The sequence below is a fragment of the Bradyrhizobium sacchari genome (assembly GCF_002068095.1).
In the GTDB taxonomy this organism is placed as follows: Bacteria; Pseudomonadota; Alphaproteobacteria; order Rhizobiales; family Xanthobacteraceae; genus Bradyrhizobium; species Bradyrhizobium sacchari.
Genome location: NZ_LWIG01000012.1, coordinates 343,688 through 400,208, shown reverse-complemented (window position 1 = coordinate 400,208; position 56,521 = coordinate 343,688). Strand labels below are relative to the sequence as shown.

The following is a 56,521-nucleotide window of genomic DNA, read 5'->3' as shown; positions in this document are numbered from 1 at the left end:
GTGTGCCGGCGGATGTGCTGTTGAGCGTCGCGCTGATCGAAAGTCAGGGCGCTGGCCTGACGACGGCCGCCAACGCGCTTGCGACCGAGATCTACAGCCGCATCAACAGCGATGCCGCCGAGAGCGGCCTCGCCCAGCTGGTCTCGGGAGGCATTGTCTCCCTGGCGACGGCCCAACAGATCATCACCGAGGCCTTGACCGCCGCGTGGCCGAATATTCCGACGCCGGTCCTCAACCTGTCGAGCGTGCCGTCGAGCGGGCCGTATTCGGCCAGCGTCACCGGCGGCATCACCGCGCCGATGACCTTGCAGCAGGCGCTCGTCCCCGCGATGGATCTGCTGAACCAGGATCTCATCGCCTATACGGACGCCTCCGCCGTCATCGCCGGAACGATGACCGCGGCGACGGCGATCGCCAACGTCGAAGCCTACAGCGGCGCCTTCCCTTATGTGGTCGACGTGGCGCTCATGCATCTGTCGACGCTGGTGAACGCCGGCGTCGGCCCGGCGCCGAACCTGACGCTTCTGCAGCAGCTGGGCGGTTACACCCCGGCAGATCTCCAAGCCGTCCAGAACGCCTACAACGCCCTCACCGCGGCGAACGCCGCAATTCTGGTGGCGTTGGGCCATCGCATCGGTACCGGTACCACCGAAACCGGCCTGGTGGGCGCGATCACCAGCGGATACCTGCCGTACACCCAGGCGATGGCGCTCCTGAACAACGAATTGACGGCCGCGCTGGTAAAGGCGTCGTCGAGCGAAAACAGCACGCTGCACAGCGTGGCGTATGCCTGGGTCGATATCGTCGCCCACAACATCGCCAACGGCACCGCGGGCGGGACCGAGGCCATCCCGTCAGGCAGCGGCGTCCATACCGTCACCGTCCCCGGCATCCTCTCGATCCACAACGCCGCGTTGGCGGTGCAGAGCCAGATCGAAAGCGGCGGCCTTGCGACCATCCAGTCGTTGCTGACCGGCGTTGCGACCATCAACGCTGTCGAGAGGAATGCGGCCAATCACTCGGTCGAGACCGATCTCGGTGTTCACCTCAGCCAGATGTGGACTGTCCTGATATTGCCCGCCAATGCGAGCATCACGGACGTGGCCGAGGCGGCCCACACAGCGACAGCCTGGTACCAGGCAGCGTGGACCGCGGCGTGGACCAACTTCCCGCTGGCGCGCATCATCGGCGGCGAGATCGCCGGCAATCCGACCAGCGCGCAAGGGTACATGGATCTGCTGTCAAATCTGCTGGTGGCCGGCCTGCCGGTCGGGCAGGGGCCGCTGTTGAACGCCCTGGGGCTCGGAAAAAATGTCCAGTCCATGCAGTCGGCGCTGATCAACCAGATCTTCGGCACCACGGGCGAGATTGTCGATCCCGAGGACATGGCCAACGGCTTCGGCGATGTGCTCAAGGACGCGTGGGAAAAGATCAGCTTCGGCTATGGCAAGGGTCTGACCGGAAGCGGCGCCGGCGAGGCGGGAGAATTCGAGGTGGCGCTCGACTCCGGCACGCTTGTCGAGTTCAGCCCAGCCATGACATTCACGATGGTTCAGCTGGCCTCGAACGGCATGGTTGCATTGATGACCATGAATACCGTGGCGAGTGCCCTCAGCTCCAATCCGGTTCTTGCGAATATCTCAGGACCTCTGGTGGGCGCGCTGAAGCTCGTCGCGAACTCTTGCAACCTGGTTACCAACCTGCTGAACACCACGGCGCTCACCTACATCAATCAGGTCTATTCCATCGGCGCCGACATCGTGAGTATTTTCGGCGACGGCAGCAACACCCAGAAGATCGCATCCGATGGGGCCGCGCTGGGCCAGGCGTTGTTCCAATATTCGGTGGGCTTCCAGTTCCCGGCCGTGCAGAACCTCGCGCAGGATGTCGGCGCTGCGTTCCAGGATCTGTTCACCGGGCATCCGCTCAGCCTCGCCAGCGACGTGCTGTCACTTGGGGGCGACGCGATCCAGCTGATCCTGAGCAATCCCTACCTGCAGGCCGCCGCCACCGTGCTCAACACCTACGCCACACAGGTGGAAGACGATCTTGGCCTGAACAAGGTTGCCGACGCGTTCATAAGCCTTGGCGATTGGCTGTCCCAGGCCAGTGCGCTGCCTCCGAACACCACCGTGCAGCCGCTGGGCCTCAACTCGGCGACGTTCTATCATAGCCTTCAGTCGCTCTTCAGCTGGTGAGGCAAACGTCAGTTTGGGATCAGGAGTTCACATGTCCGATCAAACCGAAGTGCTAGTGTCCGGCAAGGCCATCGATCCCGCAGACCCAAAGGGCTCGGAGGCTTTGGGCACGGCGCTGGGCCTCTCCCTCCAGCAACTGGCCGTCGCCAACGACGCGCAGCAGATTGCGATCCTGGCGATGACCGCGGTCCTGGCGCTGTCGCCGGGGACCGCCGCCATCGAGACCGACAAGCTCGGGGCCGTGCTGGCGATCCTGACCAAAGGCCAGCCGAACGGCGACGCCTACCGGGCGCGGATCGCCCAGTATGTCGGCCTGATGGTCAATGTCGCCCGCAAGCTGCCTGCGATGGTGGACGAGGCGAAAAAGGCGGCCGCTCAGGCGCCAGCGGGCGCCACCGAGAGCCCGCGAAAGGATAACTAACGGCGTGGATCGGGCAGCCGCCGCGGAGGCGCCGCAAGGCCATTGGTGTAAATGTGGCAGGCCGCCCGGTCAGGACGGGCTCGGCCAAGCGTAGCGAACGGGCATGGCGAACGAGGGCATTTTTCGCGAAGCAGCACTTGAGAGGTTGTCGGCGCCGGAGCGGCTCGACCAGGGGCTCCGTATTGTCGGACGTCCGACCTGGGTCGCGCTGCTGGCGCTGGCGGGTCTCGTGGTCGGCGGCCTGATCTGGAGCATCGTCCTGACGGTGCCGGTCACGGTGCCGGGCCAGGGCATATTGCTGTCGCCGGGCGGCCTGCTCGACGTCACTGCCGACAATCCGGGGCGCCTGCTGAGCTTCAGCGTGGCGGTCGGCGACAAGATCAAGGCCGGTACGGCGGTGGCCCGGCTCGATCAGCCGGAGATTCGCGAAGATCTGATCAACGCGGAAGCCGAATACCGCGACGCGGTCGGCGAACGCGACCAGATCGTGAAATTCCAGGAGCGCCGCGGGCCGCCGCTCGCCGCCTCGATCGCACAGCGCCGGCAGGGCTACAAGGACGATATCGCGTTTCTTGAAAAGCAGCTTGGCTGGCTCGACGAGATCGCCAAGGGCGACGCCGTGCTGATGGACAAGCAGATCCTCACGCGCAAGAGCGCGCTCGAGACTCGCGTCGAGATCGGCAAGGCGGAGACGCAGCGCGCGCAGGCTCAGGATGGCATTCGCAACCTCGATTTCGAGGCCACCAAGGCGCAGACCGACGACGAGCGCGAGCGCCTCAATGCCGACCTGAAGGTCGCGGCCGCCGAGCGCAAGATCCGCACGTTGCGGGAGAAGCTCGACCGCCAGAGCGTGGTGCTGAGCCCGTACGACGGCACTGTCATCGAACTCAAGGTCAATCCGGGCGAAATCGTCGATCGCAACGCTGCTTTGTTCTCGCTGATTCCCGACAAGGTCGCCGAGGCGCTGCCGAGGGATGGCAAAGATCCGATCGGGCCGCTCTATGCGGTTGTCTATGTGCCGTCGAACGACGGCAAGAAGGTCCGCCCCGGCATGAACGTGCGCCTGTCACCCTCGACGGTGCGGCGGGAAGAGTTCGGCTTCATCGAAGGACGCGTCCGCGCCGTGGCGGAGGTGCCGGCGACCGCGGAAGGCATGTACCGCACGCTGAAGAACCGGCAGCTCGGACAGTCGCTCGCCAAGGACGGCGCCCCTTACGAAGTCGTGGTTGATCTGTTCGCCGCCGGGGACACACCGAGCGGCTATCGCTGGTCGTCGTCGCGCGGCCCCGATCTCAGCATCAATGCCGGCACGACGGTCGGCAGCGACATCGAGACCATGTCGTTGCCGCTCCTGAGCCTGTTGATCCCNNNCCGCTGCGGCAGGTCCTGGGAAGCGGTTCGTGAGAGCGTTGCTTGCGCTGAAAACCAAAATCGTCGGGGCGACGTCGCGCGCGGCGCTGCTGTTTGCCAGCACGTGGCCAACACTGCGGGCACGCATCGGCGACACTTCGGTGCACAGGACACCTACGATCCTTCAATACGAGGCAGCTGAATGCGGCGTCGCGTGTCTCGCCATCCTGCTCGGTTATTTCGGCCGGTGGGTCCCGATCGAGGAGTTGCGTGAGGTCGCCGGCGTCAACCGCGACGGCACCAATGCAAAAAATCTGCTGCTGACCGCTGAGCGCTACGGACTCGAGGGTGGCGGCTACACGGTCGGTCCAGACGATCTGACCGACGACGTTCTGCCATGCATCGTGTTTTGGGAATTCAATCATTTCGTCGTGGTGGAGCGCCGCACCAGCGAGAAAGTCTGGATCAACGATCCGGCGACCGGTCCCTGTGTTCTCACGACGCAGGATTTCGATCGGGCGTTCACCGGAGTGATACTCGCCCTGAAGCCGGGTCCCGACTTTGCTCCGGGGGGTGAAGCGCCTGACCTGGTGCGCAGCATCCGCCAGACCCTGCCGGGCTTCAAGGCGCCGATCCTGGCCGCCGTGCTCGCCGGCTTCCTGCTGGTGGTGCCGGGCCTGATGATCCCCGGCCTGCAGCGCGCCTTCGTCGACTACTACATGATCGCCGGATTGTCGCGCTGGCTGTGGTGGCTGGTCGGCGGCATCGCCGCGATCGCGCTAGCGAAGGGATTGCTGACCTTCCTGCAACAGCGCACGCTGGCGCGGTTACAAGTCAAGCTCGGCGTCGATACCAGTGGTCGGGTGTTGTGGCACATCCTTCGCTTGCCGATGGCTTTCTTCGCCCAGCGCAACAGCGGCGAAATCACCAACCGCCTCATGGTCAGCGACCGCCTGACCGGCCTGCTTTCGGGCAATATCGCGGTGACGTTCATCGGCCTGCTGTCGATCGTGATCTACGCGCTGGTCATGTTGGCCTACAACGTGCCGCTGGCGCTGGTGGTGATCGCATTCGCGGTTCTCAACCTGGCGCTGCTGGTCTGGTTGTCGCGCCGGCTGTCGGACGCCAGCCGGCGGATGCTGCAGGATGAAGCCCGTATGCAATCCACCATGATCCACGGCTTCGCCAATCTTGATACTTACAGGGCGAGCGGCGCCGAAAACCTGTTCTTCCGGCGCTGGGCCGGCGAGCACGCCAAAGTCGTCAGCGCCGAGCAGGCCATGGCGTTCTGGCAGCGGCTGCTGGCCGGCCTGCCGATCCTGCTCGGCACGATCGCAGGTGCCTGCATCGTGTTCATCGGCGGCGTGGGCGTGATGCAAGGGACCATCAGCATCGGCATGCTGGTGGCGTTCCAGGCGCTGATGGCCAATTTCAACGCGCCCGTCACCAGCGTGATGGGACTGACCGCGCAATTGCAGCAGGCGCGGGGGCATATCGACCGGCTCGGCGATGTCGGCCGGCAGCGCGTCGATCCAATTCTCGAGGCCCCTGATGAATCGGGCGTAATTCCGGCGCTGCATGGCGCCCTGGATATCCAGGGCCTGACTTTCGGTTACACGACCGTGGCGGCGCCATTCCTGCGCGACATTTCGCTGAAAGTGCCGGCCGGCGGTCGCGTCGCGATCACGGGCGCCACCGGCAGCGGAAAGTCCACGCTCGCCCGGCTGATGGTTGGACTGATGACGCCGCGCGACGGCGTGATCCGGATCGATGGCATCGATCTCGCCCGGCTGTCGGCGCCGGTGTTGCGCTCGGCCGTGGCCTATGTGGACCAGACCACCACGCTGTTCGGCGGTACCGTGCGCGAAAATCTGACCATGTGGGATCTGACCATCAGCGAGGATCGCGTGGTGGCGGCCGGCCGGGACGCGATGGTGCACGAAATGATCGCGTCGCGTCCGATGGCCTACGAGACGCGCGTCGACGACAATGGCCGCAATTTCAGTGCGGGCGAACGTCAGCGCCTTGCCATCGCCCGGGCGCTCGCGGTCGATCCGGTGCTTATCGTTTTCGACGAAGCGATGAGTTCGCTGGATTCCATCGCCGAACAGGGAATCATCGACAACATCCGCCGCCGTGGCTGCACTTGCATCCTGATCTCGCACCGCATTTCGACCCTGCGAGATTGCGACGAAATCATCGTTCTGGACGAGGGCCGTATTGTCGAGCGCGGCCGCCACACCGCCCTGATGGCGGCGCATCGCCATTACCGGAAGCAGGTCGAGGTATGATGGCGCCCCGTCCGCCCGTGCTGACTCTGGCGTCGAGCGACGGAATGCTGGCCGCGCCGTTCGCGGCCGCGCCGAGCATCAATCTCGAGCCCGGTGAGGCCCTGGCGCTCAGCGAAGCCCAGCAAGGCCACATCATCGCCGCCGGACGGGTCGAGATCTATCTCACCGTGAAGAGCGGCGACGAGTTGTCGGGACGCGTGTTCCTGTGCGAACTCGGCGGCGGCGAGTACATCGCACCGATCGTGGTGGCAGACGATCTATTGGTCACCGCGGTAGCGGTTGAGACCAGCGCGATCGCCGCCATCCGCACCGACACCCTGGCTGTCCAGGCCAAAGGCTCCGAGCAGCAACACAACGCGGTGGCCGCATCCATCGACGGGTGGCTTGGTCATCTCAGCGCCGCCGTGAGCCGCATGGTCGTCCCGGCGCCGCTCGATATCATCACGTTCGTGCCCGGGGAACAGGCGAAGGCCGCCGGCGGAGCCGCGCTCATGACCCGTGGCGGCGTGGTCTGGTTGACGGCACTGGGCGCCGACCTGTCGTGCTGTGGCGGCGTGCCGGTCGCCGGCATAAATCGCCGGCAGGTGGCGGCGGTGGCCGGCGGCGTCTGGATCTCGCCGGCGCGGCCCTGCGAGGTTCATGCGGTCGGCACNCCGCCGATATTCTTCGCCTGTCGGAATGGCAGCGCCTGCTGGAGTTGACCCACGCCACTTTGTTCTCGCTGGTCCGGCGCGCGCACGACACCCGTCAGGACGCGTTGCGCGAGGCGGTCCAAGGCCGGATGGCGCGTACCACGCGCACGGTTAATCGCGCCTTCACGCGGTTCGACGCGGTGCTGGGCAAGGTCGCGCCGCAGGCCGCCGCCGAGCCTGTCGGCGACGAGCCGTTCGTCGCGCCGTTCGTCACCATTGCGAGCAAGCTCGGGCTCGACTTCACCAACCGGCAGCGCGAACAGCTTTCACGGGCGAGCAATGTCGACGACGCGGCGCGCGCGGTGCGGTTGCGCAACCGCCAGGTGGTGCTGAGCAGCGACTGGTTGCGGCAGGATCTCGGCCCGCTGATCGGTTTCCTCGATGACGCGCGGCACCCGGTGGCACTGATCCCGACCGACGCGAAGCGCTGGGTGATGATCGAGGCGGAGCACGCCAGGCCGAAGCCGGTCGACGCCACGCTGGCGGCCCGGCTGGCGCCGCAGGCGCACATGCTCTATCCGCCGTTCCCGGATCGGCCGATCGGGTTTCGGCAATTCATCGGTTTCGGCTGGCTGCGCAACCGGTGGGATGCGGCGCTCGCTGTCTCCATGGCGCTGGCCTCCGCGCTGCTCGGCCTCGCGACGCCGATGGCGATGCAACTGGCGTTCGATCGCTTCATTCCGGGCCACCAGACGCTGTCGCTGTTAACTCTCGGCATGGGCCTCGTGCTGGCCGCGTTCGTCGCCGCCGGCTTTCGTTTCGTGTTCGACATCGCAAGCTTGCGGCTCGACGGGCGCGGGGCGGGCGCCTTGCAGGCCGCCTTCATGGACCGGCTTTTGCGGCTGCCCGACAGCGCGCTGCGCATGAGCCCCGGAAATATCGCCAGTCGCTTCGTCGCGGCGGATCAATTGCGCCGCGGCGCCTATTCGCTGATGCTCGGCTCGATTTCAGCACTGCTCTTTTTCGTCAGCAACATCGGCCTGATGTTCTACTACTCGCCCGCGGCGGCGGGGGCGGCGATCGGGCTGTTCGCCCTGATCGCCGCGATTGCGGCGTTCTGCGGCTATCATCAGCTCGATGCGCTGCAGCGCGGGGAGGAGATCCTCTCCGATATCTACGGCATCGTGTTCCAGCTCGTGCATGGCATCACGACTCTGCGTGCAACCGGATCCGAGCAGCGCGGCTTTGCGCGCTGGGCCATGGACTTCGCCGAGCTGCGCTCCCGCATGTACCGGGCACGGACCTTCGGCACGCTGTTCGAAACCGCGCTGGTGGTCTTCGAGCTGCTGGCGCTGGCGGTCATCCTGTTGATCCTGTCGCAGCTGTCGCACGACGAACTCTCGACCGGCGCATTCGTGTCCTTCATCGCCGCGTATGGCGCCTACATGGGCGCCTCGCTGCAACTGGCGCGCGGCGTCGTTGCCGCCTGGAATTCGCAACCCTCCTGGGGGCGTGTGGCGCCCTTGCTGCGCGCAGCGCCTGACGTCGCCGGATCGAAGCGCGATCCGGGCGTGCTGACCGGGAATATCGATGTCACCAACGTCTATTTCCGTTACGGCCCCGACGCGCCGCTCGCGCTCCAGGGCGTCTCGCTGTCGCTGGCACCGGGCGAGCACGTCGCGCTAGTCGGCCCCTCGGGATCCGGCAAGTCGACCCTGATGCGGCTGCTGCTCGGGTTTGAGATGCCGGCGAGCGGCACCGTGCAATATGACCGGCAGGATCTGCGCTATCTCGACATCGAAATGGTGCGGCGGCAGATTGGCTGCGTGTTGCAGAACACCGCGTTGTTTCCCGGCACGCTCTATGAAAACATCATGGGCACCCACGAGGGCACGCTCGACCAGGCGTGGGAGGCTGCGCGACAGGCCAATATCGACCAGGACATCAACGCCATGCCGATGGGCATGCATACGATCGTGACCGAAGCCGCGGCTGCTTTCTCCGGCGGCCAGATCCAGCGTTTAGCGGTCGCCCGCGCACTGGTCGGCAAGCCGCGGATCTTGTTGCTCGACGAGGCCATGAGCGCGGTCGACAACGTGACGCAGGCCCGCCTAACCGAAAGCCTGCACCGGCTGGCGGTGACGCGCTTCGTCATCGCGCACCGCCTCACCACCGTGAAGAGCGCCGACCGCATCATCGTTCTCGACCGCGGTAAAGTGGTGCAAACCGGCCGTTACGACGAGCTGATGGGGGTCAAGGGCCTGTTCGCCGATCTGGTCGCGCGGCAGCTTGTTTGAAATTCAACACGGCTTCCTGCCTGCAGGATATTCGGCGGGCCGCGCTCACGAGCGAGCCCGCCGGCATCCTCAACGGGAATAGGATCGACGAAGGTCATCCACACAGCGCCGTCAACATCGGCCAAGTCCCTTAACCGCAACCGCTTGGAGACGAGAGCCAGCAACCGGTACTGCCATATTCCGGTACTCAGGAAGCCAAGAAAGGATTGATCATGCAGCAGGGAACAGAGCTTCGATGGGTCAACGGATCCTCCTTCGGCTGAGGGGTCCTATCCGACGCGAGAAGTCACGCGTCGCTACCGCAACAATAGCGATAGGCCTCCCGCCTTCTCCAGCGGCTGCCGCGCTGGTGTTTGAGGAAGGATTAGGAGGCTTTGCCGTCGGCGTATATGCGCGAGGCGTGATAGACTCTATTGGGAAATGCAATAATGGTTGGCCTTCCCGACTACCCGTCGAGAATAAGGCGAGGCTGCGTGGGGGAGCAACAGATGCTTTGCCATGCTGCCAGTCAAGTCGGCTTGCTTTTCAGCGGTCGGCTTGAGCGATGCAGGCCGCGGACGTCCTGTTGCTGGAAAAGCTCGGCGCAAACGCCGCGCAACCACTGGCTTGCGGGATCATGATGGAAGCGGGCGTGCCAATATTGTTTGACCGTAAAACTGGGGATCGGTAGCGGGCACGCGAGCACGCGCAGCCCGTAATAGTGTGCCAGGGTTTCGCCGATGTGGCGCGGCAGCGTAGCGATCAGGTCGGTGGTCCCGATGATCGCGGGCAGGCCGAGAAAGCCCGGCAGCTCCAGCGCGATGTCCGGCGCGATTCCCTGTTCCTGGGAGGCGTCAGCGAGCAGTTGATGCCCCGTGCCGGATCGAATGAGCACGTGAGCCTCACGCCTGAAATCTCTTAGTGTGATGCGATCCTTGATGCGAGGATGATGAGCGTTCGCCAAACAGACCCAATCCTGCGGAAACAGCGCCTGTTGGAAATGGCCGGCATCTAGGTCCGAGATGTAGCCGAGCGCCAGATCGCCCTCGCCGGACTGAAGCGTGCGAGGAGTATCCATGCCGATCTGTGCCGCCTCGATCCGGATGCCTGGCGCGACGTGGCGAACATGGGCGAGGATGGCCGGAAGTAACGTAATATGGCTTGCGTCCGTCATGCAGATACTGAAGCGCCGCTTGGCGGTGGCTGGATCGAAGTCCGTGCGCAGCTCGGCCAGCCGCCGCAGCATTTCCAGTGCCTGCCTCGCGGTGCCGATCAGCGCTTCCGCCCGAGGCGTCGGTAGCATTCCCTCCGGCGAACGGACGAACAGCGGATCGTCAAGTTCCTGTCGCAGGCGCGCAAGCCATATGGAAACCGTCGGCTGGCTTTGACCCAGTCTCTCAGCCGCCTTGGTGACGCTGCCCGTGGTGAACAGCGCGTCGAAGAGCCGCAACAGGCGGGGGTCAAGCAGGTTGGCGTGGGGCAGGTCATGACGCGTCATTGTGATTCACAATAATCAATATAAGTCCCATAGCATATCAAAATGTTCCGGCGGCTGGTATCCGAGCTTCCAACGTCAAAGTTGCTCAGGGAGAAGCGTTCGGATGAGGATCTGCTTTGTCGGAGCGGGGGCATTGGGCTCGACGATCGGCGGCACGCTGGCGCGAGGCGGGGCAGACGTCTGGCTGATCGACCCATTCCGTGCTCACGTCGAAGCGATCAATGCGCATGGCCTCCGCATGCTGGAGGGCGATGTCGAGAGCATTGCAAAGGTCACCGCGTGCACCTCCGCGGCCGAGGTCGGTGGGGTGGCCGACCTCGTGATCGTGCTGGTCAAATCCTACCATACGCGCGATGCGATCCGTGCCGCGGCGCCGATCATCGGCCCGCAAACGGTCGTGATGTCGCTGCAGAACGGTCTTGGCCACGAGGAAATTCTATCGGAGGAAGTCGGCGGCGGCCGGGTGCTGGCAGGCAAGACATATGTCGGTGGCGTGCTGCTCGGCTCGGGCTTTGTTCGCTCCGGCGTGATCGGCAAGGAGACCATCATCGGCGAGCTCGATGGCCGCGTCACAGTGCGTGCGCAACGCATCGCCGAGACCTTCAACCGCGCCGGAATTCTCACCCTGCTCAGCGACAACATCACGGGCACGATGTGGGACAAGCTCTTCATCAATGTTGCCGGCGGCGGAATCACTGCGATCACCGGGCTCACCTATGGCGGCCTCTACTCGCTACCGGCCCTGGAAGAGTGTGCGCTCGCGGCGATTTCCGAGGGCATCACGGTGGCGCAGGCCGCAGGTGTAAAGGTTTCGATCACCGATCCGCGCCGCGCGTGGACCATGGCATCTGCCGGGCTGCCGCCCGAGTTCAAAACCTCGATGCTGCAGAGTCTGCAATCGGGCAATCTGACCGAGGTCGATTACATTCACGGCTCGGTCGTGCGCTGGGGCGCCAAGCTCAACATGCCGACCCCTGTGAATTCCACCATCGTCGCGTTGGTCAAGGGTCTCGAATATGCGCGCACCGACTACCCTGGAAAGGCCTGAGGCGATGACACTCCCCCGCGCCTATATCGAACACGTTGCCATCCGGGTGCCGGATATAGACCGCCACGTCGATTTCTTCCGCCAGGTGCTTGGCCTCGGTATCCGCGACGAGCAGGCGGCCGAAGGCGCGCGCCCTCGCCAGGTGTGGGTGCTCGGAAGCGTGCAACTCATCGAGGATCCGAGCTTCGTCGGACCGGAGGGGCGTCTCGCCCATCTCGGCATCATGGTCGACGATTACGACGGTGTGCTCGCCCGTGCCGCCGCTTGGGGAGCCACGGCCCTGCCTGCCGGACCGAACTGGCTTGAACTGCCGGGTGGGCTGAACGTGGAGATCTTGCAAGCGAGCGCCGGCGCGGTGGAAGTCGCCCTGGCAATCAATCCCCGTGCCTGAAGGAAGATCGATCAATGAGCGATGAACGCTACTGGGATGATGCCGCCGTCGGCGACGAATGTATCACCCCGTCGGTGACAGTTACCGAGGCGATGGTGAACGCCTACGCCGAGCTCACCGGTGATTTCACACCTGTTCATGTCGACGAGGAATACGCGAGGACCACGCCGTTCGGCACCCGCGTCGCGCATGGGCTGTTTGGGCTTTCGCTCGCCGATGGCCTGAAAACCCGCGCTGAATACCGCTTCCTGCCCGGCATGTCACTCGGCTGGACCTGGGATTTCAAGCTGCCGATCAAGCTCGGCGACACCGTCCACGTCAAATTCCGCGTCGGCTCGATGCGGACCACCAAGCGCGAGGGTTGGGGCATCGTGGTGCTCCCTTCCGAACTGATCAACCAGCATGGCCAGGTGGTGCAGCTCGGTGAGCATCGGCTGATGATCCCGATGCGCCCAAAGGCGAAGGCCGAGGGAGAGCCGGCATGAACACACAGCGCCTGCCGTTGAAGGGCATTCGTGTCATCGACTATAGCCACTTTTTGGCTGGCCCTTTCATGGGCCGCTGCCTCGCAGCGCTGGGGGCGGAGGTGATCAAGGTGGAGCGTCCGAAGGAGGGCGATGCCGGCCGCGCGCATCCGTATTTCAAGGATGGACAGTCCGGCTACTTCCTGCAGCAGAACATGGGCAAGCAAGGACTGTGCGTCGACCTGCGTGACAGACGCGGCCTCGAGTTGATGCTGAAGCTGGTCGAAACCGCGGACGTGTTCATCGAGAACTATCGTCCTGGCGCACTTGAGCGCCTCGGTCTTGGCTTCAAGGCACTGTCTGAGCGCAATCCGAGGTTGGTCTATTGCTCGGTTTCTGCCTATGGCCACACCGGCCCGTACGCCGACCGTCCGGGCTTCGGGCTGATTGCCGAGGCGATGTCCGGCGCAATGGCGCAACTCGGCAGTCCCGGTGAAGCGCCGCCGCTGCTGCGTATGCCCTTGGCCGATATGTATACCGGCATTCATGGCGTGGCTGCGATCAATGCGGCGCTCGTCGGTCGTGCTTCGTCCGGCCATGGCCAACACATCGATCTGGCACTCTATGATTGTATGGTGTCGATGCACGACTTCGCCGTGCAGCGCTACTTCCTCTCGGGCGGCACCGACCTGCCGAAGCAGACCGGTAGCGGCCAGCCGGATTCGACCGTCTACGGTGTGTTTCCTGCCAAGGATGGCAATCTCGTCATTGCCGCGCAAGTCGATGATGCGTGGAAGAGATTGGCGAGGCTGATCGGCGGGAATGCATTGGCGTCCGACGAGCGCTTTGCCAAGCCGGCTTCCCGCAACGCGCACTATGCCGACGCGATGGAGATCGTGCGCAACTGGACGCTGTCACAGCCTTCGCGTGACGCGTGTCTTGCCGCTCTTGAAGACGCAGGCGTGCCGTCCGCCCCAGTGCAGACCATCGCAGAAGTCGTGAAGGATCCACAGATCCACGCGCGCGGCATGTTGGTCGAGCAGGAGCATCCCGTGCTCGGCAAGGTGACGCTGCCTAACCTGCCTTTTCATTTCTCCGATTGCGACACGACGGTGCGCACGCCGGCGCCGTTGCTCGGTCAGGATAATCGCCGCATCGCAGCCTCGTTGGGATTCTCTACCGAACAGGTCGACGAAATGGTGCGCGACGGCGTCCTCTACAACGAAGCCGCGGTGTAGGAGAGAGCCATGGGCGATCGTTACGCGGTGATCGGCAATCCGATCGGCTTTAGCAAATCACCCCTCATCCACGGCAAGTTCGCCAAGATGACGGGACAGGACGTTGTCTATGAGGCGATCGAGGCCCCGCTCGATGGCTTCAACGCACGAGTGGATCAATTCCGGACCGAGGGCGCCAAGGGGCTGAACATCACGGCCCCGTTCAAGCTCGATGCTTTCGCTTACGCAAACGAGCTTTCAGAGAGCGCCGACAGAGCTGGCGCCGCAAACTGCCTGAAGTTCGTGGGCGATCGGATTATTGCCGAGAATTTCGACGGGATAGGCCTCGTGCGAGACATCACCATCAATCTCGGCGTCAAGATGGCCGGCCGGCGCGTCCTGATGCTCGGTGCCGGGGGCGCAGCGCGTGGCGCGCTGCTGCCGTTCCTGCGCCAGGAGCCGTCCGAGTTGGTTCTCGTCAATCGTACCTTATCGAAGGCTGTGGCATTGGCCGAAGAGTTTGCCGGTTGTGGTACCCTGATCGTCAGCGGCTATGCTGAACTGGCCGATCTTGCCGAAGGCTATGACGTCGTGGTCAACGCGACATCGGCCAGCCTGCGGGGTGAGATGCCGCCGGTTCCAGGCAATGTCTTCCGCGGTGCGAAGTTGGCGTACGAACTTGCCTACGGCAGGGGATTGACTCCCTTTCTTCAAGCGGCCCGCGCCGAAGGCGTAGCCAAGCTGGCCGACGGCGTCGGCATGCTGGTCGAGCAGGCGGCGGAAGCTTTTGCCTGGTGGCGGGGCGTTCGACCGAGCACGGCTCAGGTCATCGCCGAGCTGACTGTCCCTTTGAGCTGACGGGCGATGCCGGGCATGCATCCCAAATCCAGCTTTCTCGTCGGTCTGATCGGCAGCGGCATCGCTGCGTCCCGCACCCCGCCGATGCACGAAGCGGCTGCTGACGCCGCCGGCATCCGCTATCTCTACAAGAAGATCGATCTGGCCGAGCTGAAGCTCGGCGTGGAAGCGTTGCCGGAATTGCTCACGGCGGCAAGGCGGATGGGTTTTGACGGGTTGAACGTGACCCATCCCTGCAAGCAGGCGATCCTTCCGCTCCTGGATGAGCTTTCGCCTGACGCGGAGGCACTTGGTGCCGTGAACACCGTGGTGATCAGGAACGGTCGAATGACCGGCCACAACACTGACTGGTTCGGCTTCGCCGAGAACTTTCGTCGCAACATGCAGGGTGCCTCGCTCGGCCAAGTCGTCCAATTCGGTGCAGGCGGCGCAGGATCGGCGGTCGCTTTCGCACTCATGAAGCTCGGCGTGCAGGAATTGACCATTATCGACGTCGACGTAGCCAAGGCGCAGAGTATGGTCGACGGCTTGTCCCCCCGATTCCCAGAAGTGCGCCTGAAGGTCGGCCGGGATGTCGCAGCGGCGGTGGCTGCCGCAGACGGAATCGTCAACGCAACGCCCATCGGCATGGACAAATATCCCGGCACGCCGCTGCCGACGGCTCTGTTGCGTCCCGATCTGTGGGTCGCCGAGATCGTCTACTTCCCGCTAGAGACTGCGCTGCTGCGCGCAGCGCGTGCCCTCGGCTGCCGCACCGTCGATGGCGGAGGCATGGCGATCTTCCAGGGCACCGAAGCATTTCGCTTGTTCACGGGCATGTCGCCTGATCCGGACGTCTTCTTCGCCACTTTTACATCCCTGGGAGGATGACGTCAGGCCGATGGGCGAGCGGCACGTACAACGCCCGAGAGGAAACGCAAGATGGGCTACACGCTCGATTTCTCGGTGGTTTGGCAGGCTATGCCCGCGCTGCTGTGGGGATGCGTGGGGACGTTGGGCCTGGCGCTTGCCGGCATGACGCTCGCGATGATCATCGGTGTCGCCGGCGTCGCGGCACGCGATTCGAAGGCGGCATGGTTACGTGCTCTCGTGATCGGCTTCGTCGAGGTCGTGCGCAATACGCCTTTCTTGGTGCAGATTTTCTTTCTGTTCTTCGCCCTGCCGCTCATCGGGTTGAAGCTCAATCCGACGGCCACCGCCATTATCGCGCTCGGTGTCAATGGCGGCGCATACGCCATCGAGATCATCCGCGGCGGGGTCCAGTCCGTTCATAAAGGACAGGTGGAAGCGGGCTACGCGCTCGGACTGCACAAAGGACAGGTGTTCCGGTTCATCGTGCTCAAGCCCGCGCTTCGCGCGATCTACCCCTCGCTTACGGGGCAGTTCATCATGCTGACGCTGACCTCCTCGATCTGCTCGGCGGTGTCGGCCTACGAATTGACGTCGGTTGCGCAGCGCATCGAAAGCGACACATTCCGTAGTTTCGAGGTCTATTTCTCCGTCACCTTCCTCTATCTCGCGATCTCCTGGCTGCTAATGCTGGGCTTTGCGGTCATCTCTCACCGCTTCTTCTCATATCCAACACGCTGAGGGAGCGATCATGACACCGCATTTTGGTCTTCCAGAATTTGGTTTCCTGTTGCGCGGGCTGCAATGGACGGTGCTGTTGACGCTGGTCGCATTCGCAGGAGGCTGCACGGCGGGGCTCGCCGTCGCGCTGCTTCGTACCTGCGGTCATAGGGGCGTGGAATGGATCACCCGCATCTACATCGGGATATTCCAAGGCACGCCGCTGCTGCTGCAGCTTTTCGTCGTGTATTACGGATTGGCGCTAACCGGGCTGAAGCTGGACGCGTTCGTCGCGGTGGCGATCGGCTTCACCGTGAATGCCTCCGCCTTCCTTGGTGAGATTTGGCGCGGAGCGATACAGGCGGTGCCGCGCGGCCAGACCGAGGCGGCGATGGCGCTTGGACTGCACTATTCGTCCCGCATGCGCGATATCGTGCTACCGCAGGCAATTCGCATCTCGCTGCCCGCGACCATCGGGTACCTCGTGCAGCTCATCAAGGGCACGTCGCTCGCCGCGATCGTCGGCTTCATCGAACTCGCCCGCGCCGGTCAAATCGTATCGAACCAGACCTTCCAGCCGTTGCTCGTCTTCGGTGTGGTCGGCGCGATGTATTTCATCCTCTGCTGGCCACTGTCGTGGTGGGGCAGTCGGATGGAGGCCAGGCTCGCTCTGGCCAGTCAAAGGTAGGAACGGCGCACCTACTCAATCACAAACAGCCATCACCAGGAGGAGATACTCATGTTGTTTTCACCCAACCGTCGCCAGCTCGGCATCGCGCTGCTGGCATTGACGGCTATTGCCGTCGCAGGCAAATCGCAGGCCGGCACGTTGGAAGACGTGAAGAAGAAGGGCGTCGTCGTCATCGGCATTCAGGGCGACAATCCCCCCTGGGGCTATGTCGATAGCTCGGGAAAGCAGGATGGAATCGATGCCGATATGGGGCGCGCCTTTGCTGACTATCTCGGCGTGAAGGCCGAGTTCGTCCCGCTGGCGGTGGCCAATCGTATTCCGGCGCTGACCACAGGCCGCGTCGACATTCTGTTCGCGACCATGGCCATGCTGCCTGAACGCGCGAAGGCGGTGCAGTATTCCAAACCCTACGTCGCCAACGAGATTACGCTTGTCGCCGCCCAGACAACTCCGATCAACAGCAATGCCGACATGGCCAAGTTCGTCATCGGCGTTCCGAGGTCCTCCACGCAGGATACGCAGGTCACCAATAATGCTCCGGCGGGCACCGAAATCCGCAGATTTGACGATGATGCGGCCACGATCCAGGCGCTGCTCTCCGGTCAGGTGCAGGCCGTCGGCGCAAACAGCTTCTACCCGCAGCGTCTAAACGCCGCAAAGCCCGAACTTGGGTTCGAGCCCAAGCTCCATTTCACGGCGCTGTACAACGGGGCCTGCACGCGCCTCGGCGACAAGGAGTGGAACGAGACGGCCAACAAGTTCATCGACCAGATCAAGTCGAACGGCAAACTGGCGAGCTTCTACGCCAAATGGATGAAGGCGCCTGTACCCATCTTCCCGGACTCGGTCCCCGGCGTTCCCTTCACCGTTCAATAGCCATTGCGAGCGGCCGACGCGCCATCCGCGTTGGCCGCCGCCCGATAGCGGAGCCGAATCCATGCAGGACAATATCCTGATCGAGATGAAGGGCGTGCAGAAGTGGTACGGCGGGTACCAGGCTCTCCGTGACGTCAATCTCACCGTGCGTAAAGGTGAGAAGATCGTACTTTGCGGCCCGTCCGGGTCAGGCAAATCGACGCTGATCCGCTGCATCAACCGTCTCGAGGCGATCCAGCAGGGCAGCATCGTGGTGAACGGTCATCGGCTGGACGACAGCATCAAGGCCATCGATGTGGTACGTCAGGACGTCGGCATGGTCTTTCAGAGCTTCAATCTCTTTCCGCATATGACGGTCTTGCAGAACTGCATGCTCGCGCCCATTCGCGCGCGCCGCATCGGCAAGACTGAGGCAGAGGCGACTGCGCGAAAATACCTCGAGCGCGTGCGCATCGGTGACCAGGCCGGGAAGTATCCGGCTCAGCTTTCGGGCGGCCAGCAACAGCGCGTCGCGATCGCGCGCGCGCTCTGCATGCAGCCTAAGGTGATGCTGTTTGACGAGCCGACCTCGGCCCTCGATCCCGAGATGGTCAAGGAGGTGCTCGACACGATGATAGGCCTCGCCAACGACGGCATGACCATGATTTGCGTCACCCACGAGATGGGCTTTGCCCGCCAGGTTGCCGACCGCGTCATCTTCATGGCCGAAGGCCAGATCATCGAAGAAGGCGCGCCCGACGCGTTCTTCCGCAATCCTCAGCACGCCCGCACCAGGCAGTTCCTTGGCGAAATCCTCGCCCATCACTGAACGGAGTTCTCTCATGAGTCGTCTTGTCTATGTCCTCAACGGACCAAATCTCAATTTGCTCGGCAAGCGCCAGCCCCACATCTATGGCTACGAGACGCTGGCAGACGTGGAGCGGGATTGCCGGGCGCTGGCCGAGGAGCTCGGCCTGGAGCTTCGCTTTCATCAATCCAACCGGGAATACGAGCTGATCGATTGGATCCACGAGGCGCGGGAGACGGCTGCCGGGATCGTGATGAATCCCGCCGCTTTCACCCATACGTCAGTCGCCATCCTGGATGCTTTGAACACGTTCGAGGGGACAGTAATCGAGGTGCATATTTCCAACGTGCACAAGCGCGAGGAATTCCGCCACCACTCGTTTGTCTCCAAACGAGCTGATGGAGTCATCGCAGGCTTCGGCACGCAGGGTTATCTGCTCGGCTTGCGTCGCGTGGCCAAGCTGCTTGATGAAAAGAAGGGGTAGTGTCGTATGAGCGCACCCGTCCGCCTCTCGGTGATGGGAGCGGGTCTCATCGGCAAGCGACATATCGAACACATTCTCACGCGGCCGGAGGCGATGCTGTCATCGATCGTCGACCCGGCGCCGGCGGCGCGAGAATTGGCGGTTTCGCTGAAGGTGGACTGGTTTCCGTCCTTTCAGGACATGCTCTCCGGAAATCGGCCGGAAGGGGTGGTTGTCGCCACCCCCAACCAGATGCACGTGGCCAACGGCATGGATTGTATCGCGGCTCGCATCCCGGCGCTCATCGAGAAGCCGCTAGCGGATGACGTCCTCGCTGCAGCGACCCTGGTCGAAGCCTCGGAGCGGGCAGGTGTGCCGCTGCTCACCGGCCATCATCGCCGGCATAACCCTATGATCCAACGCGCCAAGGCCGAGATCGACAGCGGCCGGCTTGGCCCGATCGTGTCGATGCACGGCATGTTCTGGCTGATCAAGCCGGACGATTATTTCGACGTCGCCTGGCGCCGCGAAAAAGGGGCGGGGCCTGTTTTCCTAAATCTCATCCACGATGTCGACCTGCTGCGGTACCTCTGTGGGGATATCGTCGCGGTGCAAGCCGCTCAATCCAATCGGCTGCGTGGAAATGCGGTCGAAGAGACCGCGGTGATCATTCTGCACTTCGCCTCGGGCGCGCTGGGTACGGTCAATGTCTCCGATACCATCCAGTCGCCTTGGAGCTGGGAATTCACCGCCGGTGAGAACCCGGCTTACAGTCAGACGCAGGAGGCCTGCTACCAGATCGGCGGCACGAGGGCATCGCTGGCTATTCCGCAACTCGAACTGTGGCATCACCCAAGCAAGGCCAGCTGGTGGGCGCCGATTGAGCGTGAGCGGCTGAGCTACGAGAAAGCAGACCCGCTCGGGCTACAGATCACAAATTTCTGCGGGGTTATCCGCGGTACAGCCGAGCCTGTGGTGAGTGCGCGCGAGGGGCTGAAAACCCTCAGAGTGATCGACGCGGTCAAACGCGCGGCGGAAACCGGGGGTTTCGTATCGGTTTGATACCGGAAAGTACTCAACGTCGGGGTATCGAGGTCATAGCTCAAGAACGACGACATTTAGCGGACTGTCACTAATAGTAAGTACACGAAACACTATGATCGTGCGACGAATGCCCACTTTCAGTCGGATGACTGGGGCGGTAGTGCACCTTCACTCCACATTCGCGAGCGCGTTGTCGGTCTGGTGGCTGAGCATCACGCCCTTGGAACGGCCGGTGGTCCCGCCGGTGTAGAAGATGCCGGCGAGATCGCCGCCCTTGCGCATGGGGTCGGTGATTGGCGCGCTGTCGGCGATGAGGTTGTCGTAGCCCTCCATCGACTGACCTTTTCGACAGCAGGACTCGAACGTGCAACTCCACCGTTATAAGCGGCAGACTATCGATCGTCTTCCTCCTTGATTTCCTGCGCGTTCGTTCGCGATCGGTTGATAGGCAGTACCAAGGCGCAAGGTCTCCGCATCAAGCCGATAAGAGCCATCTGGCAAGCGCGACGTGTGCACCGGCCGCTTGGTTAACGGCCGTCCTCGCGGATGGCGCCTTCAACGCGGCGAGCGTAGCGATGGATCGGAGTCGCCAGAGGTACCCCCAAATTCCCCGGCGCATCGGCTCAATCAGAGATTATAAATCGTCACGTTGGCATCGCCAAATTCATCTCAAGGAAGGAATTGCCACCATGTTGAAGCACTATATCAGGACCGCGGAAACGTTGAAGCGCCTGCGCACGGACCAGGACGGTGTTGTGTCGTTCGAGTACATTATCGTCGCGGTTTGTATCGTTGGCGCAGTAGGTGCCGTGTTCGGTGGCGGAGCTGGTGGTCAGATCGGAGCCGCGCTGACTACCGGGATCACCGCTATCACTACCGCTTTCGCGACAGCCATCGCGGGTTGATACGGTCGTCTGACCCGGAGGGGGGCAATCCGGGCTGCCCCCCTTATGTGTGCTCCCGCCTTTTCGGTTGCATTCCACTTTTTGAGCTGTGCATTTTATGAGTTGGATCGCTTCCACAGCCTCGATTCTGGTGATCCTGTTGCTGCTCTATGTCGCAACGATCGATATCGCGACGCGCTTGATCCGAAACGAAATCTGCGTGGCGCTGGCGCTCCTCGGGATCGCCAGTCAACTGCCCAACCCGATGCAAGTTGCCGAGTCGCTGATAACAACCGCGATCCTCTTTCTGCTGCTGTTGGTCGTGTACACTTGCGGAGGACTTGGCGGCGGCGACGTCAAGTTGCTGACTGCCTTGGCGATCGGTTTTCCGCCGGCCGGCGCGATTCAGCTATTGACGATAACCGTGCTGGCCGGTGGCGTGCTTGCCCTGGTGCATCTGGTGATGCGCCTCCTTCCATATCCCAGGTTGGCACCCGCCGGATCGTCGCTTGCACGCCGGGTCTACGCGATCGAGCGTTGGCGCCATTTGCGACACGCCCCGCTACCTTACGGAGTTGCTATTGCCTGCGGCGGCATTTGGACCATTTTGAGCAAGGGAATATGAGATGTCATCCGCGCTGCGTCTGTCGATCATCGTGGTGCTTCTGCTCGCAACCACAGCGTTTGGGCTGATTGCCTACAACATGAACCTGCCGAAGGCGCAGCCTCCAGTCCCAGTAAAAGTCGCAGAGACAGCTCCGGCGCCAGCGGCGGCCCCGACCGCCGGATACTTTGTTGCGGCACGTCCATTGCCGAAGGGGACATTGGCCCGCGAAGAAGACTTCGCGGTACGCCAGGTGCCGCCTGAACATCTTCCGGCAGGGGCGATTCTTGAAACGTCCGACTCGAAGGTCGGACTTCCCGGTTCTCTGGTTCGCAAGTTCGTCGAGGCTGGCAGCCCGATCACCTTACAGGACGTATTGCGGCCGAGAGATCGGGGTTTCCTGGCCAGCGTCCTGGCACCGGATAGCCGAGCCATCAGTATCAAGGTGGACGAGGAGTCTGGCGTCTCGGGGCTGATCAGGCCCGGTGATTACGTTGATATCCTGTTGACCCAGGTATTCGAGAAGGCGGATCCCGCGCGTCGCGCTCTGAGTGAAACAGTTCTGAGCAACATTCGAGTTATCGCGATTGACCAGGAGATTGTCCAGGGCGGTCGCACCATCAGCTCGGTGGCCGGCAAGCAACCGCAAACTGTGTCGTTGGAGCTTGCGCCGGATCAGGTCAAGAAGATCACGGTCGCAAAGCAGCTCGGAACGCTTTCCCTGGCCGTAAGGGCAGCAGTCGAGCAGTGGGACACCGCGGCTGAGACTGGCGCCATGTCCAGCTGCGACGTGTCGCCGGAAATTGCTCGGCAGAATGCAATTGCCGGCCGAACTGCAGCGGTCGTCGTCCATGCAGGCGGTCAGGTCAAGCAATACTCGGTCAGGAAGCAGGACCCAGGCGACGCTCTGGTCAACTGCGACGGATCGATAATTTCGCACCGAGGTGCGACGATGGTGGTTCAGGCAGGCAAGTTGCTGGAGAAACGTTGATGAGTGCTAACATTGCAGTCGCCGCTTCGCCCGAAGAAGTCACCTCCGTCGTCACGCGCAACCGCATCGTCTGTTTCGTGAATGACGAGCTCAGTGCGGCCGCCATGCGCAAGGGCCTCGAAGGCAGCAACATTTCGATCAAGCGTGGCACGATCCGGAATGCGATACGAATGCTCGAAACCGACACCGATCTATTCGCGTTGGTGACGGACATCAGCGGCATCGATGATCCCTTCGCCGAACTGGAGAGGCTGGCCAGCGTCTGCCCGCCCGATGTCCGCGTAGCTCTGATCGGTGAGAACAGGGAGATCACCTTCTACCGCGCGCTGATGGAGCTCGGCTTGGCCGAATATCTGCCGAAGCCGATCACGCGGGACATGGTGCTGGACCAGCTGCGACCCAAGCTGCTTGGCGCGATGGGGGCACGCCAGCCCGACCGTGGCGGGCATGTGATCTCGATCTGCGGCGCGCAGGGCGGTGCCGGCGCGACGAGCATCGCCATCAATCTCGCGCTGCAGCTGGCCGAAACGACCAAGGCCAAGGTGGCACTGCTCGACCTCCATCTGCAAGGCGGCGAGACGGCGGTGATGCTCGGTGTTCAGCCCGGTCCAGGGCTCCGCATCGCTTTGGAAAATCCGATGCGGGCGGACACGTTGTTCCTCGAACGCGCGGCAATCGAGGTCAATGAGCGGGTTTGCCTGATCTCCGGGGATGAGGAGCTGGATGCGCACCTCGACATCACCGAGGCGGGCGTGAGACACGTGCTGGGTCTGCTCCGCCAACGGTTCAATTACATCGTTGTCGATGTCCCAGTGCCGTTTCCGGCATCCATCCACCCTGTGATTGCGCTTTCCCGTCACGTGCTGGTGCTGCTGGAAGCCGAGGTTACCGGACTGCGCAATGCCCATGCGGTGCGCGCTGCGGTGACCAATATCGCCGGTAAGGATCGCGTGTTTACGTTGCTCAACCGTGCCGATCGCCCGGGTGGTCTTCCCCGGGCGGCCATCGTCAAAGCGTTGGGTGCAGAACCAGACATGGTGGTGCCTGATCTCGGGAAGGGCATGACCCAGGCGGTCAATCTCGGAATTCCGGCGCTGAAGCACGTATCAGGACTGCGACGTCACCTCGCTCCCATTGTACGGGAGATCACGGGGCTCGACGCCGAGCGGAAGGGATGGCTGAGGAGCCTGTTCGGACGATGAAGACTTTCGGTAGGCGCGACGACGATACGCCAGCTCATTTGTCGGCACCAACGCCATTGCCTGCGTCGCCGCCGAGCTTGCCCGCAGCTGCGCCCAGGCACGAGCCTGCGCCGCAGCGGCCTCTGATGGCAACCTCGCTGCGCGAGCGGGTCATCGAGCAGATTGAGCCGTCAGTGGCCGCGACTGTTTCGCGCGACGTTCTCCGCCGCCAGATCGAGGAAATCATCCACGGGATCGCCAACGAGGAACGGCTCGAGCTGTCCGGTCGCGAGCAGCTTCTTCTGGCAGACGAGATCGCGGACGACATGACGGGATTTGGGCCGCTCCGTCCGCTTTTGCTGGACCAGTCGATCAGCGACATCATGGTCAACGGACCGAGTAACGTCTACGTCGAGCGAGCCGGAAAGCTGGAAAGGATTGCGGTGCGGTTCCGCGACAATGATCACATCGCGTCCGTCGCTCAGAAAATTGCCGCCCAGGTTGGACGGCGCGTCGACGAGTCCAGTCCGATGGTGGATTGTCGCCTGCTGGATGGCAGTCGCGTCAACATCATTCTCCCGCCGCTGGCGATTCATAGTCCGTGCATCTCCATCCGAAAATTTCCAAGCCGCCGTCTCGATCTCGCCGGATTGATCGAAAACGGCTCAATGAGCCAGGCCATCGGCCAGTTGCTGGAGATCGCCGCCCGGTCCCGGCTCAATGTTCTGGTCTCCGGCGGTACCGGCTCCGGCAAGACGACGCTCCTGAACGCCATGAGTCAGTTCATCGATCACAGCGAGCGTATTGTCACGATCGAGGATGCCGCGGAGTTGCAGCTTCAGCAGCCGCACGTGGTCAGCCTGGAGACCCGGCCTCCCAGTCTCGAAGGCACGGGGCAGGTGACGCAACGGGATCTGCTGGTGAATGCGCTGCGCATGCGTCCTGACCGGATCGTTGTTGGCGAGGTACGCAGCGCAGAAGCATTCGACATGCTGCAGGCGATGAATACCGGCCATGATGGCTCGATCTCCACGGTGCACGCGAATAGTACCCGGGATGCCCTGACCCGCATCGAAAACATGGTGCAGATGGGGCAGGTGAATCTACCGTCGCGCGCCATTCGAGCTCAGATAGTCGCCGCGCTGGATCTCATCGTGCAGGTCGAGCGCATGCGGGACGGACAGCGCCGTATCGTGCAGATCAGCGAGGTGGTCGGCCTGGAAGGAGACGTTATCACGACCAATGACATCGCAGCCTTCGAGTATCACGAGGAAGATGTTAATGGACGTATTTCGGGCTCCTACAGGTGCAATCTCGCAACCCCGAAATTCAAGAGCCGTCTCGTCTATTTCGGGTTGGATGGAGCTTGGGCCGAGGCCATGAGGCAGGTGTGATGCCGGAGTCCGTGATTGTCACTGTTCTTGCGCTCGCGATGTGCGCAGCAGCCATTTCGTTGTGGATCGACGCTCGGGAAAGACGCATCGACCGGCAGCTGGCGATTGCTATGCCAGCATCACATTCAGCTAGTCTGCCATCCATTCGTCGGCTGGAGACCGGGTCCGGATCCGTGTTTCTCCATCGCCTGGCCAATCACAATCCTGACATACCCTACATTTGGCATCCGGCCTATGTGCTGATTGCCAGTGCCTTCGCAGCAGCTGCAGCTCTCTATGCGGTTCACCTGCTCGGATATTCCATCCTCTACGGGTGCGTTGCCGCCGTAATCGCCGGCGTCATCGTGATGCGAGGCCTGTTTGGATGGCAGCAACGTCGCGTGGCCCTTCAGCTTTTTCGACAGCTTCCTGATGCGATCCAGCTGGTGACAAGTACCGTTCGATCTGGTCTGCCAGTACACGAAGCATTTCGCGCCCTCGCACGCGACATGCCGCAACCAACGGCCGGCCAGTTTGCCATCGTATGCAGCGAGGTGAATCTGGGAAGACCTCCGGAACAAGCTGTCGAAGCTGTCTATCGGCGAACGCGAGTGGCGGAATATGCAATGTTTGCGGTGACGCTTGCAGTCCAGTTGAAGTCTGGTGGCAGCTTGGCTGAAACCTTGCAAAACCTGGGAGACACGGTGAGGCAGCGTGTTGCGCTGGCTGCTCGCGCCAAGGCGCTGGCGGGAGAGGTGATCTTCTCATCGCGAGCGCTGACGCTCTCGCCGTTAATCGGAGGCGCAGTGTTGTACGCCTCCAATCCGCAAACGGTTGATCTGTTGTTCACGGATCCGGTTGGAAACAAGCTGCTGGCTTACGCGGTGGGCTCGGTGCTTCTCGGAGCGGTGGTGATAAGCTGGATGGTCAGAAGGGAAACAGAGCTATGACTGTTGAGCTAGTTCTGGCAGCCCTCGCACTAGCAGCTGGCAGTGCGACCTGCGTCTTGATCATCCAGGAATTACACCTTCGTGCGTTGGACACGCGGGTGTCGAACGCTGTGATGGGGATCCCTTACCGGTCGGCCCCATTCCAAGACGTGACCAGTTGGTTTTCATGGCTGGGCATGCGGTACCGCCGCTTCTACGCCGAGGAAAACCTGGACCAGCTCCGAGCCATCCTTCAATCATCGGGCTTCAATCATCGCCGAGCGTTACCGACCTGGATCGGTGTCAAAGCCGTCAGCATGTTCCTTTGCCCGATCATCGCCGCGGGTGTCGCTCTGCTTCTCGGGAGGGCACTGACGGATGTGCTGGCCTTCACGCTGATCGGCGTGATGATCGGGATTTTGGGACCGCGATGGATACTGGCGATGATGAAGCGGCGGTTTGATGCTGCCATTCGGGTAGGCACGCCGGACATGATCGATCTGCTGGTTGTGTGCAGCGAAGCGGGAATGGGTCTGGAGAGCGGGCTCGCGCGGGTAGCACAGGAAATGAGCGAGACCAATCCTTCTGTCTCGCGGGTCTTGCACAGTCTTATTGACGATCTCCGGATACTGCCAAATCGCAGCGAGGCATTCGAGAAATTAGGGGCCACCTCGGACGGGCTTCGCCGGTTCGGCACCATGATCGCTCAAAGCCTGCAATACGGAACGCCGGTGGGCCAAGCTCTGCGGACCATCGCCGTCGACCTGCGGCGAGAACGTATTACCAGGCTTGAAGAGCGAGCGCACAAGTTGGGCGCGAAGCTGACCATTCCCATGGTGTTGTTCCTGCTCCCGGCCATGTTCGTCATTTTGGGAGGAAGTCCCATTCTGCACCTCGTGCGTTCGTTCGCTAGCTTCGGCAAGTAGCCATGAGCACGGTTGCCCTGTCTAAAGCCTCCTCTTACGATCGAACGATGCAATTGTTCGGCGGCATGTGGTTCATGTTGCTGGCATTTGGCGTCACCATCAAGATTGGATCATCTGTCAATGATCCTTGGCCGTCGCTGTTGTCGAGTTTTTGCCTTGCTGTCTTTTACGTGCTGCTGGGGCTGTTGACGATGACGCGTCCGCCGGCAAAGGCGCAAGCGGATGGCCTTCTGCCACGGCTAGCGGCGTTCGTCGGCACCTATATGCCATGGACGATCGCCTTCTTCGGCAAAACCGACCAGGCGTTGCCGAACCTGGCGTCCACCGCGTGCGTGTTGACCGGCATGATCATGATGCTGGTCACCATTCGACATCTTGGCAGGTCGTTCAGTCTTGTGCCTCAGGCGCGTAACGTGGTGCAGACAGGTCCGTATCGGTGGATCAAGCATCCGCTGTACCTGGCGGAAGAAATCGCGGTGTTGGGTGTGGTGCTGAGAAGCCCGACGCCGCTTACGGCGGTCTTGCTCGTCTTGCATGTCGGCGTCCAGATTTGCCGAATTTATTACGAAGAGGATCTGCTTCGGCGCAACTGCCCTGAATATTCCGCTTACGAGGCATCGCGCTGGAGACTGATCCCTCACGTCTGGTGAGTGCTATTGATCCGGTTGACGACCGGCGCGGTGAGTATCGGTTGAGGTGGGCTCATGAGCCACAAGAAGGCTTTTATCGCGGATCAACGCGGCGCGGTCGGGCTTGAGACCATGATCGTTTACATTTTCCTCGTGTCGTTCCTGCTTGTGCCGCTCGTCGACATCGCCGCCGCGGGCTTCCAGTTCATCTCCGCCTGGTCGGCGTTGCGCTCCTTCGGGCAGTACGTCCAGTACTACAATCCGCTCGGCCCCGACGGCACGGTCACATGGAGGCCAGGGCTACAGACGACGGTTTCCGGTCATACGATCAGCAATCTCCAGGTGAAATGCGGAGATGCGGGCGCCACCTGCTCGCCGAGCAATATTGCGTCTCCGAAGTACATTACATTTTCGACAACCATCACTTTGGCTCCGATTGGGCCGCGCCCGCCTTTTATGGGGTCGGTGCTGTGTCCCACGTCTTGTACGTACACGCTGAACTACTCAGAGCGCTTCCAGTAGGTGCTTCCATGCGCAATCTGCTCCGTACCCAACGAGGCTCGGCCGCATTCGCAACGGCCATCGCGCTCGTACCATTGATTGGAGCGGTCGCGCTCGGGGCTGAGGCTGGATCCTGGTACGTCACCCGCAAGCACGCACAGAACGCCGCTGACTCGGGGGCCTATTCGGGCGCCTTGCGGCTTGCATGCACGATTGCTGGCGCGAGCTGCGACGCGCAATCGGTGGACTATCGCGGCAAGGAATTCGCGGCCCAGAATGGATTTTGCAATTCCAGTCCGAAGGACAGCACGCCCTATCCCGACACCCAGTGTCCATCCAGCCTTCCGACCAGAGTCTCGCGAGCCGTGCAGATCGATATCGGCACCTACAGTTCAGGCACGTTCACAACGCCGCCACCAGGCTCAAGCACCGGCAACGCCGTTCGCGCCAGGGTCAGCCAGCAACAGCCGGCGTACTTGTCGGCAGTGCTGGGCTTGACCACGGTCAACATCCCCGCCCAAGCCATTGCTCTGGTTCAGTTGCCGAGCAAGGTGTGCGCCCTGGCGCTTGGACCTAATCCGAACAGTGGAGGCGGAGCGCTCAAGATTTCCGGTAGCTCCAGCAGCAACGGAACGGGTTGCCCGATCATGTCGGATGACAGCGTCCAATTTGCCAGCACGCCTTCTTTCACGGGTTCAGGATGGGCCGTCTTTGGTGCAACTGGCTGTTCTCCTACCAACACCTGCGCCAATCCGGGCGTGACGCACAACTACTTCATGCCTCCTGCGATCAATCCATTGCAAGGACTGGACGCTGCGTCGTTCAACACGAGGACGAGCCCATCAACAAAACCATGCGGTGGGAATGTCACCAATGGTCAGACCTGCTCGCTGAATCCGAACAGCGCCAGCGGAGTGTACAGCGACCTCAAGGTGAACGCCGGGGGCACAGTCAATTTTGCCGCGGGAACGTATTTTTTCTACAATGCAACGATAAGCTTTGGCGGAACGGTCAGCGGCACAGGCGTAACGCTTGTATTGCTCGGGACTTCGAGCCTCACCATCAATGGCGGGAATGTCAATCTCTCCGCTCCCACGACCAACGCTTTCTCTTCTGCTTTGAACGGGGTTCTGATTGACGATCAATCAAGGGCTACCGTCAGCATCGGCGGCAACGGCGTGATCAAGCTTGCGGGCGCGATGTACTTTCCCAAAGCAGATGTGTCGTTTGGCGGGTCGACGCAACCTTCCAATACGACCTGCTCGAGTGTGATCGCAAAGACGCTCAACCTCAGTGGCGGCGCGTATTTGAGCACGGACGGATGTGCTCCAAATGTAATCGCCTTCACTCAAGTCGTCTCTTTGGTGCAGTGATGAGAAGGCTCGACAATCGCGGTATCGCGCCGTTTGAATTCATCATGGTGTTCGTGCCGCTTTTCACATTGATGTTCGCTATCATCGATCTCGGACGCTATGCCATCACGATGCAATCGTTGCGGACACTGGCGGCCGCCGGCGCCCGGGCGGTTATGATTGGCTGCTACTCGCCTGCCATGCTTCAAAGCCCGCCGCAGTCGCCGGCCGGCTGCACCGGGGATCCCCTCTCCACGACGGCCAAGCAGACCGCGGCGCCATTCCTGTATTTCGGCCACCTCACACCCACGCTGACCGTCGGGGCCAGTTCCAACAATTTGACCGTTACAGCCTCCCAAGCAAGCTTCAAGATGCTGATGCCGATATGGGGTACGGCACTCAATGCGCCGAGCGCATCCACGACCATTCCCTTCTAGAGCCGCTCTCCTGGAACTTATCTGGACCATCTGAGCGAGGGAGAGGCTGAGTCGCCTTGGCCGAAGGAAGATTCGCCAAGTCGAAAAGCGGTCGCCGCCGCGGGGGCCGGGGAGCGGGCCACACGCGTGCGCTGCAATATAGTACCGGACTGGCTGGCGAGTGGTGCTCACTGGCAACATAGGAGAGTTTTCTGATGCGCCGCGGCAGCGGGACGGGGGTCTCGCCTTGCAACGACGCAGTATGAAGGATGATGATCCTAAGCTGCTGTTCGCGGTCGGAGAATCCTTTGCGGGCGCGGAACCAGGCTGTCATTGGCCGCGCGCCGGCACGAAGGTAACGGATTTGTAGTAAGACCGGCGGAAGCTCTACGTGCGCGAAGGAGAGTTGTTGGGACGCCGGGGCACGTGGATTTACGGAGACAACCGCGAAGTCGCGGCGAGGGGGAATCGCAATGGGTGGCCGTCGCGTTTCGAATAGGAAGGGTGTCAGACTTCTCGCCCTGAGCGTGATAGCTCTTGGCCCCGCGATCGTGTTGTTCCATTCCGCTGATCGCGTGGCAGCTGCGGAGCGCAGGACGTCTTCCGGCGGCGGCGTCTTCGTCAGCGAAATGAACGACGTCCAGCGGGTCAAGGTGGTCGTCAACAAGTCACGCACCTTCAGGGTCGATACGCCGTTCGCGACGATCGTCGCCGGCTCGCCCGAAATTGTCGATGTGAAGTCGCTGAGCGATCACATGATCTACGTGCAGGGCAAGCAGACCGGCACCACAAACGTCATATTATTTGACTCTTCGATGAAACAGATCGGGATCCTCGACGTCGAGGTCGTGATCGATACCGGCAATCTGCAGCAGAACATCAGGAACAGCACCGGCATGCAGGGTATCCGCGTGTCGGCATCCGAGGGGCAGGTGGTGCTCAGTGGAACTGCCACCGACGCGGTGGCTGCTGAGCGGGCTATGGCAATCGCTACCAGCACGGTCGCGAAAGGTGGAGTCGTCGTCAACGCCATGAGCGTCGCGGCGCCGCAACAGGTGATGCTTGAGGTGCGCTTTCTCGAGGTCTTCAGGCAGGCTGGCCGCGACCTCGGGGTAAATCTTTATGCAGCCAATGCCAATGGCACGAACGTCGGAAATACCGGGCTCGGCGGTGTGACACGCGCCGGTCGATCACCGATTGGTGGTATCAATACCAACAACGGTTCTCTTGGTGCTGGGGGAGGATCTGTCGGCGCTCCTCCGACCGGCAGCCTGCCAGTGCTCGGAACATTGGATACACTTGTTGGCGCTGCGGGCGGTGTAGCGCCGGTGCCGTTCGGAAGCTTGTTGACCAGCATCGTCCGAACGAGCAACGGCGGCTCCGTGGATTTGTTGATCTCGGCGCTGGAAACCAAGGGATTGGCTCGCCGGTTAGCGGAGCCGAACTTGACTACGCTGTCCGGCGATGCCGCCCGCTTCTTGGCCGGCGGTGAATTTCCAGTGCCGATACCGACTCAGACGACGAATGGCTTTCCTACCATCACCATCGATTACAAGAAGTTCGGTGTTGAGCTTGCCTTCGTCCCAACCGTTCTCTCGCGCGGTGTAATCAACCTTCGAGTCGAGCCGTCGGTCAGTGAGCTCGATTTCACTAATGCGGTGACGATCCAGGGAACGACCGTTCCATCGTTGACCCGTCGCGATGCGCGTACGACGGTCGAGTTGCGCGATGGCCAGAGCTTTGCAGTTGCCGGCCTCTTGCAGACCCGCAATCGCCAGGACGTTTCGCAATTGCCGTGGATCGGCTCGGTGCCTGTGCTGGGGGCCTTGTTCGGCAGCAAGTCGTACCAGCAGGAGGAAACCGATCTCGTCATCATCGTGACGCCGCACCTGGTCGCGCCGGCGGCGCCCGGCCAGCGACTGGCCTCGCCGCTCGACTCCCGCCTGCCGGCCAACGACGTCGATTTCTTCCTCAACGGCCAGATGGAAGTCCGCAAGCGTTACGACGATTACGTCAATTCCGGTGGCGAGGTGAAGGGGCCTTACGGCCATATCATCGCGCCGAACGCCGTCGTGCCCGTACCGCCTCCGGCGGTGGTATCCGATCAACCCGTCGTCAAAACCCTCAATTGAGGACGCGAGACATGACCAAGAGGTACCTGGCAATTCTCGCGGTGCTGCCGCTGGGGGGCTGTTATGGCCTCTATGGCCATGACGAGGTCGACCGCTACTTCCAGCGGTCCGACACCATCACCATGAGCGCCGGCGATGCCAAGCAAGTGAATGCCGCCACCCACACCATCAATCCCTGGCCACGAAACGTCGGCGATCGCAGGATTGCCTACGATGCCCGGCGCGTGGGTGCCGCCGTGACGCGCTATGGCAACACGAAACAGCCCGTAGATCAGCTTCCCGACGTCGGCGATGCGACGAAACAGATGGGCCTGCGGACTGCTCCAACCCAGAACATCAACGTGGAAGGATTGGGGGCTGGAGCGAATGCGGGGATATCGGTGCCGGTCGGCGGTGCAGCAGGCGCAGCCGGCAGGTAGTAGCAGGCAAGAGGCCGTATGAGCCGGGGCGGGGATAAAGGGTTATGCGGCGTGTTGTTCTGATACTGACTTGTTGCTTGTTGGGGACGGGCCTTACGGCATGTGACCAAACAACGCGGCAGGCCGCGATCGTCGCCCCCGTGGATGCGGGCGGCCCGGACCCCGTGCAGGAGCCCACGGACGTCAAATATTATCCTTCGGACGAGCCCGTACGGCTGGGCCTGGAGCATTTCAACCGCGGCAACTACGGGATCGCACAGCGCTATTTCAAGGACGCAGTCGAGAAGTCACCGAAGGACGTGACGGCCTGGGTTGGCCTGGCGGCGAGCTATGATCGGATACGTCGGTTTGACCTTGCTGATCAGGCCTACGCCCAGGCGATCCGGCTCGGAGGCGAAACCGTTCAGATCCTGAATGACCAGGGATATTCGTACATGCTGCGCGGCAATCTGAGTGCGGCGCGGCGAAAGTTCGAGAAGGCCTATTCGCTCGATCCGGGCAATCCCGTCATCGCCAACAACCTTGAACTTCTCAATGGCAGCCGGCGGTTCATTGAGCGGCCGCCGAACAACCAACCCTGAGACGTGGTCGGAATTCCTGACGATTCTAACGCGCGATAAGATTGGGTTGGATCGGCGTCGTGCTTGGCTCTTTGTTTGAGCATGATCTCCGCGCAAACGCGCTCCGCGTTTGTGGGGAAAACCGCTTCCACTTTTCCGGATCATGCTCTAGTACGGTGGCAACACGGCGTCGACCTTGCGACTGTCTCTCCTGACTATGATGATCGCTCCGTTTCGGATGGCGAAGCGCGCGCCGACCAATTTGGGCATCTTTTCCGCTAGCGGTGATGGCAGAGGGATTGTCCCTCCCGTAACGGGATCGCCGACGTTAACGGCTGGCGCCGTCGGGCCCGCAGGCGGTGCCGGCTTGATATATTCACGGATCAACTGAGCTTCCTCGCGCGAAAACGTGAGCGGCGCCTGTTGGAATGGATTTTCCGCCAAAGCTTTGCTCTTTTCAGATTCGGCCTTGATCTCCGCCAGTTTGGCCTTCTCTGCCTGCTCAAGACTCGCCAGTCGTTCCCTCAGCGGAAGCAATTCGCGTTGAAGCGAGGCGATTTCGGTCTTCAGAGATCTGATCCGACCGAGTGCGAGCAGCCCGCCGGCGCAGATCGCGAGCACCAGCAAGGTCAAGAGCGCAAAGGTGCCGCCGCCAATGCCCCCGCTTCTGCGCGGGATCGCTGTATTCGGGGCATCCTGAACCAGATGACCTCGCCAGATGCGCCTCAATCGATCGAGCCTTGCCGCGAGCGCCTTGGGCAGGTTCTGTCGGCGCGAAACCTCTCGCGTTGGTGGTTGGAGGCCGAAGCCCGAGCTTCGCGTCAGGAAAGCAGGCGCATCCGCGCCGCGATCGGTCGCGATCGGCCACCCATTCGCGGCGGCTGCCTGCTCCGGATCCGCTCGGTGCGGAATCTGAGGCCCGTCAGATGGGTCGTCGGGCGCGGCTCCTGCATCAGCAGCATTCAACATCTCACCTCCGTGCAGTTGAGGTTATCATGCCTGCTCAAAATTTGCGATTGCCGGGGCGGTGCAGGGCCCTCAGAGACTATTCCGCGGCGAGGGCGATATCCTTTCTTTCTTGTGGTGCGATTGCCGGTTCGGTTCCTAGCGGCCGCGCCGAGAGATGATCCTGCGGGGAAGGCGCCGGAAAGGACGTGTCCAGTCAGGACCAGCGCATCGGATGACCGGAGTCCCTGAGGTGATCAAGAAGAAGAGAGATGTGAAGGACTTCACACGGCGGCTCCGACCCTTGCACTAGTCAGGACTGAGACAGCTTCAACGGAGATTCACATGAAGCTCCTGATGATCTCAGGCCTGACCGTCCTCGCGCTCTTCTTGGCTGCAACGAGCATCCCCCGAGCGCATCCACCATTGGTGAGTCATACATCGGCAGCTGAAATGCCCACTGTGGGAGAGATGCAAAAGGTGGCGCAACAAAGCAAATTGCCGGTGGAGGATTTCGAGGATCGATCGCTGGTGTTTCCAAGGGGAACACAGCGGTAGAGAGAATGCTGCCATGGCCCTCGAACCAACCACGGTTCGAGTTGCGTTGCGCAGCTCTTATGCTGTCGAGCGGCTTGATGGGGCTGGCCGCTGGCTCGCTTGCGAGAGCGGCAATATCTCAAGTGCTTTCCTAAGGACTCATGAAGATCGGGTTGATCCCAACAGGATTCCCGGACAGTCCCAGGGACTGAAGCTCCGCACGGTGGAGGTCGATCTCAAGGACAGCCAACAGTAGCACGAGCACGGCGACGATGTAGATGAGCAAGGGCGACGCGTCCTGGCTGGTGGGGGCGCGATTACGCGGCAGCAAGGCGCGAAAGTGCCACAACCGCGCGATGAGCTGCCGATATGCTTTCGGGTGCAGTTGCATGTTCGGCCTCAATCGGTGAGGGGCCTCTGGCAAGCCTGCGATCGCGCTGCTCGCCATTCAAGGCGCCGCTTGTCGCACCTTGGAACCGGACACGAGCTCCCTTCGTTGAGCTGGATCAAGTAGGATGGTTTTTTCCCCGGGAGCCGCGACTGCCGGGGTGTTTCGTTGTGATCGTTTCCGGCGGCAACGGATTGGGACCTTGCGCCTCGCGACCCTGCTTTTGACAGCATCGCTGCTCCCGGCGCTGCAACCCGCGCAAGCGCAGTTGGCGGGACACGGCGGACCTGTCCGTGCGATCGCCGTCTCGGCCGATGGCAAGACCGTTTTGTCGGGCAGCTTCGACACCGCAGCGATCCGATGGTCGCTGGCGACCGAGTCCGCCGAGCAGGTCCTTCGCTTCCATTCGGATGCGGTGAATGCGGTTGCCTTCCTCGTAGATGGAAGAATGGCTACGGCTGGCGCGGACGGCCGGATTGCGATTTGGACGCTGGGCCGACCGCAACCGGACCAGGTTCTCGAAGGTCATACGGGACCCATTGTCGGGCTCGCCGTTTCGCCCGACGCATCAAGGCTCGCATCAGCCTCGTGGGACCATACCGTGCGGCTTTGGTCGCTGTCGGATGGCACGTCGCGCGTGCTGGAGGGGCATTCGCAAAACGTCAACGGCGCTGCCTTTACGCCGGACGGACGATCGCTGGTGAGTGTCGGCTACGACCTGACGGCGCGGGTCTGGCATTTGGCGGATGGGACATCCGAGATTGCGACGTTGCCGGCGTCATTGAACGCAGTTGCGGTCGCGCCGGACGGCGAAATCGTTGCAGGCGCTGCAGACGGCAAGCTGCGCATGTTGACCCCGGATGGCAAGGAGAGCGGCGAGGTTATGGCGGCCGCTACGCCGATCGTGGCCTTGACGGTTTCTAATGACGGCGCCTTGATCGCCGCAGCCGGAATTGGCGGAACCGTGGTGATCGTCAATCGCAAGGCGCGCAGCGTGCTCCGCACACTGGTTGGGCCTGGAATGCCGGTCTGGTCAGTTGGGTTCCTGCCCGATGGCGCAACGTTGCTGACCGGCGGCGCCGACGGCAAGATCAGGCGTTGGAATGTGCTGACTGGCGAAGCCATCGGCTCTAACCTCCTGGGCACGCCGGCGGATCCACTTGCCGCCTATGCCGGCGATCACGGCGCCGAAGTCTTCAGGGCCTGCGTGGCCTGCCATACTTTGTCGGAAAGCGAGGTGCAGCGTGCCGGGCCGACGCTTGCCGGACTGTTCGGACGGAAGATCGCCTCGCTGCCGGGTTATCGCTTCTCCGAGGCGCTCAAGGCAATGGATATCGTCTGGACGCCGGAGACTGTCTCAAGACTGTTTGAGATCGGGCCGAACGCCTACACGCCCGGCACCAAGATGCCGGAGCAGCACATCGGCTCGGCCGAGGATCGCCGCGCGCTCACAGACTTCCTGACGCGTGCAACGTCGAAGTAGCTGGCAATAACCCTCTAATACCCAGGCCATTGCTCCACGGGAATATCGGTCAGCTCCGGGTTTTCTCTGAGCATACCAGCGACGTCGATGTTGGGATGTTCCTTGAGCGCCGTCACGACACACTGGTTGACGTAGTTCCGGCGTGACAGCCATTTGATCTTCTTGCCCTTTGCCTCGGCCTTGCAGGCGACGATCGCCTGTTTGAGCGCGACCTTTTGCGCCTTGGTGAGGCGGGCGGCCTCGGCGGCCGTGCCGACGAGAGCCGTGGTGACAAGGCACGTCGAAAAAACCATCATGAAACGAGGCATGCGGCTAGTCCTTGTTCTCGCGTTGGCGCAGATAGTCGTCCGTCGTCCGTGGGGGCGAGCGTTCCGGAATGTCCTGGATCGGATCGAACTGCTGCTCGCTCATGACGATGACGCGGCAATCGGCGCACATCCGCAAGGCCTCGGTCCGGCGGTCCCCGGCGGGATACATCCAATGACGCCCCTCGAGCTTGGTCGCGATCCGATCGATCGAGCTCTTGACGCCGAAGGGCGTGCCGCAGCGAACACACAGGGCCGGCTCTTCCTCCTTGATCACCTGGGCTGGCGCGCGCCGCGCCCGGAAGTCGATCTGCGGGGTGAGCGCGATGACTTTCTCGGGACAGGTGCTCTGGCACAGACCGCACTGCACGCAGGCGTCCTCCACGAATTTCAGGACGGGACGCTCGGGATCGGCGCGAAGCGCACCGGTCGGGCAGGCCGATACACAGGACAGGCACAGCGTGCAACCGCTGGCGTCAACGGTGACCGCACCGATCGGTGCGCCCGCGGGCAAGGCGATCACGTCGACAGGCCTGGGCGCGAGGCGATGCAATTCGCTCAGGCCAAAGCGAAGCAGATCGCCGCGCTTGCCGATTGTCCGGAAAGTTGCGGGAGTCACGAGGCCAGTGAGGGCACCGATCCCGGTGAGCTCGTCGGCCAGAACGTCGGGATCGTCGGTCTCGATCGTGGTCACGCGGCGGCCGTCAAATCCGAGCCCGGCAAGAACCGCCTCGGCCATGGCGATCGTCTGCATCAATCCGGTCACGCCATGCCGCCGCTTGGCGCGCAGCAGGAACCGTACGGCCGCCGCGCCATACGCGAATGCGCCGATAACCGCCTCCAGGCCGACCTGCGTCAGCTCGTTGACGGCGAATGGAAGCACGTTGGCCGGCAATCCGTCGCCATGACGGGCGAGCGCATCGATCAGCGGCGTGCCGTGCCCACTGTCATGCAGCAGCAGCACCGGATCCGCGCCGCCGGCTTCGTGGTAGGCGAGCAACATGGTGCGAAGGACCTGCAATTGGGTGTCGGCGGGCGGCAGTGCGTAGGATGCGGCTCCCGTCGGGCAGGCGGCCGCGCATTGCCCGCAACCTGCGCAGATTTCCGCGCTGACGGCGACATGGTCGCCGTCCGGCGTGATCGCGCCGGTCGGGCACAAATCGAGGCAGCGCTGACATCCGGTCAGCTTCGAGCGCGAATGCGCGCAGAGGGTCGGGGTGAAGTCGACATATCTCGGCTTGTCAAAGCTGCCGATGAGATCGCGCGCAGCAAGTATCGCGCGTAGCACGGCGGCGGGATCTCGCGGATCCGCACGGAGATAGCCATCCCGCAGGTCGTGCGCAGGGAACAGCGGCGCATCGCCGGAGAGGTCGAGCACGAGATCGCAGCGCGAGGTAGCCCCGTTGCGGTGAGATCCGAACACGAAGCGGTCGCGCGAGGACGGGTGCGGCTGCGCGTAGTCGTCGATCGTGAGCTCGAATGCGCCAAAATGGCCACGCGCGTTGCGGATCGTGCCCTTCACAATCGGGAACACGGCAGCGGCAGGTGGTGTAACGTCCGTCGGCTGCCCGAGCATGACCGTGACATCGAGATGATCTGCGAGCAGCCGCCCGGCTTCGATCGCGGCCTCGTCGTGCCCATAGATCAGGATGATGCCGTCACTCGACAATGTGAGCAGCGGATAGTCCGGCGCGGGAATCTCAGCCGCAGCAAGCAGCGCCGCCATCTTCGCGCCCGCATTCGCGCCGTCGCGCGACCAGCCCGCCGTCTCGCGGATATTGACGAAGCTGATCCCGCCGGGGCGTTCGCCGGCCTCATCGGAGAACTGCGCCGCCTGCTGCGTGCAGGCGACCGTCAGCGGGCCAGTCGCCTTTGCCGCATTGCGAAAATGATCGAGCTCTGCGCCGCAGAGATGGCGAAAGCTGCTGATCGCGCAGTCGGGACATCCGCGCCGGATCGTGGCCACGTCAAGGCGCATCGTGTCTTCACACGAGCAGATCAGGACGGTCTTCGCTGGCTGCTTCAGGTGAATCCCTCCGCCAGTGCGGCGCCGACTTACGGACTCGCGCCATTCCTGTACCTCGTATAGATTTTCACCATCGGGAAGAAAAGGAAAGTGGAGGACGGCCCTGCGGTCGATCCCAACCAGCCACGTTTCCCCGGCGGAGCCGATCCAGCTGCCGCCGCCTTTCACGCTGGTCCGGTTGCGTGAGAGCAGAGATGCTTTTGCCGACGCTTGCCGCATTGCACCCAAGAGCGGGGCCGGCACGCTGGTGTATGTCGGGCGGTTCGATCTCGCCGAATTCGCCGTGGTGCTCGAGCCGGGCGAACCCTTGCGCACCGCGCGGCGAGCGTTCTACGCCGGCATGGTCGCGCTCACCGACGCTCTTCGTGCCTACGCGCCGCCGAACAAGACCGTTGCGATCGGCTGGCCCGACGCTGTCCGGATCGATGGCGGGCTGGTCGGAGGGGCGCGGATGGGGTGGCCGTCGTCCGCGCGCGAGGATGAGCCGCCCGCCTGGCTGGTGTTTGGCGCCATGATCCGGACGGTCGCAATGGCCGACCAGGGGCCCGGCATTCATCCGCTCGCGTCCGCGTTGGACGAGGAGGGGTTTGGGGAAGCGGGAGCGGCAGAAGTGACGGAGAGCTTCGCGCGGCACCTGATGCGGGTGATCGATAGTTGGCAGGCCGACGGCTTTGACGGCGTCGCGCGCGACTATCTCAGCCGGCTTTGCCGTGAGCGGCGGACCGTCCTGAGGATCGACGAGAGCGGCGATCTCCTCACGCGCCACGTCGGCAGCGACAGGCTCGAGCGGAATCACCTCGTCAAGGCGCTCGCCAAGCCATCCTGGCTCGACCCGAAACTCGGAGGGCCGCGGCTGTGAAACTGCTGCGCACCATCGCGCTCGACCCGTCCGATACCTTCGTGTTCGATGTGGCCGCAGAGCCCGGCGAATGGGCCGTCTCAGGCGCGTTCCGCTTCTGCGACAAGGATCCTGCGACGTTGAGCGGCAAGGCGCGCGCAGCGTTTCGCAGCGGCTTCCTCGGGGTGCAATCCTGGGGTTGGTCGACGCTGGCGCAGATTGTGCCGGCAACGGAGAGGGATTGCCGGGCGCTGATCGAGCTCCTTGCCGGCCAGCTCATCGACCGTTTCGGCGCGCCGGATCCGGCAACCGCGCGGACGGCCGCCGAAGAGGAGGTTGCCTTCGTGCAGTCGCTCTGCGCGCATACGATCGGCTCGCTCATTGCCGTCCACCGCTCGGTGAACGACGGCGAGGTCCGCGAGTCGTTCCGCAGGCTGCAGCTGCGGCAAGGGCAGGGGCACAGGAAGGCGTTCTCGTTCATGGAAGTCGAGGAGGACGTCGAGCCCGACGGCAATATCAGGCTTGCCGATATGAGCCAGGAGCGACAGCACCGATGAACGATTTCTGGATCGCGTGCGGCCACCATCTCCTCGATCGCAATGAGAGCGGCGGGCTTTGCGTCACCGATGAGTTCCTGAAGGCCTATTTTGCCCGTCCCGAGCTGATTCCGCCCGATGAAGCATGCCCGGTCGAGCGACGGCTGCACCGCGCGCTGCTCGCCGCACCCTATCGGCCGGTCGGCGCTGACGAGGTGGCAGCGATCGTCGATGCGGACGCCCGCGAGAACTGGCGGTTCGTGCTTGCCTTTCGCGATCTGCTCGTGCGGCACCCGACGCTCGAGGCCGCCTATCTTGCAACCGTCCGGTCGCGGGCCAATGATTTGCCACCGCTGTTCGTCAATCAGCTCGTGCATGTGATCCTGCGCAATGCGCTCGATCGCTGCGACGATCCCTTCGTGCTGCGTGCCGCCGAGCTGTTCTTCCGCCCGCAGCGTATTCTGCCGCATGAACAGGCCCTGCTGCTCGGGGATGAAGAGGTCGTCGGTGGGCAGAGCCCGACCCCGGTGCTGTCGCTGATGTCGATGCTGGGGGCCGTGACCGATGCCCAGCTCGACGTCCTCAGCGAGGACAATGCCGAGGCCTATTGGCACCGAAGCGACGATTTCGACATGGCGTTCGACCTGACCGCAGGGGGCCGCGGGCCGAAGGCGCTGGCGCAGGCGATGACGCGCTGGATCTCCCATCTGCTCGGAATCGACGTCGGCATTGAGCCGCTGCGCGAATTGCGTGATGCGCGGCTCACCTGGTATGTCGGGCTCGACGCTGATGCGACCAGGCTGGGCGACCGTCTCTGGCATGGGGAGCAGCTCGATGACCGCAGCGCCAGCCGTGTGCTTTCATTGTTCCGCCTGACGTTTGCAGACAAGAGTGCGGCCGCGGGCGAGACGCGGGGCGAGCCGATCTATCTCATTCTGTCGATGAATTCCGATCAGAAGCTCCGTATGAAGCCGCAGAACTTGCTCACGGGGTTGCCGATCAAACATCTGGAGATGGTGACATGAGCCCGGCTGCGCCGCCGCTGGTGCGCATTCCCGTTGGCATCGTGGTCGAGCGCCACAAGGCGGACTCGCCTTGGGCCGACTTTGTCTGGCGTGCTGTCGCCGTGCTGCCGGACGAACCGGACACAAAGTCCTGGACGGTGCTCCGTCAAGGGGGAGGCGGGACACTGTTTTATGCCGGCAGCGCTATGGTCGATCTCTACAGTTCCGAGACGGCGCGCTATCGCGACAATCTTGCTTCGGGGAGTCCGAGCATCTGGACGGTGTTGTCGCCTTCGGAAGGCGCCTGGCCCTATTCGGTTGCTGCCGCCACCGCCGATCCTGCAGAAGGCGAAGCGTTCACGGAGGCCGCTGACAATCTGGTCGAGGCCGTTCCCATGCCGGACGTGCTGCGCGAGCAGATTGAAAGCTTCGTTGCCGAGCACCACGTGGAACGTGAGTTCTTCAAACGCGAGCGGCGGCAGGCCGATCCGGAGGCGCTGGCGCGCCGGCAGCATGATGGCGGACACGAATGAGCGAGGATAAGTTCCTGCCGCGCTGGTCCCGGCTCAAGCAGGAGGCAAAGGCGAACGCACCGCAACCGGATCCGGCAATGCACGACAACATGCAGCCGGCACCGGCACCTGCCACGAAAGACGACGACGTGGAGTTCGACCTCTCGAGCCTGCCATCGATCGACTCGATCACATCAGCGACCGACATCAAGGCGTTCCTGCGCAAGGGGATACCGCAGGAGCTGACACGTGCGGCGCTTCGTCGCGCCTGGAGCGCTGATCCCACGATACGCGACTTCGTCGGGCTTGCTGAAAACGCGTGGGACTTCAACGATCCTTCGGCAATGCCGGGCTTTGGTCCGCTGGATTGTTCGGAAGCAGAACTGGCCGCGTTCGTGGACAGAATCATCGGCGGCATCAGCAAGGGAGCCGAGACGCTGACTGAGGCTCCGGTTGAAGTCGCGGATTCCTCGCGGGAATTGCGCCAAGCCGAGAGATCAAGTGTCGAGATCATCGCCGAAGACGAAGCCCGCTCCGGGCTCGCGCCTGCTCCTGCTGCAGCGCAACGAACGGTCGCCGAAAGCACCGGAAGCGAACAGCTGTCGATTCCTCGCCGCACGCATGGCGGCGCGCTGCCCCGTTAGGGCTCCCCGACGAAAGGCCATAGCCGCAAACTATGGGAGGCGATTGACCCTCGGTTCCGCCGGGACTACGCTTCGTCTAGCGCTTTGTAGCAAAAGCAGAATCAGCACCTGGGACTTGGACGGAGGTCCACGTGCGTGATGATGGCCTTGAACGAGCCATTTGCGCCGCCGGCGGCGTTGCCGGACTTGCGCGCAAAATCGGCATTAGCCAACCCTCCGTTTCGAACTGGACCAAGGTGCCTGCACAACGGGTAGTTGCGGTCGAAGCGGCCACCGGCGTATCGCGCAATGATTTGCGGCCTGATCTGTACAGCGAGCCGCTTCTGTTCGAAGAGCCGATCGATCCCGTCGATGTGGCGCGTGCGCAGGAGTATCTGCTGCTCGCGACGCTTTTGTCCGCAGCACCGTCAGGACGGCTGCTCGATCAACTGACCGCATTGAGCAGTGATGCGACGCCGCTCGGGCGCGCGCATGCCGCGTTGGCCGCAGCCGCAACCGATGCAGTCGCCGCGAAGGTCGAGCGCGAATATTTCGATCTGTTCACAGGTCTCGGCCGCGGCGAGCTTTTGCCTTATGCCTCATACTACCTGACGGGATTTCTCAACGAGCGGCCGTTGTCGCGCCTGCGCGCCGACCTTGCTGCGCTTGGGATCGAGCGCGTCGAGACCAATTCGGAGCCGGAGGATCACGCGGCCATCCTGTGCGAGATCATGGCAGGGTTCGCGGCAGGCCGCTTCGCGGCGACGTCCGAGGCGCAGCGCGCCTTCTTCGAGAAGCACATCGCGCCCTGGATGGGGCGGCTGTTTGCCGATATCGAGCGCGCGGAGAGCGCCATCTTCTATCGTGCGGTCGGCGCGCTCGGTCGCGCCTTTGTCGAGATCGAGACGGAAGCATTCACGTTCGCCAACTGACCTGCACCGGCAGGTCCAGGAGAGATGCGATGAGTGAAGACAGAAAAACCACAGTTGGGCGCCGCGATTTCCTGCGCAAGCTCGGCGTCGGCACGGTGGGCGCCGGTGCGACGCTCGCGACACCGCTGGTCGGGTCCGCGCAGGCTGATAGCGAAGCCAGCGATGAGAAGCGCAAGGCGCGCTACAAGGAAACCGATCACGTCAAGGCGTTCTATCGCGTCAATCGTTATCCGGCCAAGGGAGGTTGACCGTGCTGATCAAGCGAACAAACCAGCATTCCTTGCGCCATGGTTCCGTTGCCGAGTCCCTCGCAGGGCAGGCCGGCGGTCTCGACCGCCGCAGCTTCTTGCGCAAATCCGGACTTGCCGGTGGCGCGCTCGCCGCGCTCGGCACGCTGCCGGTCGGCGGCGTGCGCAAGGCGGAAGCGGCGGCGGCCGGTCCGCTCACCGCAGGCGCGACCGTCCGCAAGAGCATCTGCACGCATTGCTCGGTTGGGTGCACGGTCACGGCCGAGGTCCTGAACGGGGTATGGATCGGCCAGGAGCCGAGTTGGGATTCGCCGATCAATCGCGGTTCGCATTGCGCCAAGGGCGCCTCCGTGCGTGAGCTCGTGCACAGCGAGAGGCGGCTGCGCTATCCGATGAAGCTGGTGGGTGGCCAGTGGACCCGCGTCTCCTGGGATACCGCGATCAACGAGATTGGAGACAAGCTTCAGGCCGTACGCGAGAAGTCGGGCCCTGACTCCGTTTATTGGCTTGGCTCGGCCAAGATGACCAACGAAGGCGCCTACCTGTTCCGCAAGCTCGGCGCATTCTGGGGAACCAACAACACCGATCATCAGGCCCGCATTTGCCATTCGACCACCGTCACCGGCGTCGCCAATACCTGGGGCTATGGCGCGATGACCAACAGCTACAATGATATTCGCAATGCGAAGACGCAGGTCATCCTGGGTGGCAATCCGGCAGAGGCGCATCCGGTGTCGCTGCAGCACCTGCTCGAGGGCAAGGAGCTGCAGAGGGCCAACTTCGTCGTCATCGATCCGCGCCTGACGCGTACGGCCGCGCACGCCACGGAATATGTGCGGATGCGGCCGGGCACCGACATCCCCATACTCTACGGCATGATGTGGCACATCCTCCAGAACGGCTGGGAGGACAAGGAGTTCATCCGACAACGCGTCTACGGCTTTGACGACCTCAAGAAGGAGGTCGAGAAGTGGCCTCCGGAAGAAGTCGAGCGGGTCACGGGCATTCCTGGCGAACAGCTCAAGCGCGTAGCCAAGATGTTCGCCACCGAGAAGCCGGCGACGCTGATCTGGGCCATGGGTCAGACCCAGAAGACCGTCGGCACCGCCAACGTGCGCGCCAGCTGCATCCTGCTGCTGATGACCGGCAATGTCGGCGGAGAGGGTAAGGGAGCCAACATCTTCCGTGGCCACGACAACGTGCAGGGCGCGACCGACGTCGGGCTCGATATCGTCACGCTGCCGTTCTACTACGGTCTCGCCGAAGGGGCATGGAAGCATTGGTCGCGGGTTTGGGAGGTCGACTATGAGTTCCTGAAGTCGCGCTTCGACTCCAAGCAGATCATGGAGACGCCGGGCATCCCGCTGACCCGCTGGTTCGAAGCGGCGACGCTGCCGAAGGATCAGGTCGCGCAGAAGGACAATGTCAGGGCGGTGTTCGTGCAGGGACACGCCTCCAACAGCATCACCCGTATTCCCGAATCCCTCAATGGTCTGAAGGCACTCGATCTGCTGGTCATCGCCGACCCGCATCCGACGACCTGGGCCTCGCTGGCACTCGAAGCAGGGCGCAAGGAAGGCGTCTACATTCTGCCGGTCGCCACGCAATTCGAGTGCAAGGGCTCGCGCGTCGCCTCCAACCGCTCGCTGCAATGGGGCGAGCAGATCGTGAAGCCGATCTTCGAGTCCAAGGATGATCTCGAAATCATCTATCTGATGGCGAAGAAGCTCGGCGTCGCCGACCAGATGTTCAAGAAGATCAAGGTCGAGAATAATCTTCCCGAAGCAGAGGATGTCCTGCGCGAGATGAACCGCGGCAGCTGGTCGACCGGCTATTGCGGGCAATCGCCCGAGCGCCTCAAGGCGCACATGAAGAACCAGGCCAAGTTCGACATGTTGACGATGCGCGCGCCGAAGGACGATCCCGAGGTCGGCGGCGATTATTACGGCTTGCCGTGGCCGTGTTGGGGCTCGCCGGAGGTCAAGCATCCCGGCACGCCGCTGCTCTACAATACCAATCTGCACGTGATGGATGGCGGCGGCACGTTCCGGCCGCGGTTCGGTGTCGAGCGTGAAGAGAAACTGCCGGACGGCACGACGCGTAAGGTGAGCCTGCTCGCGGATGGCTCGTACTCGCTGGGATCGGGCATCCAGGACGGCTATCCGGAATTCACGCTCGCGAGCTTGAAGAAGCTCGGCTGGGACACCGAGCTCACCGAAGCGGAAATGGCCGTGATCAACAAGGTCAACCCGGCCACTCCCGATGCGGTGTCATGGGCACTCGACCTGTCGGGCGGCATCCAGCGCGTCGCCCTGGCGCATGGCTGCGTTCCTTACGGCAACGGCAAGGCGCGCATGCATGCCTTCGGCCTGCCCGATCCCATCCCGGTTCACCGCGAACCGATCTACACGCCGCGCGTCGATCTCGTCGCCAAATATCCGACGCTGCCTGACGCCAAGCAGTTCCGGATGCCCAATATCGGATTCTCGGTGCAGAAGGCCGCGGTGGAGAAGGGAATTGCAAAACAGTTCCCGCTGATCCTGTCGTCCGGCCGGCTGGTCGAATACGAGGGCGGCGGGGAGGAGACCCGCACCAACCCGTGGCTCGCCGAATTGCAGCAGGACATGTTCATCGAGATCAACCCTGCCGACGCCGCCGAGCGCGGCGTCAAGGACGGCGGCTGGGTCTGGGTCACGGGAGCCGAGAACAATTCCCGGGCAAGGATGAAGGCGCTCGTCACCGAGCGCGTCGGCAAGGGAGTTGCCTGGATGCCCTTCCACTTCGGCGGCTGGCTTGCGGGCAAGGACCTCCGCGGCAACTACCCGAAGGGTACCGACCCGATCGTGCTCGGCGAAAGCGCCAACACGATCACGACCTACGGATACGATCCCGCGACGAACATGCAGGAAACCAAGGTCACTCTCTGCCAGATCGCGGCGGCATAAGGAGCAACGACGATGGCACGGATGAAGTTTCTCTGCGACGCCGACCGTTGCATCGAGTGCAACGCCTGCGTGACGGCCTGCAAGAACGAGCACGAGGTCCCCTGGGGTATCAACCGCCGCAGGGTCGTCACCATCGCCGATGGCAAGCCGGGGGAACGATCGGTCTCGATGGCTTGCATGCACTGCACGGATGCGCCCTGCGCGGCCGTGTGTCCTGTGAACTGTTTCTATACCACCGCCGATGGCGTGGTCCTGCATTCCAAGGATCTCTGTATCGGATGCGGCTATTGCTTCTACGCTTGTCCGTTTGGCGCGCCGCAATATCCGAAGGTCGGCAATTTCGGCTCGCGTGGAAAAATGGATAAATGTACCTATTGCGCCGGCGGTCCCGAGGCAGACGGCAGCAAGGAGGAATACGAGAAATACGGTGCGAACCGCCTGGCCGAGGGCAAGCTGCCGCTGTGTGCCGAGATGTGCTCGACCAAGTCTCTGCTTGCCGGCGACGGCGAGATCATCGCCCAGATCTATAAGGAGCGTGTGCTGAAGCGCGGCTATGGCTCGGGCGCATGGGGCTGGAAGACCGCCTATCGCGAAACAATCGAATCCTGACGGCGCGCGCGCCGGGGCACAAATGCCGGGAGGAGCAGATGTCCTCATTTGCAAGGTTCATTCGACCAGCCATCGGCGCGTGGGCGTTGCTTCTGTTGGTCATGGCGGCTCCGGTGCCGTCACCGGCCCAGCAGGTCAACCCGACGGCGAGCTCGGTGAACGAGCGTCAGTTGTTGCAGGAGATGGACCGGATCCAGGGACGCGTCAGCATCCCCGATCAGCGCTCCGGCGTGCTGATGCAACCTGCGGGCCGAGAGTGGCGTGAATTCCGCAACGTCGCGCTGCGATGGATCGGCGGCGTTGCCGTGCTCGGAATGCTGGCGGTGCTGGTCATCTTCTATTTGACGCGCGGCATGGTGCGCCTCGAAAGCGGACGATCCGGCCGCACCATCGTGCGGTTCAACACCTTCGAGCGCTTCGTGCACTGGATGACCGCGACCTGCTTCATCATCCTGGCGATCTCGGGATTGAATATCACGTTCGGGCGACCGCTGCTGCTTCCGCTGATTGGATTTGACGCCTTCTCGGAATGGTCGCAATGGGCGAAATTTGCCCACAACTACCTGAGCTTCCCGTTCACGATTGGCGTCGTGCTGATCTTTCTGATGTGGATCGGCGGCAACATCCCGAACAAGGTCGATCTGGAGTGGATCAAGCGCGGCGGCGGCCTGATCGGTCACGATCATCCGCCGGCTCGCCGTTTCAACGCGGGTCAAAAGGGGATCTACTGGATCGTTGTGATCGGCGGAGGCCTCGTCGCGGCGACAGGCTACGTGCTGATGTTTCCGTTCTACGTGACCGGGATCGAAGGCATGCAGATGGCCCAGATCGTTCACTCCGTTGTGGCCGTGCTGTTTATCGCCGCGATGCTCGCTCACATCTACATCGGCACGATCGGGATGGAAGGTGCCTTTGAGGCGATGGGATCAGGCGAGGTGGATGTCAACTGGGCGCGCGAGCACCATAGCCTGTGGCTCGATCAGGAGCTGGCACGGACCGGCCCGAACGATTCTCAGCCGCAGCCTCGCCGTGCTGCGTCCGCAGCCGAATAGGGCTGCGAATAGAGCAGGTGGCGCATAGCCTACAGACGCACGCCTGTCGTCGCAAAGGCTTCCGCGACCGGTTGCTGTAGGGTGTCGAGCACGGCAACGCCAGCCGCTGCGATCACGACTGTCGCAACGCAGGCGAGGATAAAAGCCTTCATCGCGATCCTCCAAGAAAGCAGCTCGCGGAGCAATATATCGGATGTCCGGTCGGCGGAAAAGATGCCGTCTTGAGGCTCTCGATGGCGGCAGAACGGCGCTTTTTCCTTTGATATCTCGCGTTCTGATTAGCGCCCGTCGCGGCCTCATCAGGGGGCGCAATTGTTTGTACAGCCTTCGAGCATACTCCTGAAGATAAAGCTTGCTCATGATGGACTGGACCGATTCTCAATCCGAAATAATTGCTGGTGCGATGCGTCTTCGTTTCCTCAATTGCGTTTTGGGAGACGGAGTCTGGTCTGGAATGGGCCGACGATCGATGTGACGGCCGGTGGTTCGGGAGCGCCGTGGTCTGATCGCGCGAATGATGGTCGAGGCCGCCTATGCAGCCCGGCGATTATACAAGTGTCACATTACGCCGCGTGGGCTCCTCATAAAATTCGTCCAGAAGGTGAACCGACGCGCTCCGCACGCGTTGGATGTATTTCTGTGCGCCGATTCCGGAGCGCTCATGTCCGACTCGATCGACCTTGCCCAGGCCGCCGACCTTTCCAAGCCGGTGATCGACACCGGCATCATCGCGCTCGCCATCCTTGCCGCGGTCCACGAAAAGCCCATCGATGTCGAGCAGGCGCGGCGCGAATATGTCGAGCCCGGGGCATTCGCCAACCGCGATGACTTGCTGCGAGCGGCGAAGGCCGAAGGGTTCAGGGCACGTCACATCGCGACCAGCTTTTCCCGGCTTGCGCGTTCGCCGCTGCCGGCCATCGCCGAAGCGGTGGATGGCCGCTTCTTCATTCTGGCGCGGATCGATCCGGACGGCGTGCTGGTGCAGGAGGTTGGCCGCCCGCCGGCGCGTTGGACCGAGACAGAACTGGCGTCGCGCTGGAACGGCGGCCTCATCGTCATCACCTTGCGCGATGTTGCCGGCGGTGGATTTGCCCGCTTCGGGATGACCTGGTTCTTGCCGGTGATCGTCCGCTTCAGGCGGGTCTTCGGCGAAGTGCTACTGGTGTCGTTGTTCATGCAGATCGCCGCGCTGGCGACGCCGCTGTTCTTCCAGGTCATCATCGACAAAGTGTTGATTCACAAAGGCGTCAGCACCCTGACCGTGGTCATGATGGCGCTGGCCGGGCTGGCGGTGCTGGAAATCACGCTCAGCGGCATCCGAACCTACCTGTTCGCCCATACCACCAGCAGGATCGACGCCATTCTCGGCGCCAAACTGTTTCGACACCTGGTCGGCCTGCCGATCGCCTATTTTGAATCCCGTCCGGTCGGTCAGACGGTGGCGCGGGTCCGCGAACTCGAGAACATCCGCCAGTTCCTGACCAGCTCCGGACTGATGCTGATCATCGATATCGTCTTCACCGTGGTGTTCTTCGCGGTGATGGCGCTGATCGCGCCCATGCTCACCTTGATTCCGCTCGCCGCCATCCCGCTCTACGTTCTGGTCTCGATCGTGGTGACGCCGATCCTCAAGGCGAGGATTCAGGAACGCTTTGCGCGCGGGGCGCAGAACCAGTCGCTGCTGGTCGAGATGCTGACCGGTATGGAGACGGTGAAGGCGATGGCGATCGAAACCCAGGCGCGGCGCCGCTGGGAGCGCCAGCTCGCGGGCTATATCACGGCCTCATTTCGCACCGTCAGTCTCGGCACCGTCGGCTCGCAGAGCGTGGCGCTGATCAACAGGCTGTCGATGGCGTTGATCCTGTGGCTCGGTGCCTCGGCGGTGATGGACGGCAGCCTGACGATCGGCCAACTCGTCGCTTTCAACATGCTGGCGGGCCAGGTCAGTCAGCCGATCATTCGGCTCGCGCAGATGTGGCAGGATTTTCAGCAATTCCGGATCTCGATCGAGCGGCTCGGCGACATTATCGATACGCCGGCCGAGACGGTGCGCGCCAGCGTCCGTCACGATCTGCCGCCGCTGCGCGGCGACATCAGATTCGAGCACGTCGTGTTCCGCTACAGGCCGGCTACGCCGGCGGCGCTCGAGGACGTCTCGCTGCGAGTCTCGCCGGGCGAGGTGATTGGCGTGGTCGGCCGCTCGGGCTCCGGAAAATCGACGCTGATGAAGCTGGTACAGCGTTTCCACATCCCCGAGGCAGGCAAGGTTCTGGTCGACGGCGTCGACGTGGCGTTGATCGATCCGGGGTGGCTGCGACGCCAGATCGGCGTGGTGCTTCAGGAAAACGTTCTGTTCAACCGGACGGTGCGCGAGAACATCGCCCTTGCCAATCCTGCGATGTCGCTGGAGCGCGTGATCCAGGTCGCCAAGCTCGCCGGCGCTCATGATTTCATTCTAGAGCTTCCTCATGCGTACGATACGGTGCTGGAGGAGCGCGGCGCCAATCTGTCCGGCGGACAGCGCCAGCGCGTGGCGATCGCTCGCGCGCTCGCAACCGACCCGCGCATCCTGGTATTCGACGAGGCGACGTCGGCACTCGACTATGAGAGCGAGCGGATCATCCAGGCCAACATGCGCGCGATGTGTCGCGATCGCACCGTCCTCATCGTGGCTCACCGGCTGTCGGCGGTGCGCCACGCCGACCGCATCCTGGTCATGGATCGCGGCCGCTGCGTCGAGCAGGGCAGCCACGAGGAGTTGTTGCGCCAAGGCGGCTTCTACGCGGGTCTGGTCCGTCAGGCGGCATCGGATCGCAGCGACGAACAGGGAGGGCAGGCAGCGTGAAGTTGCGGTGGCTCGTGCGCCAATTCGAGCGGCCGGCGCGCCGCGATGCGCTGGAGCGCGCCTTCCTGCCGGCGGCGCTGGAGATCGTCGAGACCCCGCCGTCGCCGACCTGGCGCGTCACTGGTCTGGTGATCGTCGGCTTTCTCGCCGGTTCGCTGTTCTGGGCGGGCCTCAGTCATATGGACATCATCGCGGTGGCCGAGGGCAAATTCGTTCCGGTCGGTCAAGTCAAGGTCGTGCAGCCGTTGGAGACCGCGGTGGTCAAGGCGATTCATGTCGAGGAAGGATCCCATGTCCAGCGAGGCGACACGTTGATCGAATTGGACCCCACCGACACGTCGGCAAATCTCGGCAGTCTGCGCTACGATCGCAGCCAGGCTCTGCTCGACGCGGAAGCCGCGCGCATCCTGCTGGCGGGGCGCGGCGTTGACAGCTTTTCGGCGCCCGAAGGCGCGAATCCGACGCTCGCCGCTGCGGTGCAGGACCAGACCCGCGAGGAACTCGCCCGCTTCGACGCCTCGATGGCGGCCATCGATGCGCAACGCCTGCAGCGCGAGGCGGCCATCCGCTCCGCCCGCGCGCAGCAGGATGTGCTTGCCGAAGTCATCCCGCTGCTCACCGAGCGTTACGAGGCGCTGAATGGATTGTTCGAGCGCGGCAACGGCCCGAAGCCGCCGGTGCTCGCCGTGCAGCAGGAGTTGACCGAGAAGAAGGGCAACCTGATCAGCCTGCAGCAGCAGGAACAGCAGGGACAGGCCGACATCGTCGCGCTGCAGGCCACCGCGCGCGGCACGCTCACCCAATTCCGCGCCGGCGCATCGGACCGCCGTCTCAAGGCGTTGCAACGCGCGACCCAGCTCGAGCAACAGATCGCCAAGGAGGAGATGCGTGACGAGCGCCGGCGCCTGATCTCGCCGGTCAGCGGTACGGTGCAGGAACTCAAAACCCATACCGTAGGCGCGGTGGTCACGACCGCGGACAAGCTGATGGTGGTGGTGCCGGACGGCACACCGCTGATGATCGAGGCCTTTGTCGAGAACCGCGACATCGGGTTCGTTCGCGAAGGACAGGCCGCGGCTGTGAAGATCGACGCCTATCCGTTCACGCGATACGGGACGGTGGAAGCGAGGCTCTATCAGGTCGGCAAGGACGCAGTGGAGGAGAACGGCAGGGGCCTGCGGTTTCCGGCGCGACTCGTCCCCGCCAGCATGGAGATTCCGATCAACGGTGAACTGCGCCCCCTGATGCCCGGCATGAGCGCGGCGGTCGAGATCAAGACCGGGCGGCGGACCGTGCTCGACTTCGTGCTGGCACCGATCAAGGAGACGTTACACGGCGCTGGCCAGGAACGCTGAACGATGCGCTCGGCCGCCAGGAACCGCGACTGGCTCATGGCTTCCATGCAGGTCGCGATTTTCACGAAACCGCCTCTTCATGTCCCGCGTTCATCAGCCAGACGATGCAATCAGCGGATGTCGCGGATGGCCGACCGGCAGCGGTGGGAGAAACGCAAATGGACGAAGTGAGCGACGGTTCAAACACTTCCGCGCCCGACACGTTCGGTCAGTTGCGACTGCGATCGCAACAAGGTCCATCGCAAAGCACATCGAGCGGTCGTGACTCCCTTGATGACAGAGTCTTGACGGTCTCGTCCGCCGACGATGGACATGCCCTTGCTTCAAGCAGCTTGCCTTCAAGGGATGACGGCGGTGCCACTGCGACGGCCCTGGGCGGCGCGGCGACAGGCGCGACCGAGCTGCGCATCTCAGGTGGTGGAGTGTCGTCGCCGGGCATGGCCACGGATCAGGACTTGACGATTACCGACAGCTCGGCCTCGCATCTCGGCGAGACGCTTCCATCGGAGCCGGTCACCGCACCAGTTTTCAACGAGCCTCACACGTCGCGACAAGCATCCACCTTGACCTCTCCCGCCGATCACCCCGTGGCCGCCAATGACATGAACGATGCGTTGGGGCCGCCGGCGCCCTGGCACGATAGCGGCTCGGGCGCGCATCGCAACGGCGGCTCTTCGTCCGTTGCCGACCAGGGGCATGGTGCAGGATCGTCCGGCACGTTCAACCCGTCACAACATGCCGATCGTCTCATATCGTCGACGCTCGACGTGCTCCCGCTGGACGACGTCATTGATCCGGCTCCGCATCACGACATGGCAGCGGGCGATCATCACAACGCGCCGGCGAACGACGATGCGAAGCCTCCACACGCCGACGTCTCGAAAGCAGGCGACTTGTCGAAGTCTGCCGATGCATTGAAGACTGCCGACCCATTGAAGTCCGACGACGCCGCGAATTCCGGCGCGGACGTGCTGGCGACTCACAAGGCGCCGGCTACGCCGTCTACCGGCGAGATGGTCGAAGCCGGCACCAAGGCGATCCTGCTCGCAACGGATGAATCGCCAAGCGGGATCGGGCCACACGCGAGCGCGGCTGATTTCGCGCCCGGCGCTGCGCAAGGCCACGTCCATTCTTCAGCCCATGCAACCACGGCGTTCAGCCCGGGTGTCATCGGCGCGCGCGATCAGCTTGCCTCGGCAATCGCGACGGCGACACCGGAGGCCGCGGCAATTACCACATTGCCTTCCGCTCAGATCACCGACGGAGCTCCGCCGACGCTTGGCGGCGACATGCACGCGCTCCAGAAACATGCCGCCTGACGCATGGTCCCAGCGCGGACCGCGACGACATGCGGTTTGCGATCGCAAGCCTCCCGGGGAAACATGAGGGACGTCGATATGATGGATCGTCACCTGGCCTTCGCTCTGTTCGAGCGGCCTGTCGTCCTCGATCTCGCGACGGTCGTCGATGTCTTGCGCAAGCGACATCCGGGAATTGAGATTGACCTGTCTGGAGCAGCGCCGGGAACGGCATCGCCGGTGATCCGCTGCGCCGGCGTCAACGTCATGCTGATGGTCATGCCGATGCCCGTCCCGCGTGAGAGCTGGGACTTGCCCGGCCGGCGCGCCGTGGCGACCTGGCCAACGGCGCTCGAGGTGCTTGGCCGGCATGGCGCCCACGTCGTGGTCTCGACAGTCGGACAGGCCCGGACGCCGGAACAGCAGCTTCAAGCGGCGCGCGCCGTGACCGCAGTCACCGGCGGCTTGATCGCGGCCGTCCCGGCCGCAGCGGTTTTGTGGGACGGGCTCGTTGCCCATTCGGCCGAACGCTGGGAGCAGCTCTCGCGCGAGTCCTTCGCCGGATATCCGCGCATTCCGTTTCCGCTGTGGGTCAGTATTCATCCTTTCCGCGACGGCCAGATCGTCGGCGCGATCACATTCGGCCTGAGGCCGTTCGGCGGTCGCGAGATCGAGCTCGAGGGTGCGGGCGCAGACCCGAAGCAGGTCGTGCGTCAGGTGGCCGGCCTTATCGTCTACGTCCTCGAACATGGCGCCGTGCTGCGCGACGGCGACACGCTTGGCGCCGGTGAATCCGACCGTATCCGGATCCAACACCTCGTCTCACGCCGCGTCCAGGGCTTGCCGGTGCTGCAGGCCACCGTGCCCGCAGCGGCCTAGAGCAGGAGTATCAGATGGCGAACGCAGCGCGACGGGTCTATGAATCACTCCGACATGACTGGGATCTTCATCCGGTCGTTCGGCGAGATTCAGATGGAATGAGGAGCTTCGGCATGAGCGACAGCGACAGACCCAACGCGACAAAGCTGGGCGACGACCTAAAGAGTCTGACGATTGAGCACTATGCCGGCGAATCCCGTCCGGACATGCTCGCGCCGGATCAGGATTATATCGGCTACTATCGGGTTGCGACGCCGCTCCGCGTGCTGTTCGTCAACGCGGTTCATCGGGCTGAAAAATCGGGCGGCCAGATCAAGCGCATCCAGATCAACGTCAACGTCTCGGATGGCCGCGGCGAGTTCAGATATCTCGGGCAGCGATCGGATGACTTCAGCGAGGCCGAAAAGCACGCCATTGCCCAGAGCCTCAAGACCGAGTTCAGGCACGACCGCAAACTGCTGTTTCCTCTGCACGTCCCCAGCGCACGGCGCGATGACGAGATCGATGTCGCCTCGTCTTTTGACGGAAAGCGCGCATAGCCGAACCCAAACAGAAAAACCAGATATGGGAGAATCCCCATGGCCGATGCAGCTGGTATCTCTTTCAGAACGCACCCGAGCCTGCTTCCGACGTCGGCCCCTCCTTCCAGCCTTGACGCCGGACAGCTGAACCTTGCCGATGCGCTGTCCCGCCTCGGCAATGTCGACTCGCTCTCTGAATTCAACGGCTTGGTTTCTTCCCTGAGCGTGACGGCTCGCCCGGGTCCCTATGTGCTGTATACCGGCGATTTTCCCGACCTGCCGGGCGCGGATGGGTCGCCGACCAGGACCGGAACGATCGCGAACCAGATTGCGAGACAGATCGGCGCGTCGATCATCGACGAGACGCCGCGCGCTCAGTTCCTGGCCGATCCGACGGTCGTTGCCAAGTTCACCGATCTCGCGACACAGGCCGGCCTTGATCCGGCAAAAGCCTATTCCGACCAGTTCTTCACCAATCCCGACGCCTACTGGCGACAGGCTTCGCGCGAATTCGTCGGCTCGACCCATGGCGACGGATTCGCCGTGACCGGATCGCGCACGCGCGCCAATCCCATCATGGTGATCGACGAGATCCCGACCGCGATGTCGACCCCCGGATCGAATTTTCTGCCGGCAAACGAGCCCAGCGTGGCACAGGCGATTGCGACGGGTGACGAATCCGCGATCCGACAGGCGATGGCGGATTCGACGCGCAACCTCATCAACGACGGTCAGCTCCTGCGCAGCCCGGATGACGGGTTTAGCATCACGCGCGATGGTCTCGACCGCATCGGAGTCGGCACCACTCCCGAACCGGTCGCGATGGCAGCTGATTTGCGCGGCGTCGGATACCAGCCTCTGGTGACGGCCCCTCCGGACGGGCTCAATCCAGCCCCGATCGGAGATGGTGCGCCGCCTTTGCCGGGCTCGACGCACCCGGCGCTCGTAGGCATCGCGCAAACAGCGGAGGCATTGCCGGACATCCCCAGCACGGATGTCCCGTCGATCTCGCCGGCCAGAGCATCGACTGGCGTACCCGAGATCACCGACGTCGAGCCGTCCTTGCCTGGCGTCACCGAACCCACTGGAGCGGCGAGCGATCCGCTCGCCGGCCGCGCCCCCGCCGGCCAGCCGGACCTTGGTGCGCCCGAAGCTCCGACCGAGATCACCGGCGCCGCGACCGGGCGGTTCACGCCGAACTTCGTGGGCGTGATCGGTCAATCGCCGACCGCGTCCAAGATCTTCACCGGCGCCGGCGTCCTCGGAGCGGTCGGCCTTGCGGCGGACGCCGGGATCACCGGCTACAACGCCTATCAGATGTACGATCAGGGCGACACGCTGGGAGCAGGCCATGAGGTCGCCGGCTTCGGCGGCCGTCTGGGGGGCTCGCTGACCGGTGCCTATCTGCTCGGTGAAGCCGGCGCTCTTGGCGGACCGTGGGGCGCGCTGGGCGGGGCGATCGCCGGTGGTATCGGCGGCGCCATCCTTGGCGACAAGGGCGTCAAGTCGCTCTACGACAGCCTCACCGGCTATCAGCCGCAGGGCGCAGCGGCCGCGCCGACACCGGCCTGGCCGGACCAGTTCGCCTCAGAGTTCGATCTTGCCAATGGTGGCGGGCCGTTCAGCGATCCGATGACCGGCTTCCAGGTGGAGAGCCAGGCCGACTACG

53 protein-coding genes and 2 pseudogenes are annotated in these 56,521 nt (G+C 63.0%); 48 read left to right on the top strand and 7 right to left on the bottom strand.

Going from position 1 to position 56,521, the window contains the following annotated elements:
* From A5906_RS42570 to A5906_RS46390, 5 genes and pseudogenes are all read left to right on the top strand, one after another.
* A partial coding sequence (locus A5906_RS42570) for a hypothetical protein (protein ID WP_210189981.1) occupies positions 1 to 2,198 on the top strand: 2,198 nt, incomplete at its 5' end.
* Positions 2,199 to 2,229: 31 nt separating this feature from the next.
* A complete protein-coding gene (locus A5906_RS17095; RefSeq protein WP_080136531.1) occupies positions 2,230 to 2,619 on the top strand; it encodes a hypothetical protein in 390 nt (129 codons plus the stop codon).
* Positions 2,620 to 2,722: 103 nt separating this feature from the next.
* Positions 2,723 to 3,987, top strand: a pseudogene (locus tag A5906_RS46395) (NHLP bacteriocin system secretion protein); the annotation flags it as partial.
* A 32-nt stretch (positions 3,988 to 4,019) separates the two neighbouring features.
* Positions 4,020 to 6,260, top strand: a complete 2,241-nt coding sequence (locus tag A5906_RS17085; RefSeq protein ID WP_080136529.1) for a cysteine peptidase family C39 domain-containing protein — start codon at positions 4,020 to 4,022, stop codon at positions 6,258 to 6,260.
* Between the two features lie 781 nt (positions 6,261 to 7,041).
* The gene (locus A5906_RS46390; protein WP_161495400.1) at positions 7,042 to 9,189 is read left to right on the top strand and encodes an NHLP bacteriocin export ABC transporter permease/ATPase subunit; all 2,148 of its coding nucleotides are present in this window, start codon (positions 7,042 to 7,044) and stop codon (positions 9,187 to 9,189) included.
* A gap of 508 nt (positions 9,190 to 9,697) precedes the next feature.
* Here A5906_RS46390 and A5906_RS17070 read toward each other — a convergent pair.
* Positions 9,698 to 10,666, bottom strand: a complete 969-nt coding sequence (locus A5906_RS17070) for a LysR family transcriptional regulator (protein WP_080136526.1) — start codon at positions 10,664 to 10,666, stop codon at positions 9,698 to 9,700.
* 103 nt (positions 10,667 to 10,769) lie between these two features.
* Between A5906_RS17070 and A5906_RS17065 the strand changes: the two genes are divergently transcribed.
* The 12 genes from A5906_RS17065 (at position 10,770) to A5906_RS17010 (ending at position 20,092) form a co-directional block, all read left to right on the top strand.
* Positions 10,770 to 11,714 carry a ketopantoate reductase family protein gene (locus tag A5906_RS17065; protein WP_080136525.1) on the top strand — a complete coding sequence of 315 codons (945 nt, stop codon included), beginning with the start codon at positions 10,770 to 10,772 and terminating at the stop codon, positions 11,712 to 11,714.
* Between the two features lie 4 nt (positions 11,715 to 11,718).
* On the top strand, positions 11,719 to 12,105 hold the full coding sequence (locus A5906_RS17060) for a VOC family protein (protein WP_080136524.1): 387 nt from the start codon (positions 11,719 to 11,721) through the stop codon (positions 12,103 to 12,105).
* 14 nt (positions 12,106 to 12,119) lie between these two features.
* Entirely contained in the window at positions 12,120 to 12,590 is a 471-nt protein-coding gene (locus tag A5906_RS17055) for a MaoC family dehydratase (RefSeq protein ID WP_080136523.1), read from the top strand.
* On the top strand, positions 12,587 to 13,807 hold the full coding sequence (locus A5906_RS17050; RefSeq protein ID WP_080136522.1) for a CaiB/BaiF CoA transferase family protein: 1,221 nt from the start codon (positions 12,587 to 12,589) through the stop codon (positions 13,805 to 13,807). Before A5906_RS17055 ends, A5906_RS17050 begins: the two co-directional genes overlap by 4 nt.
* A 9-nt stretch (positions 13,808 to 13,816) precedes the next feature.
* Positions 13,817 to 14,644, top strand: a complete 828-nt coding sequence (gene aroE, locus A5906_RS17045) for a shikimate dehydrogenase (protein ID WP_080136521.1) — start codon at positions 13,817 to 13,819, stop codon at positions 14,642 to 14,644.
* A 15-nt stretch (positions 14,645 to 14,659) separates the two neighbouring features.
* Positions 14,660 to 15,514: a shikimate dehydrogenase gene (locus tag A5906_RS17040; RefSeq protein WP_080136577.1), complete on the top strand. Its 855-nt coding sequence runs from the start codon at positions 14,660 to 14,662 to the stop codon at positions 15,512 to 15,514.
* A 51-nt stretch (positions 15,515 to 15,565) separates the two neighbouring features.
* Positions 15,566 to 16,234, top strand: a complete 669-nt coding sequence (locus A5906_RS17035; RefSeq protein ID WP_080136520.1) for an amino acid ABC transporter permease — start codon at positions 15,566 to 15,568, stop codon at positions 16,232 to 16,234.
* A gap of 10 nt (positions 16,235 to 16,244) precedes the next feature.
* Positions 16,245 to 16,901 carry an amino acid ABC transporter permease gene (locus A5906_RS17030; protein ID WP_080136519.1) on the top strand — a complete coding sequence of 219 codons (657 nt, stop codon included), beginning with the start codon at positions 16,245 to 16,247 and terminating at the stop codon, positions 16,899 to 16,901.
* 51 nt (positions 16,902 to 16,952) lie between these two features.
* Positions 16,953 to 17,780: a transporter substrate-binding domain-containing protein gene (locus A5906_RS17025; RefSeq protein ID WP_080136518.1), complete on the top strand. Its 828-nt coding sequence runs from the start codon at positions 16,953 to 16,955 to the stop codon at positions 17,778 to 17,780.
* A gap of 61 nt (positions 17,781 to 17,841) precedes the next feature.
* A complete protein-coding gene (locus A5906_RS17020; RefSeq protein ID WP_080136517.1) occupies positions 17,842 to 18,588 on the top strand; it encodes an amino acid ABC transporter ATP-binding protein in 747 nt (248 codons plus the stop codon).
* A 13-nt stretch (positions 18,589 to 18,601) separates the two neighbouring features.
* Positions 18,602 to 19,051 carry a type II 3-dehydroquinate dehydratase gene (gene aroQ, locus A5906_RS17015; protein WP_080136516.1) on the top strand — a complete coding sequence of 150 codons (450 nt, stop codon included), beginning with the start codon at positions 18,602 to 18,604 and terminating at the stop codon, positions 19,049 to 19,051.
* Positions 19,052 to 19,057: 6 nt separating this feature from the next.
* The gene (locus A5906_RS17010; RefSeq protein WP_080136515.1) at positions 19,058 to 20,092 is read left to right on the top strand and encodes a Gfo/Idh/MocA family protein; all 1,035 of its coding nucleotides are present in this window, start codon (positions 19,058 to 19,060) and stop codon (positions 20,090 to 20,092) included.
* Between the two features lie 159 nt (positions 20,093 to 20,251).
* Here A5906_RS17010 and A5906_RS41445 read toward each other — a convergent pair.
* A pseudogene (locus tag A5906_RS41445) lies at positions 20,252 to 20,407 on the bottom strand (AMP-binding protein); the annotation flags it as partial.
* Between the two features lie 356 nt (positions 20,408 to 20,763).
* Between A5906_RS41445 and A5906_RS17005 the strand changes: the two are divergent.
* The 14 genes from A5906_RS17005 to A5906_RS16940 all read left to right on the top strand — a co-directional run bounded on the left by A5906_RS17005 (position 20,764) and on the right by A5906_RS16940 (position 32,992).
* Positions 20,764 to 20,979: a hypothetical protein gene (locus A5906_RS17005; RefSeq protein ID WP_080136514.1), complete on the top strand. Its 216-nt coding sequence runs from the start codon at positions 20,764 to 20,766 to the stop codon at positions 20,977 to 20,979.
* 97 nt (positions 20,980 to 21,076) lie between these two features.
* Positions 21,077 to 21,583 (top strand): A24 family peptidase, encoded by a 507-nt coding sequence (locus tag A5906_RS17000; RefSeq protein WP_080136513.1) that lies wholly within the window; start codon positions 21,077 to 21,079, stop codon positions 21,581 to 21,583.
* Between the two features lies 1 nt (position 21,584).
* Positions 21,585 to 22,553 carry a Flp pilus assembly protein CpaB gene (gene cpaB, locus A5906_RS16995; protein ID WP_080136512.1) on the top strand — a complete coding sequence of 323 codons (969 nt, stop codon included), beginning with the start codon at positions 21,585 to 21,587 and terminating at the stop codon, positions 22,551 to 22,553.
* Positions 22,554 to 22,630: 77 nt separating this feature from the next.
* Positions 22,631 to 23,755, top strand: a complete 1,125-nt coding sequence (locus A5906_RS16990; protein ID WP_245326762.1) for a CpaE/TadZ family protein — start codon at positions 22,631 to 22,633, stop codon at positions 23,753 to 23,755.
* A complete protein-coding gene (locus A5906_RS16985; RefSeq protein ID WP_080136510.1) occupies positions 23,752 to 25,128 on the top strand; it encodes a TadA family conjugal transfer-associated ATPase in 1,377 nt (458 codons plus the stop codon). The genes A5906_RS16990 and A5906_RS16985 overlap by 4 nt, the downstream gene beginning before the upstream one ends.
* Entirely contained in the window at positions 25,125 to 26,057 is a 933-nt protein-coding gene (locus tag A5906_RS16980; RefSeq protein ID WP_167523617.1) for a type II secretion system F family protein, read from the top strand. Before A5906_RS16985 ends, A5906_RS16980 begins: the two co-directional genes overlap by 4 nt.
* Positions 26,054 to 26,962 carry a type II secretion system F family protein gene (locus A5906_RS16975; protein ID WP_080136508.1) on the top strand — a complete coding sequence of 303 codons (909 nt, stop codon included), beginning with the start codon at positions 26,054 to 26,056 and terminating at the stop codon, positions 26,960 to 26,962. The genes A5906_RS16980 and A5906_RS16975 overlap by 4 nt, the downstream gene beginning before the upstream one ends.
* Positions 26,963 to 26,964: 2 nt before the next feature.
* A complete protein-coding gene (locus tag A5906_RS16970) occupies positions 26,965 to 27,612 on the top strand; it encodes a methyltransferase family protein (protein WP_080136507.1) in 648 nt (215 codons plus the stop codon).
* A 54-nt stretch (positions 27,613 to 27,666) separates the two neighbouring features.
* Positions 27,667 to 28,113 (top strand): hypothetical protein, encoded by a 447-nt coding sequence (locus A5906_RS16965; RefSeq protein WP_080136506.1) that lies wholly within the window; start codon positions 27,667 to 27,669, stop codon positions 28,111 to 28,113.
* A gap of 8 nt (positions 28,114 to 28,121) precedes the next feature.
* Complete coding sequence (locus A5906_RS16960; RefSeq protein WP_080136505.1) at positions 28,122 to 29,465, top strand: TadG family pilus assembly protein; 1,344 nt, start codon at positions 28,122 to 28,124, stop codon at positions 29,463 to 29,465.
* Positions 29,465 to 29,881: a TadE family protein gene (locus tag A5906_RS16955; protein ID WP_245326761.1), complete on the top strand. Its 417-nt coding sequence runs from the start codon at positions 29,465 to 29,467 to the stop codon at positions 29,879 to 29,881. The genes A5906_RS16960 and A5906_RS16955 overlap by 1 nt, the downstream gene beginning before the upstream one ends.
* A gap of 452 nt (positions 29,882 to 30,333) precedes the next feature.
* Positions 30,334 to 31,992 (top strand): type II and III secretion system protein family protein, encoded by a 1,659-nt coding sequence (locus A5906_RS16950; RefSeq protein ID WP_080136503.1) that lies wholly within the window; start codon positions 30,334 to 30,336, stop codon positions 31,990 to 31,992.
* 11 nt (positions 31,993 to 32,003) lie between these two features.
* Positions 32,004 to 32,411: a hypothetical protein gene (locus tag A5906_RS16945; RefSeq protein ID WP_080136502.1), complete on the top strand. Its 408-nt coding sequence runs from the start codon at positions 32,004 to 32,006 to the stop codon at positions 32,409 to 32,411.
* A 44-nt stretch (positions 32,412 to 32,455) separates the two neighbouring features.
* The gene (locus tag A5906_RS16940; RefSeq protein WP_136615287.1) at positions 32,456 to 32,992 is read left to right on the top strand and encodes a tetratricopeptide repeat protein; all 537 of its coding nucleotides are present in this window, start codon (positions 32,456 to 32,458) and stop codon (positions 32,990 to 32,992) included.
* 147 nt (positions 32,993 to 33,139) lie between these two features.
* On the opposite strand, the gene A5906_RS16935 is transcribed toward A5906_RS16940, so the two are convergent.
* Complete coding sequence (locus tag A5906_RS16935; RefSeq protein ID WP_136615286.1) at positions 33,140 to 33,940, bottom strand: hypothetical protein; 801 nt, start codon at positions 33,938 to 33,940, stop codon at positions 33,140 to 33,142.
* Between the two features lie 321 nt (positions 33,941 to 34,261).
* Between A5906_RS16935 and A5906_RS16930 the strand changes: the two genes are divergently transcribed.
* On the top strand, positions 34,262 to 34,474 hold the full coding sequence (locus A5906_RS16930; protein WP_080136500.1) for a hypothetical protein: 213 nt from the start codon (positions 34,262 to 34,264) through the stop codon (positions 34,472 to 34,474).
* A 130-nt stretch (positions 34,475 to 34,604) separates the two neighbouring features.
* On the opposite strand, the gene A5906_RS16925 is transcribed toward A5906_RS16930, so the two are convergent.
* Complete coding sequence (locus tag A5906_RS16925; RefSeq protein ID WP_080136499.1) at positions 34,605 to 34,844, bottom strand: hypothetical protein; 240 nt, start codon at positions 34,842 to 34,844, stop codon at positions 34,605 to 34,607.
* 199 nt (positions 34,845 to 35,043) lie between these two features.
* On the opposite strand from A5906_RS16925, the gene A5906_RS16920 reads away from it, so the two are divergent.
* Positions 35,044 to 36,324 (top strand): c-type cytochrome, encoded by a 1,281-nt coding sequence (locus A5906_RS16920; RefSeq protein ID WP_245326760.1) that lies wholly within the window; start codon positions 35,044 to 35,046, stop codon positions 36,322 to 36,324.
* A gap of 14 nt (positions 36,325 to 36,338) precedes the next feature.
* Here the strand turns inward: A5906_RS16920 and A5906_RS16915 are convergent, their stop codons facing one another.
* Both A5906_RS16915 and A5906_RS16910 read right to left on the bottom strand, forming a co-directional pair.
* Positions 36,339 to 36,632, bottom strand: a complete 294-nt coding sequence (locus A5906_RS16915; RefSeq protein ID WP_245326759.1) for a hypothetical protein — start codon at positions 36,630 to 36,632, stop codon at positions 36,339 to 36,341.
* Between the two features lie 4 nt (positions 36,633 to 36,636).
* Positions 36,637 to 38,607, bottom strand: a complete 1,971-nt coding sequence (locus A5906_RS16910) for a 4Fe-4S binding protein (RefSeq protein WP_080136497.1) — start codon at positions 38,605 to 38,607, stop codon at positions 36,637 to 36,639.
* 64 nt (positions 38,608 to 38,671) lie between these two features.
* Between A5906_RS16910 and A5906_RS16905 the strand changes: the two genes are divergently transcribed.
* From A5906_RS16905 to A5906_RS16860, 10 genes are all read left to right on the top strand, one after another.
* Positions 38,672 to 39,514, top strand: coding sequence for a biotin/lipoate--protein ligase family protein (locus A5906_RS16905; protein WP_080136496.1), 843 nt, complete (start codon positions 38,672 to 38,674; stop codon positions 39,512 to 39,514).
* Positions 39,511 to 40,050, top strand: a complete 540-nt coding sequence (locus A5906_RS16900) for a DUF6505 family protein (RefSeq protein WP_080136495.1) — start codon at positions 39,511 to 39,513, stop codon at positions 40,048 to 40,050. The genes A5906_RS16905 and A5906_RS16900 overlap by 4 nt, the downstream gene beginning before the upstream one ends.
* A complete protein-coding gene (locus A5906_RS16895; protein ID WP_080136494.1) occupies positions 40,047 to 41,054 on the top strand; it encodes a DUF6352 family protein in 1,008 nt (335 codons plus the stop codon). The genes A5906_RS16900 and A5906_RS16895 overlap by 4 nt, the downstream gene beginning before the upstream one ends.
* A complete protein-coding gene (locus A5906_RS16890) occupies positions 41,051 to 41,566 on the top strand; it encodes a DUF3305 domain-containing protein (protein WP_080136493.1) in 516 nt (171 codons plus the stop codon). Before A5906_RS16895 ends, A5906_RS16890 begins: the two co-directional genes overlap by 4 nt.
* Entirely contained in the window at positions 41,563 to 42,189 is a 627-nt protein-coding gene (locus tag A5906_RS16885) for a DUF3306 domain-containing protein (RefSeq protein ID WP_080136492.1), read from the top strand. The genes A5906_RS16890 and A5906_RS16885 overlap by 4 nt, the downstream gene beginning before the upstream one ends.
* A gap of 131 nt (positions 42,190 to 42,320) precedes the next feature.
* Complete coding sequence (locus A5906_RS16880) at positions 42,321 to 43,100, top strand: molecular chaperone TorD family protein (RefSeq protein ID WP_080136491.1); 780 nt, start codon at positions 42,321 to 42,323, stop codon at positions 43,098 to 43,100.
* A 29-nt stretch (positions 43,101 to 43,129) separates the two neighbouring features.
* The gene (locus A5906_RS16875) at positions 43,130 to 43,348 is read left to right on the top strand and encodes a twin-arginine translocation signal domain-containing protein (protein ID WP_080136490.1); all 219 of its coding nucleotides are present in this window, start codon (positions 43,130 to 43,132) and stop codon (positions 43,346 to 43,348) included.
* Between the two features lie 2 nt (positions 43,349 to 43,350).
* Positions 43,351 to 46,293, top strand: coding sequence for a formate dehydrogenase subunit alpha (locus A5906_RS42370; protein ID WP_080136574.1), 2,943 nt, complete (start codon positions 43,351 to 43,353; stop codon positions 46,291 to 46,293).
* Between the two features lie 12 nt (positions 46,294 to 46,305).
* A complete protein-coding gene (fdh3B, locus tag A5906_RS16865; protein WP_011088224.1) occupies positions 46,306 to 46,902 on the top strand; it encodes a formate dehydrogenase FDH3 subunit beta in 597 nt (198 codons plus the stop codon).
* Between the two features lie 38 nt (positions 46,903 to 46,940).
* Complete coding sequence (locus A5906_RS16860; protein WP_080136489.1) at positions 46,941 to 47,954, top strand: formate dehydrogenase subunit gamma; 1,014 nt, start codon at positions 46,941 to 46,943, stop codon at positions 47,952 to 47,954.
* Between the two features lie 29 nt (positions 47,955 to 47,983).
* Here A5906_RS16860 and A5906_RS45975 read toward each other — a convergent pair whose 3' ends face one another.
* Positions 47,984 to 48,106 carry a hypothetical protein gene (locus tag A5906_RS45975; RefSeq protein WP_283807698.1) on the bottom strand — a complete coding sequence of 41 codons (123 nt, stop codon included), beginning with the start codon at positions 48,104 to 48,106 and terminating at the stop codon, positions 47,984 to 47,986.
* Positions 48,107 to 48,615: 509 nt separating this feature from the next.
* On the opposite strand from A5906_RS45975, the gene A5906_RS16855 reads away from it, so the two are divergent.
* From A5906_RS16855 to A5906_RS16835, 5 genes are all read left to right on the top strand, one after another.
* Complete coding sequence (locus A5906_RS16855) at positions 48,616 to 50,799, top strand: type I secretion system permease/ATPase (protein WP_080136488.1); 2,184 nt, start codon at positions 48,616 to 48,618, stop codon at positions 50,797 to 50,799.
* Positions 50,796 to 52,154 (top strand): HlyD family type I secretion periplasmic adaptor subunit, encoded by a 1,359-nt coding sequence (locus A5906_RS16850; RefSeq protein ID WP_161495398.1) that lies wholly within the window; start codon positions 50,796 to 50,798, stop codon positions 52,152 to 52,154. Before A5906_RS16855 ends, A5906_RS16850 begins: the two co-directional genes overlap by 4 nt.
* A 158-nt stretch (positions 52,155 to 52,312) precedes the next feature.
* Positions 52,313 to 53,473 (top strand): hypothetical protein, encoded by a 1,161-nt coding sequence (locus A5906_RS16845; protein WP_136615284.1) that lies wholly within the window; start codon positions 52,313 to 52,315, stop codon positions 53,471 to 53,473.
* A 78-nt stretch (positions 53,474 to 53,551) separates the two neighbouring features.
* On the top strand, positions 53,552 to 54,331 hold the full coding sequence (locus tag A5906_RS16840) for a DUF4261 domain-containing protein (RefSeq protein WP_161495397.1): 780 nt from the start codon (positions 53,552 to 53,554) through the stop codon (positions 54,329 to 54,331).
* Between the two features lie 14 nt (positions 54,332 to 54,345).
* Positions 54,346 to 54,870 (top strand): hypothetical protein, encoded by a 525-nt coding sequence (locus tag A5906_RS16835; RefSeq protein WP_136615283.1) that lies wholly within the window; start codon positions 54,346 to 54,348, stop codon positions 54,868 to 54,870.
* Positions 54,871 to 56,521: the final 1,651 nt, after the last annotated feature.

What these genes read in the sequence shown, in the direction of transcription:
- A5906_RS16835 (WP_136615283.1), top strand. Translation starts at nt 54,346, where the DNA reads ATGGCGAACGCAGCGCGACGGGTCTATGAATCACTCCGACATGACTGG.
- A5906_RS16985 (WP_080136510.1), top strand. Translation starts at nt 23,752, where the DNA reads ATGAAGACTTTCGGTAGGCGCGACGACGATACGCCAGCTCATTTGTCG.
- A5906_RS16970 (WP_080136507.1), top strand. Translation starts at nt 26,965, where the DNA reads ATGAGCACGGTTGCCCTGTCTAAAGCCTCCTCTTACGATCGAACGATG.
- A5906_RS16940 (WP_136615287.1), top strand. Translation starts at nt 32,456, where the DNA reads ATGCGGCGTGTTGTTCTGATACTGACTTGTTGCTTGTTGGGGACGGGC.
- A5906_RS16955 (WP_245326761.1), top strand. Translation starts at nt 29,465, where the DNA reads ATGAGAAGGCTCGACAATCGCGGTATCGCGCCGTTTGAATTCATCATG.
- A5906_RS17095 (WP_080136531.1), top strand. Translation starts at nt 2,230, where the DNA reads ATGTCCGATCAAACCGAAGTGCTAGTGTCCGGCAAGGCCATCGATCCC.
- A5906_RS17000 (WP_080136513.1), top strand. Translation starts at nt 21,077, where the DNA reads ATGAGTTGGATCGCTTCCACAGCCTCGATTCTGGTGATCCTGTTGCTG.
- A5906_RS16975 (WP_080136508.1), top strand. Translation starts at nt 26,054, where the DNA reads ATGACTGTTGAGCTAGTTCTGGCAGCCCTCGCACTAGCAGCTGGCAGT.
- A5906_RS16875 (WP_080136490.1), top strand. Translation starts at nt 43,130, where the DNA reads ATGAGTGAAGACAGAAAAACCACAGTTGGGCGCCGCGATTTCCTGCGC.
- A5906_RS17010 (WP_080136515.1), top strand. Translation starts at nt 19,058, where the DNA reads ATGAGCGCACCCGTCCGCCTCTCGGTGATGGGAGCGGGTCTCATCGGC.
- aroQ (WP_080136516.1), top strand. Translation starts at nt 18,602, where the DNA reads ATGAGTCGTCTTGTCTATGTCCTCAACGGACCAAATCTCAATTTGCTC.
- A5906_RS17040 (WP_080136577.1), top strand. Translation starts at nt 14,660, where the DNA reads ATGCATCCCAAATCCAGCTTTCTCGTCGGTCTGATCGGCAGCGGCATC.
- A5906_RS16915 (WP_245326759.1), bottom strand. Translation starts at nt 36,632, where the DNA reads ATGCCTCGTTTCATGATGGTTTTTTCGACGTGCCTTGTCACCACGGCT.
- cpaB (WP_080136512.1), top strand. Translation starts at nt 21,585, where the DNA reads ATGTCATCCGCGCTGCGTCTGTCGATCATCGTGGTGCTTCTGCTCGCA.
- aroE (WP_080136521.1), top strand. Translation starts at nt 13,817, where the DNA reads ATGGGCGATCGTTACGCGGTGATCGGCAATCCGATCGGCTTTAGCAAA.
- A5906_RS17030 (WP_080136519.1), top strand. Translation starts at nt 16,245, where the DNA reads ATGACACCGCATTTTGGTCTTCCAGAATTTGGTTTCCTGTTGCGCGGG.
- A5906_RS17065 (WP_080136525.1), top strand. Translation starts at nt 10,770, where the DNA reads ATGAGGATCTGCTTTGTCGGAGCGGGGGCATTGGGCTCGACGATCGGC.
- A5906_RS16930 (WP_080136500.1), top strand. Translation starts at nt 34,262, where the DNA reads ATGAAGCTCCTGATGATCTCAGGCCTGACCGTCCTCGCGCTCTTCTTG.
- A5906_RS17060 (WP_080136524.1), top strand. Translation starts at nt 11,719, where the DNA reads ATGACACTCCCCCGCGCCTATATCGAACACGTTGCCATCCGGGTGCCG.
- A5906_RS16910 (WP_080136497.1), bottom strand. Translation starts at nt 38,607, where the DNA reads ATGCGCCTTGACGTGGCCACGATCCGGCGCGGATGTCCCGACTGCGCG.
- A5906_RS17020 (WP_080136517.1), top strand. Translation starts at nt 17,842, where the DNA reads ATGCAGGACAATATCCTGATCGAGATGAAGGGCGTGCAGAAGTGGTAC.
- A5906_RS16925 (WP_080136499.1), bottom strand. Translation starts at nt 34,844, where the DNA reads ATGCAACTGCACCCGAAAGCATATCGGCAGCTCATCGCGCGGTTGTGG.
- A5906_RS17050 (WP_080136522.1), top strand. Translation starts at nt 12,587, where the DNA reads ATGAACACACAGCGCCTGCCGTTGAAGGGCATTCGTGTCATCGACTAT.
- A5906_RS16965 (WP_080136506.1), top strand. Translation starts at nt 27,667, where the DNA reads ATGAGCCACAAGAAGGCTTTTATCGCGGATCAACGCGGCGCGGTCGGG.
- A5906_RS16935 (WP_136615286.1), bottom strand. Translation starts at nt 33,940, where the DNA reads ATGTTGAATGCTGCTGATGCAGGAGCCGCGCCCGACGACCCATCTGAC.
- A5906_RS16845 (WP_136615284.1), top strand. Translation starts at nt 52,313, where the DNA reads ATGGACGAAGTGAGCGACGGTTCAAACACTTCCGCGCCCGACACGTTC.
- A5906_RS16945 (WP_080136502.1), top strand. Translation starts at nt 32,004, where the DNA reads ATGACCAAGAGGTACCTGGCAATTCTCGCGGTGCTGCCGCTGGGGGGC.
- A5906_RS17025 (WP_080136518.1), top strand. Translation starts at nt 16,953, where the DNA reads ATGTTGTTTTCACCCAACCGTCGCCAGCTCGGCATCGCGCTGCTGGCA.
- A5906_RS16840 (WP_161495397.1), top strand. Translation starts at nt 53,552, where the DNA reads ATGATGGATCGTCACCTGGCCTTCGCTCTGTTCGAGCGGCCTGTCGTC.
- A5906_RS17035 (WP_080136520.1), top strand. Translation starts at nt 15,566, where the DNA reads ATGGGCTACACGCTCGATTTCTCGGTGGTTTGGCAGGCTATGCCCGCG.
- A5906_RS16855 (WP_080136488.1), top strand. Translation starts at nt 48,616, where the DNA reads ATGTCCGACTCGATCGACCTTGCCCAGGCCGCCGACCTTTCCAAGCCG.
- A5906_RS17070 (WP_080136526.1), bottom strand. Translation starts at nt 10,666, where the DNA reads ATGACGCGTCATGACCTGCCCCACGCCAACCTGCTTGACCCCCGCCTG.
- A5906_RS17005 (WP_080136514.1), top strand. Translation starts at nt 20,764, where the DNA reads ATGTTGAAGCACTATATCAGGACCGCGGAAACGTTGAAGCGCCTGCGC.
- A5906_RS46390 (WP_161495400.1), top strand. Translation starts at nt 7,042, where the DNA reads ATGGCGCGTACCACGCGCACGGTTAATCGCGCCTTCACGCGGTTCGAC.
- A5906_RS16885 (WP_080136492.1), top strand. Translation starts at nt 41,563, where the DNA reads ATGAGCGAGGATAAGTTCCTGCCGCGCTGGTCCCGGCTCAAGCAGGAG.
- A5906_RS16950 (WP_080136503.1), top strand. Translation starts at nt 30,334, where the DNA reads ATGGGTGGCCGTCGCGTTTCGAATAGGAAGGGTGTCAGACTTCTCGCC.
- A5906_RS16960 (WP_080136505.1), top strand. Translation starts at nt 28,122, where the DNA reads ATGCGCAATCTGCTCCGTACCCAACGAGGCTCGGCCGCATTCGCAACG.
- A5906_RS16890 (WP_080136493.1), top strand. Translation starts at nt 41,051, where the DNA reads ATGAGCCCGGCTGCGCCGCCGCTGGTGCGCATTCCCGTTGGCATCGTG.
- A5906_RS16860 (WP_080136489.1), top strand. Translation starts at nt 46,941, where the DNA reads ATGTCCTCATTTGCAAGGTTCATTCGACCAGCCATCGGCGCGTGGGCG.
- fdh3B (WP_011088224.1), top strand. Translation starts at nt 46,306, where the DNA reads ATGGCACGGATGAAGTTTCTCTGCGACGCCGACCGTTGCATCGAGTGC.
- A5906_RS45975 (WP_283807698.1), bottom strand. Translation starts at nt 48,106, where the DNA reads ATGAAGGCTTTTATCCTCGCCTGCGTTGCGACAGTCGTGATCGCAGCG.
- A5906_RS17055 (WP_080136523.1), top strand. Translation starts at nt 12,120, where the DNA reads ATGAGCGATGAACGCTACTGGGATGATGCCGCCGTCGGCGACGAATGT.
- A5906_RS16895 (WP_080136494.1), top strand. Translation starts at nt 40,047, where the DNA reads ATGAACGATTTCTGGATCGCGTGCGGCCACCATCTCCTCGATCGCAAT.